The sequence below is a fragment of the Embleya sp. NPDC056575 genome (genome assembly GCF_042793325.1).
In the GTDB taxonomy this organism is placed as follows: Bacteria; Actinomycetota; Actinomycetes; order Streptomycetales; family Streptomycetaceae; genus Embleya.
The window spans coordinates 2,125-57,524 of record NZ_JBHTVA010000013.1; the positions used below are offsets into that span (position 1 = coordinate 2,125).

The following is a 55,400-nucleotide window of genomic DNA, read 5'->3' on the forward strand; positions in this document are numbered from 1 at the left end:
GTCTGTCGTCGGCTCAAACCAACCACACCACCTTCGATCCACCCGGGGCGGCGCCACCACTAGGGCTGTAAACCACCCCCCGGGGGGGGCCGCCCCCCCCACCCCCCCGCCCCGCCACTACCCGCACCAACACCCCACCCACAACAGCCGACACACCTGGTGCACTATCAGTGGTGTTGCGCGTGGCGGGGCGGTCGAGGGCCGGAGAATGGTGGCCGTTCGGTCGTGTACGTCGGCGGGGGCAGACCGTTGGGTCGGTTCGGTCGGTATGGCACGGCCTTGTGACAGGCGTCGGTTCTCGACGGGATCCATCCTCGGGGCGTCGTTGATTCGTTGCTGCTGCAGGACCACCTGAATCGGCGGGGCCCGGCAGGACAAGCACCAAGTCCGCGCCGGTGCCGACCCGACCGTGACCGGTCCGGAGGGTGGCTGGCCTCCGTGTCGGGACGGTCCGAGCCACCCGGGTCGCCCACTGAGGACCGGGCTGGGCAACGTCCGTCCCGCTGACCGGGCACCGACCCTGCCTCTCGGCCGACACCCGGTGGGATTACGGCGGCTCGCCGTCACTGAGGCTGTCCGCGGCTCCTTCGACCGGGCCCACGAAGCGGTGACACGCCGCTGCGGGAACGTGCTCGGCACACGCAGGCTCGAAGAGTTCGTGGTCGCCGCCGGCGGTCGACATCGACGGCTTCCATCGGACCATGATCCTGGTTCCGTGCAGCCGTGAGATGCCGCTGGTGGTTCAAGTGCACGGCATAGGTGGGCGCCCGCCGGTGCCTGCCCGCGGCCGAAGCCATCCTGCGACTGCGTGCGGTCGTCTCCCACGGCGACCTTGCCCTGTTCGATCACCAGGCGAGTTCCGGTCGTGTTCGGTCAACGGACCGAGGCCGTCATCCGTCCGTCGTGCGCTTCGTCAGCCGACTCCGGACCTCCTGGGCCATGACCTCCACCGCGACGGCGGGATCATCGGTCTCCACAACGACGCGGCCCTCGGCCGGCGGGTGGGCGATTACCGAGTACACGCCGGGACCGGCCGCGATTCCCGGGAACCCCTCCGTGCCGAAGTCACGCCATGAATCGGAAGTGCACACGCTCAGGGTGTTCATGCCCTTCCACGGATAGAGCGAGGACAACAGCGGATCGGCGACCGCGGCTTGGAGCAGCAACCACATCGATGGTGATGCCCAGTCATCCTCCGAATGGGGTGGCCGATGGCTGTCCAGCAGCTCGACCCACACCTCGTCATGACTGCGACCGGCAGCTGAGTTCATTGCCCGACGATGGTGCTCACCGCTGGGCAGGGTCAAGGTCATCTGCAATCGTGGTCGTCACTCGAAACGAGCCGCGCCTCCCTGAAGGCCGAGGCAGTCGCGACGCGTTGGCTTCGGGGAGGGTGTGGCCGCGTTCGTCCGCCGCCCCTCGCCCGCGACACCGTCTGCGGGTCGGCTTCCTTGCCCGATGGGCCCCGGCTCCTTGCCCGGACGCCGCTGCTCGTGCGGGCGTTGGTGGGCGGGCCGTGGTGGTTTCTAGCCTCGCCCCATGGTGGCTCGGGGGATGGATCAGGTGCGGCGGGGCGGCGGGGCGGGGGTGGTCGCGCCGTGATGACGCTGCACAAGCTCGGGCCGAACGGGTGGGAGTATCTGGTCGATTCGGTGAGCGTTGCCGACGAAGGGCGTGGGCTCGGGCAGGATCTCGGGGCCTACTACGCCGCCACCGACAATCCGCCCGGGGTGTGGACCGGGGCGCTGGCCGAGGTGTTGGGGGTCGCCGGGACGGAGGCCGATCGCGAGCAGATACGGAATCTGTTCGGGCGGGGGCGGCATCCGATGTTCGTTCGGGAGTACGCGCGTGCGCTCGTTGTGCTGCTCGACGATGGTGGGTCCGCCGCCGGTACCCTGCCCGGCCTCGGCTCCGGCGGCTCCGCCGCCGTCGACCCCGACGTCCTCGCTCGGGCCCTCGCCCGCCATCCCTCCGCCGTCGACCACCTCCTGCCCGGCGCCGACGTCGCCCATCGGGTCAACGAGCGCATGGCCGCCGAAGGTGACGGCGTCACCGGCGCGGCGCGCGCCACGCTGCGCGAGCGCGTCCGCGCGGAGGAACGGGCCGCCGACGCCCGGCGCGTCGCGGGCCTCGCCCGCCGCCTGGCGAAGAGCGGCGACGCCGACGAGCGGGTCCTGGCCGACGTCCTCGTCCGCGCCACCCCCGCCCAACTCGCCGCCGCCGCGGACGGGCTGCAACTGGGTCGCGCCTTCCCCGTCCACCGCACCGTCGCCGAGCGCGCCGAGACCCGCTTCGTCGCGCACGCCGCCGCCCACCCCCACGCCACCGAGGCCGATCTCGCGCACGCCAAGACCGAGATCCTGCGCGAGGAGGACACCCGCGGCGAGCGCCAGGCCGTCACCGGATTCGACCTCGTGTTCTCGCCGCCCAAGAGCATCTCCACCGCCTGGGCCCTGGCCGTGGTCACCGGCGACGACGCCACCCGCCTCGCCCTCGAGGAGGCGCACGACGAGGCGGTACGCGCCGTCATCGAACGCCTGGAGAACGACGTGGCGTTCACCCGCCTGGGCGCCGGCGGCGCGGCGCAGGTCAAGGCGCAGGGCGTCGCCGCGGTGGCGTTCGTGCACCGCACCTCCCGCGCCGGCGATCCGGACCTGCACACCCACGTCATCGTCTCCACCAAGACCCTCGGCCCCGACGGGCGATGGCGCTCCCTCGACGCCCGCGCGCTGTACGCCGCCAAGGTCACCCTCAGCGAGCAGTACAACTCGACCGTCCTCGACGGTGCCACCCACCGCCTCGGCTGGGCGACCGCGGTACGCGCCGACCAGGTCGACCACGGCAGCCGCGCGATCCGCGAACTCGTCGACATACCCGCCGAACTCAACGAGGCGTTCTCCTCGCGCCGGGCCCAGGTCAAGGCCGAATTCACCGCGCTGTACCGGCGGTTCCGCGAGCAGCACGGACGCGAACCGCACCGCGGCGAGGAGTACGACCTGCTGCAACAGGCCACCTTGAACAACCGCCCCCGCAAGGACAAGGGCGGCACCGCCGCCGACGAGGCCGAGCGGTGGCGGGAGATCGCCGAGCGTGTCCTGGGCCCGGGATACGCGACCTTCCTCGCCGACCTGACGCGCGACGCGAAAACCCTGCGCGCCGACCACATCGACGCCGAACAGATCGCCGCCTGGGCCGTGGCCACCGTCGACGGCGTCCAACACCACCGCTCCACCTGGACCGTGCGCAACCTCGAGGCGGAGGCCCAACGGGTCACCCGCGACACGGCGTTCGCCTCGCCCCGGGACCGCGCGGCGACCGTGTCCCGGATCCTGCGCCTGGCCACCGCCGAGGACCACCTCCTCGACCCGGACACCGGCACCCGCGTCGTCCGCATCACCCCCGACTCGCTGATCGCCGAACCGGCCTCCCTGCGCCGCCCGGACGGCACCGGCGTCTTCCAACCGCACGCCGCCGTCCGCTACACCAGCACCGCGATCCTGGACGCCGAACGCCGTCTCCTGGCCCACGCCCGCGCCGGCGGGGCGCCGGTCCTGTCCCGCGCCGCCGTCGACGCGGCGCTGGCCGAGTCCGCGCGCGAAAGCGGCCACGCCCTCGCCCCCGACCAGCAGGCCGCCGTACGCCATCTCGCGCACAGCGGCACCTGGTTGACGTCCCTGATCGGCCCGGCCGGCACCGGCAAGACCACCACCCTGCGCGTCCTGGTCCGCGCCGCCGAACTCGACGGCTGGAACGTGATCGGCCTCGCCCCCTCCGCCCGCGCCGCCCGCGTACTCGCCGACACCGCCGGTATCGCCACCACCGAGAACACCCACCAGTGGGCCGCACAACTGCGCGCCGGCGCCGTGGTCCCCCACCCGCGCACCCTCGTTCTCATCGACGAGGCGGGCATGGCCGGCACCCTCACCCTCGACGCCATCACCCGCGCCCACGTCGCCGCGGGCGGCGTCGTCCGCCTGATCGGCGACCCGCACCAACTCGCGGCCGTCGAATCCGGCGGCGTCCTGCGCCACCTCCAACGCCACGCCGACACCGCCGAACTCACCAGCGTCTGGCGCTTCCGCGAACCCGACGGCACCCCACGCACCTGGGAGATCGACGCCTCGCTGCGGCTGCGCGACGGCGACACCACCGTCGTCGAGGAATACCTGCGTCACGATCGTGTCCACGACGGCTCGCTCCAGACGATGACCGACCGCGTGTACCAGGACTGGCGTGCCGACACCGCCGCCGGCCGCGTCTCCTTGATGATCGCCTCCACCAACGCGCTCGCCGGGGAACTGTCCGCCCGCGCCCGCGCCGACCGCGTCGCCGCCGGCGAGGTCGAGCGCGGCGGCGTCCTGCTCGCCAACGGCAGCCGCGCCGGCGTCGGCGACCGCGTCGTCACCCGACGCAACGAACGCACCATGTCCCTGTTCGCCGGCCGCGACTGGGTCAAGAACGGCGACGTGTGGGAAGTGACCGCCCGCGCCCGCGACGGAGCGCTGACCGTACGCCACACCGAACACGGCGGCACCATCACCCTGCCGCCCGCTTACGTCGGCGCCAACGTCGAACTCGCGTACGCCTCCACCACTCACCGCGCCCAGGGCATGACCGTCGACGTCGCCCGCGCCCTGGTCAGCGCCGACCTCGGCCGCGAGAACCTGTACGTGATGGCCACCCGCGGCGCCGCCGCCAACCACCTGTACGTCGTCGTCGACGAGGGCCTCGACCTCGACGGACACGTCCCGGCCGGCCAACGCCGCACCGCCCGCCAGGCGTTGGCCGCGGTGATCGCCCGCGGCACCGCCGAGAACGCCGCCCACGACGACATCGCCGCCGCCCTCACCGCCCGCACCTCGCTCGCCACCCTGACGCCGCGCTACCGCTACGCGCACGGCCTCGTCTCGTACCGCCTCGACGACGAGGAACAGGCACGCGCCGTCGAGGTCGTCCGCGAGACGCTGCCCGAGGCGCTGGCCGAGCAGGTCCTCGACGACGAGGCCTGGCCCGCGCTCGCCTACTACGTGGCGCTCGCGGGTAGCGGCGAACGCGAACGCGATGCCCACGACATCCTGACCCGCGCCTTCACCCACGACGCCGCGGTGACGACGACCGAGGCGGTCGAGGAGTTCGCCGCGGTCAACAGCCCGGCGCAGCTCCTCGCGTGGCGTATGGAACAACGACTGTTCGACGAGGACAAGCCCCCGCGCTCGGGGACGTTGCCGTGGCTGCCGGTGCCGCCGAGGCCGGAATCGGCGCGGGAGCAGGACACGGCGGAGGCCATCGCGTACGCCAGGGCGACATACGACCGCATCGAGGCCCGCGCGGCGCACCTGGCGGTCGCGGCCGTTCCGGGCATCGCCGCGCCGGGCCTGGACGATCGGTCCTGGGCCCTGGCGCTCGGGGCGCTTCCCGGCGGTGGGGCGGGGCGCGAGAGTTGGTTGCGTACGGCGGCCGCGGTCGCCGCGTATCGGGAGACGTTCGACGTACGCGGGCCGCTGCCACTGGACGAGGCGGTCGAGGGCGAATCCGTGCTCAAGACGGTCGCGCGCGACCGGGTGGCCGCGATGCTGGCGGAGCACCGGGGTGGTGAACCCGTCGTGGGGACGTCCGGGACCGACGACCCCTCTCCTGCTCCGCGGCGCGAACTCGCCGCCGGTGACGCCGCCGTCGACTCCGTCGACACCGGGGGGCTCGACGCCGCCGCTCTCGCCCACGCCATCGAGCGGGCCAGGAAGCTGTACCTCGCGCGCCACAACCGCGCCCGCAAACTCCACGATCGGGCCGCCACCATCCTTGCCCGAGCCGAGTCGGGCCAGGGCCCCGCAACCCGCGGCCTGTACGCCAACGCCGTCGAACTGACCCGCCGCGTCGACGCCATCGACCGCGTGGCCCGCCTGGAGAAGACGCTGCGCACGGCTCACGACCGCCTCGGCGCGGCGGTGGTCGCCCTGGGCATGTCCCGCACGGACCACACCCTCGACGACCGACGGGTCCGGGCGGAACGCGTCCGTATCGAACGCGTGGGCGGCTTGCTCGCCCGAGCCCGCCACGCGGCGGGATCCGAATACGAATGGGACGCGGTACGCGCCGAGCAGGCCCACCTGACGCAAAACCGCGAACTCCACCGCGAAGCCGCCGTGGCCGTCGACCGCGCCACGGGCCTGGCCATACGCACGGAGGCCGAGCACCTGGCCGCCCAAGCCGCCGAGACCCGCGCCGAACTGGCGGGCCTACAGGCGGAGTTGCGCACGCGCGTCGGCGCGGCCGGCCACGGCGGGCGCCTCGCCGCGGTCGCCCGGACGCTCGATGCGGCGGGGAGCGGCATGGCCGGAAGGCCCACGCGCTCCGCCAGGGCCGGCGGCGCGTCGGCGCAGCCGGCGCCGTCGCCCGAGGCTGGGCCCGACCTCGCCCGCTGAGCCCGTCCAGGGTTGCCGGATCTCCGCGAGGTGGCAACGCAAGGCGTAGAACGGCGCGGTGGCGGACCTCCCTCAAGTCCGCGAGCCGTCCCGAGCGGGTCACGTTCGAAAGCCTCCGGGCACTTTCCCCGCCGAAGGCATCACCCGACCACCGGGCAAGGGGGCAACACCATCGGCACGCTCCACCGGCCGGTCGGCGACGCCGGAACGCCGCACACCGGCGCCCCTCCCCCAGGACCCACCCCCGGCCCTTCCTCGGGGCACGAACGGGTCGACCTGGCCTGGGAGGCATGGACCAACCACCCACACACTCAACCCCACGACGCCGAAGACGCCGCAGACGCACTCAACAGAAGCTGGCACGCCCTACGCCGAACACTGCGCCAACCTCCCAACCTCGAACACCTGGCCCAGCGCTACAGCGACCTCGAAACGGCCGCCGGCGCACTGCTGCCCCACACCCACCCGGACGCCCGCCGAACCCTCACCGCCGTGCGCGAACGCGCCGGCGAACGGGCGGCGGAACTGAGAGACGCAGCCGCACGCAAAACACCCACACCCACGACAACGAAGCCCACGGCACACGAACAAACACCGGCCCAAGCCCACACAGCGGTACACACAAGCCGAATCGCACTCAACGCGGCCTACACAGCTTGGATGGCCGCCGGCACACATCCCGGCACAAGCCACAACGAGCCCACCCGCACCGCCCTCGACCAAACCTGGACAGCGACTCAGGCGAAATCCCCGGACGAAAGCACCCCGAAAGCTGACAACGTCCCACCTACGCACGAAATCACCCGACAGATCGAGGCTTGCCTAACCCTTGCCCTTCAGGCGAGAACCCTCGCCGCCCGCCCCCAAACCTCAACCACACGCGTCCACCTACACGCCCTACGCGTCCAGGCCGAACACACCGCCCGAGTCCTACGCACCCTCGCCCACACAACGCATCCGCGACCTCTGCCCCTGTCCCCGGAACCCCCGAAAACATCGACCCGTCCCACCCGCTCACACCTCAGCGCACACGATCTGGGCCCCCTGCTCACCGGAACCAGCCCCACCCGCCGCCCCGTTCAGGACCCCACGTCCGCCCCGAACACCGAAGCCCTCCACACCACCTACAACACCTACGTCGCCGACCGCACCATCATGCGAGCGCTATGGCACCGCGCATGGTGGACCGAAGCCACTCCCGAGGAGGTGGCCCGCATCTGGGAGGCGACATCCCACTGGGCGGCCGTAGGCAGCACTTACGCCACAACGACCCTGCGCCACCTCCGCGGCCGCATCCGCCAGTACACCGGCCTCGAACCGGACCTCCCCGCCCCGAACCCCCACCCCGACCGGGTGCCCATCACCGCCCTCGTGCCCAACCCGACACACCCACCGCACGGCACCACGGCTTGGTGGCGCTGCACAGCCCACGACCCGACCACCGACACCCGACTCGCCCCCGAATCCCGCGAACCCGCCACCGCCTGGGAGCACCCCGAGGACATAACCGCCCGAGTACACGGCGACCTCGAACACATACACCGACTCCGTCCCGAGGTCCTACGCCGAGCAATCATCACCGCAGCCCTCGAAGCCGGCAGCACCACGCACCACCCGACCCACCAACTCCGCACGCAAGGGACCGACATCAACCACATCCGCAGAAGAGCAGCTCTGCGACGCGCCCAAGAACAACACGCCACCAGACGCGCCACCCTCCTACGCCACGACCTCGACCCCACCTGGCACTCCAGAGCCACCCCCACCGAGATCACCGCCCTGAAACGTGAGATCCACACCTGGCCCCCAGGCCCACCCCGCAACGACATCCTGGCGTTCCTACAACACCACCTCTGAATCCCGCCCTACGCTGACCACCGCACCCCGCAACCACCAGCCCGAAGAAGGCACCCCAAGGGATGGCAATCTCAACCGATCAAAAACTCGTCATAACCAACCGTCATCGGCCCCAACTGTGAATTCAGGCAGGAACCTTGCCGCAATAACCCTGTTTAGATCACGAATTGGCAAAGCCTCCAAGAACCCGCAGGTCAGCAAGAGAAGTCCCCACGCAGGTGGGGGTGAGCCGGGTGAGGTCACTCTCTTCATCACGCACTCGTTGAAGTCCCCACGCAGGTGGGGGTGAGCCGCCGTCGAGTACTTGGTCCAGGAGCGGAACGACGAAGTCCCCACGCAGGTGGGGGTGAGCCGTCGCAGGTGCGCGTGACGTACTTGCGGTCCCCGAAGTCCCCACGCAGGTGGGGGTGAGCCGGATCGTCCGCGCTTCGACGTACGTGTATTCGCGAAGTCCCCACGCAGGTGGGGGTGAGCCGCAGCTCGGCGAGCAGTGCGTCGGGGATCCATCGAAGTCCCCACGCAGGTGGGGGTGAGCCGTTGGCCCACGGCCATACGCGCCGTACTCATGTGAAGTCCCCACGCAGGTGGGGGTGAGCCTCTGCAAACCTTGCAGATTCGGCCCCTTGCAGCGAAGTCCCCACGCAGGTGGGGGTGAGCCGTGGCGAGCATCGGGGTGACTCGGGGCAACTGGGAAGTCCCCACGCAGGTGGGGGTGAGCCGCCAGGTCAGGGTGGTCAGGGTGGTCGGAGTACGAAGTCCCCACGCAGGTGGGGGTGAGCCGTCCAGCTCGTCAGGCACCGGTCACCCGCCGCGGAAGTCCCCACGCAGGTGGGGGTGAGCCGTCCAGGCGCGCCGCGTCGTCGACGGTGGCGTTGAAGTCCCCACGCAGGTGGGGGTGAGCCGATCGCGACGATCGTGGTCCCGATCTTCCTCACGAAGTCCCCACGCAGGTGGGGGTGAGCCGCCGCACGCCTGCAGGTGCTCGACGAGGTGGTCGAAGTCCCCACGCAGGTGGGGGTGAGCCGCGGCAGAGACAAACGCGCGTAATGGAGGATCCGAAGTCCCCACGCAGGTGGGGGTGAGCCGCCCAGGAGCAACGACGCTCCGGCCCGGGAAGGGAAGTCCCCACGCAGGTGGGGGTGAGCAGGCCCGCCCCCACCTGCGTGGGGCGGACCTGCTTCGTCGTGTCCGCTACAGGTCTCGCTCGGGGCCGTTGCCGCGGATCAGGCGCCGATAGGCCATGCGCTCGGCGACTGCGGTGGCGACTGGTCCGGCGGTGGTCGTGGTGATCAGCGCGTTGCGCATCTCGGCCACGTCGGGTCGCTGCGGGGCGGCTGTGGCAGCCGGTCGGTCGAGCGCGGTTCGCTGGGCGCGGGCAGGGTCGACGTCTGCTGCCTCGATCACTGGTCGGCCGCCCGGGTTGCGACGTGCCGCGCAATCTCACGGTCGGCGAGCGCGGCCCGGATGCCCTCGCTGTCGACCCGGCGTTCGCACCGGTCGCGCAGCGCGGCGACCTGGTCGATGCTGTAGCCGGTAACGGGCACCGGGTCGAGGAACAGTTGCGGCTCGGGCACGGTACTGGTGGGGATGAGATCCAGGCGGTGCCGGGCGATGTCGTCGAGGAGCACCTTGCGGTGGTGGTCCTGGATGTGGATGATCCCGCGCGGCTCGGGCTGGTCGCCGTCGACGGCGGAGATGTACAGCCGCAGCCGGAGGGCGGTGCCTTCCCGGAGGAGGCGGGCACGGCCGGGCGGGCGGTCCTCCGGGCGCGGCGGCCGGAGGAACGTGCCCGCGAGGATGGCGACATCGGCGTCGGTGAGGTGGAACTCAGCGCGTTCGTAGCAGCGCGCGACGTGTTATGGCCGGCTGGGTCTGTACGCGGATGCCGATCGGCTGTGGCAGCAGATCATTCCGTCGCCCGTCGGTCCGGCACGGCGGGACGCCGGAGTGTGGAGCGCACGCCAGGCCCGCGCGAAAGCGGCGCTCGGCCAACCCGAAGCAGCACTCGCCCTGTCCCACGTGGCAGTCGAGGTGGCTCTCGGCACCGGCAGCGCACGGGCCGCACGAGAGCTGTCATCCCTGGAGGCAGAGATGCGGGCGTGGCACGATCACTCGATCGGCCGCGAACCGGCCGAGCTGCTCGCACCGCTGACCTGGAGGCATGACCGTGGCCGAAGCGTTGACTCGCCCTCAGATCGAGAAGATCCTGTCCGTCGACCTGCCCGGCTGGACCACGGACGGTCGCCGTATCGAGCGGACGTATTCGATTTCGCACGTCGCCGGCGCCGCGTTCGTTGTGCACATCGCGGCCATCCAGGACGACTGGGGCCACCACTCCGACGCGACCCTCGGGTACAAGACCGTCCACATCAGCATCAGTTCGAGCGATCTCGGTGGCCATGTCGCCGAGCACGACATCGAGCTGGCCCGCCGCATCGAGGCTGCTGCGCCAAGCCACGGAGCGGTCCCGCTCGACTGACCATCTCGAAGTCCACACACAGGTGGGGGTGAGCCGGACCCCGGACAAGGTTCTGACCAGCCTGTTCGAAGTGCCCACGCAGCTTGATTGATAGGAACCACATGATCGAGGCAGAGCTGAAGGCCCACGTGCGCGACCCGGAGCATGTCCTCGACGCCCTGGAGAAGTTGGCAGTGGGACGTGCCGAGGTCTACCAGGACATTTACTACGACGACGCCCAGCGCACCCTCACGACCGAGGGTCGCGAGCTGCGTATCCGGACCGTGCATGGAGTCGAAACCGTCTCGATGATGACGTACAAGGGTGCGCGGGTCGACGAGGAATCCGGGTCCAAGCCGGAGCACGAGACCCGCATCGACGACGCGCGCGCAGCGCACGCGCTGCTGCGCGGACTCGGGTACACGCCGATGATCCAGTTCGAGAAACGTTGCCGAAACTACGACTTCCACCATGCCGGTCGCCGGCTGCTTGCCACACTCGTGCGGGTCCCCGAGCTGGACGAGACCTTCATCGAAGTCGAATCCCTCGTCGAATCCGACGATCAGGTGGCCGAGGCGTTGGCCGTAGTGCGGGAGGTGCTGAAGGGGTTGGGTATCAGTCACGATGCGTTGACCACGGAGCTGTATACGGAAACGGTAGCCGCCCGACGCAGCGACGCGCGATAGGAAGTCCTCACGCAGGTGGGGGTCGTTTCGTCGCGTTGGGGTCAGCCAACGGCGGACTTCAGGGCGGCTTCGTATGCCTTGCCTTGCTCGGGTGTGAGTGTCTGCGTGATTCGCAGGAGGTAGCCGCCTCTGACGTAGTCGTACTCGCGCATGATCGGCATGTTGAGTGCGGCGGTGATTTTCTGGATGTAGTCGGCGCGCTTCCGGGCCGCCGCTTCGTTCGGCCAGACCTCGATGCCACCACCCCGTGAAATGTCGCCCGGTTCGTCGAGGGCGTCGGCGAGGTCGACGCGGGTGTCGACGAATCCGACCTTGCCCGTGTACTGGCCGGGCCTGCCGAGTTGATGATTCGGGTCGGTGGTCTCGTCGAACGCGGTGATGTCACCCAGCGGTTGGCCGCCGGCCTTGAGCTTGTCCGCGAGTTGTTGTGCGGTCATCGCGTTCGCGGCGGGCGCGGTCTTCGTGTCGCGGCTGCATCCGGCGGCCAGCGCGATTGCGGCGAGCACGATCGCGGCCGATGTGGCTGTACGCATTCGGGGTCCCCTCCCTGTGGTGGGTGGGACCGTAGCGGCGATCGTGCGGCGCCGGCGGCCGAGTTCACAAAGAAGCCGGTGGGATTGAGCCGCCGCACGGTTGATGGGGTACTCGACAGCTCCAGATCATCTACGCAAACGGGGATGAGCTGGTGTAGGCCGTGCATGCCGTCGAAAACAAAGCGAAGTCCCTGCGGCGATGGGGGTGAGCCGCCGTGCGCGTAGCCCCATGCAGCCGGGGGTGAGTCGGTCGTACGCGTCCGGCGCCGGCCCGGAGTCGATGTCGGGCCCGTCGTCCGGCCCGCCGTACGGATCGACCCGCCGCGCTTGCGGCGGAATCGCACATGGCTCGGTGAAGTCGTTCGGCGGCCGGCAACCGCACCACCCGTCGGGTGCACCGGGGCGCGAGCGGATCTACGCTGCCTCGATGGAGATCACCAAGTTGTCCGCCGAGGCGCGGGCCCGGCGGAGCGCCGAGATACGGGAGTTCCTGCGGTCGCGACGGGCTCGGACGACTCCGACCGAGGCCGGTATGGCGGTCGGCGATCCGCGCGGGCGGCGTACGCCGGGGCTGCGCCGTGAGGAGGTCGTGATCCTCGCCGGGGTGGGCGTGTCCTGGTACACGTGGCTCGAGCAGGGGCGGGAGATCAACGTGTCGGCGGAGGTGCTGGACGCGATCGCGCGGGTGCTGCGGATGGACGCCGTGGAACGCGAACACCTGTACCTGCCGGCCGGGTCGAATCCGCCCCGGGTTCCCGCATCGCCCCGCCTACCTGATGGACCGGCATTGGAACCTGGTGGCCGTGAACGATGCGGCGGCGCTGGTGTTCGGTTACGGCGAGCACGACCACAACTGCCTGGTGACGTTCTTCACCAGCGCCCGCTACCGGTCGTCACTGATCCACTGGCGAGATGCCGCGCAGGTGATCGTCGGCCAGTTCAGGGCGGACGCCGCGCGTTACCCGGACGATGCGGAGTTCGGCCGGCTCGCGCAGGACATGTGCTCCGTATCTGCGAGGCCGCCTCCGGCAGAAAGGCCGTTGCCCACCCCGAGGTCGGCCTGCTCCTCTTCGACTACACCACCTTGACTCTCCCGGACCTGCCCGGTCACCGCCTCGTGCTGCACACCCCGGCGGAGGAGCCGACGCAAGAGCGCCTGGGCACCTTGTTGCGGACGACGGTTCCGCATCGCCTCTGAGACCGGGCGCCACCGGCGGGGCCGCTCGGTCCGTGCACCAAGGTGATGGTGCCGGACCCATGTTCGTCCCGCACTGCCGGCACGCCGTCCGGCGCCGCATGATCGTCCGCATGAAGCGATTCACCAACCGAACCGTCCTGATCACCGGTGGCACCTCGGGTATGGGGCTGGCCACCGCCCGGCGCCTGTTGGACGAAGGCGCGTATGTGGCGATCACGGGGCGCACGCAGTCGAGACTGGCCGACGCGGAAGCGGACCTCGATGCCGGCGAGCGCCTGCTGACCGTGCGCGCGGACGTTGCGAACCTGACCGACCTGGACGTACTGATGCGCCGTATCGAGACCTGGCGCGGAACTCTGGACGCGGTCTTCGCCAACGCCGGCACCGGCGTCTTCAAACGCGGCGCCGAACTCACCGAAGCCGACTTCGACCACTCCACCGACGTCAACTTCAAGGGGGTGTTCTTCACCGTCCAAAAGGCGCTGCCACTGCTGAAGGACGGCAGTGCCATCGTGCTCAACGCCTCCTGGACGCTGCATCGGGGCCTTGCGGTCGCGTCCGTCTATTCGGCCACCAAGGCCGCCGTCCACAACCTGGCCCGCACCCTCGGTGCGGACCTTGCCCCCCGCGGCATCCGCGTCAACTCGGTCAGCCCCGGCTTCATCGACACCGAGATGTACCGGGGAGCCGACGACGACCCGAACGCCGACGAACGCAACGCGGCGCAGGTACCGCTCGGGACCATCGGCCACGCCGACGAGGTCGCCGCGGCGGTGGCCTTCCTCGCTTCCGACGACGCCTCCTACATCACCGGTCAGGACCTGGTGATCGACGGCGGCATGGTCGGCTCGGTGCCCCACCTCTGACCCGCGGGGCGATCAGCGCGGCCGGCCGGTCGGCGATGGCCGAGGCCGCCGACGCCGGCGAAGAACCCCCTCACGCTGCGCCGCCAAGGCGCGGCCGAAGGGCGTCCAAGGCCCGGTCCGGCACGGTGCGTTGAACGTTCAGGGTGCGCCCTTCGTATCCCCTTCCCGACAACGTCGGTGACATGTGGAGGGCAGACCATGAACGCGCTCGGGGACGACGAGACAGCAGGGGTGCGCGCCGGCGACGTCGGGGCAAAAGCACCGAAATCCCACATGGTGGGGCGGCGCCGGCTGATCGGTCTCGGCGCCGGTGCCGCCGTCGCCGTCGCGTTCGGTGCCGCCGGGCCGGCGCGGGCGCAGGGCCGGGCCGATCGGGCCGGCACGCCGGCCGGCACCGAGACGCTCGACGGCACGTCCCGCCCCGACGTGATCATCGAGTGGTACGACACCACCGCGGCCGTCATCGCCTCCTGGGGCGCCCCAACGCAGATCACCAACAGCCGCGCGTGGGGCATCGGTTGGCTCGCTGCGGCGCGGGCGCTGGAGTACGGCCGGGACCGGGACTTCGAAGACGCCGCCGTGGCCTCCGCGGTGCACGCCGCGTTGCGCACGCTGTTCCCCGGCCCCGATCAGGCCGCGTTCCTGGACGGTGCCTTCGCCCGCACGCTCGCGCGGCTGCCGGCGGGGCGTCGGACGTCCGCCGGGATCGCGGAAGGCGAGCGGCAGGCGGCGCGTGCGGTGGCCGAACGCGAGGGCGACGGTCTGCGGCCGGAGCAGGTCAACGCCCCATACACGCCGCCGCCGGTGGCCCCGGGCATCTGGCGCCCGACCCCGCCCGATCCGACCAGGCCCGCCGTGCAATTCGGGCAGCGTCTCGGCCGGACATTCCTCCTCGGCCGCGCCGACCGCTTCCGGCCGGGCCCGGCGCCCGACCTCGGCTCGGACACCTACCTGACCGACCTCGCGGAGATCCGCGCCTACGGCCGCAAGACCGGCGGCCCGCGCACGCCGAAGCAGACCGACACGGCACTGTTCTGGCAGCAGTCCTCGCTCGCCGGCTTCACCGGCGCCCTGCGCGCCGCGGTCGCCCACCCCCGCCCGCGTTCGGTACGCGACCGTGCCCGGCTCGTCGCCGCCTTCCACACGATCAGCGTCGACGCGCAGATCGCCGTCTTCGAAGCCAAGTACGTCCACACCCGCTGGCGCCCGGTCACCGCGATCCGCGAGGGCTCCGTGGACCCGGACCCGACGTGGGAACCGCTGGTGGCGACCCCGCGGCACCCCGACTACCCGGGCGGCCACTGCACGTTCGCGGGCGCCGCCGAGGCCGTGTTGACCGCGTTGGCCGGACCCGGTCCGGCAACCCCCGTCACTCTGGGCAGTCCCGACGGCGTGACCCGGACCTACGCGTACTGGCACGAAATGACGCGTGACAACATCAACGCGCGCGTCTGGGAAGGCGTGCACTTCCGCTACTCGGACGTTGCCGGTGCCACGCTGGGCCGCCGGGTTGCCGAGTGGGGGCTGGCGGGCCTGCCCACGCTGTTCGGTGAGCACCACATTCGGCGGTAGCGGTCTCCGGACGGACCCGGCGCGCGGCACTGCCCGGCGCCGGGTCCGTCGCGCGGTGAACGCGAGCGCCGTGCCGTCCGTAACCCCGGGCGGCGAGTACTCGGGCTCGTCACGGCCCATTCGGATGGAGGCGGCATGCGGTGGAGGCTCCGGAGCGCCGGGGCGCGCGCGGAGCGGGCACGGCCGGACACCGATGGGGAGGTACGCGCGCTGTACGAGCGGTACGGCGGCGAACTCTTCGCGTTCTCGTGCCGCTCGCTGGGCGATCCCGGATTGGCGGAGGAAGCCGTCCAGGAGACGTTCGTCCGCGCGTGGCGCGCCGCCGATCGCTACGATGCCGGCGTGGCATCCGCCCGGACCTGGCTGTTCGCGATCTGCCGGAACGTGGTGATCGACCTGGCCCGGGCCCGCAGCGTCCGACCCAAACCGGTCGCGGTCGACGCGGGCCACACCGGCCCGGGTGCCGTGCCGGAACCGGGTGACGAGCCGTGGGACCGGCTGCTGGACGCCATGCAGGTCGAGGAGGCGCTGCGCCGCCTCAGCCCCGAGCACCGCACGGTGCTCGTGGAAGTGCATCTGCGGGACCGCGCGGCCGCGGAAGTGGCCGCCGACCTGGGCATCCCGGTCGGGACGGTGCGCAGCAGGGTCTTCTACGCACTCAAGGCCCTGCGCCTGATCCTGGAGGAAATGGGGTGGGACGATGACCTCGGGTGAGCAGTCACGGCAGTGCGCGCATTTCCGGCCGCTGCTCGGCATGGCGGCACTCGGACGTGTGTCGGACGCCGAGGCCATGGCCGCCCGGGCGCACCTGGACGGCTGCCCGTCCTGCACGGCCGAGCTGCGCATGCTGCGCGCCACCGCAGAGCGCCTCGGCCGCGCCGATCCCGACCGGGTGGCCCAGGATCCGCCGGTGCCGCCCGCGCGGCTCGGCGAGGCGGTGTTGGCCGGTGTCGCCGCGGCCCGGCGTCGGGCGCGCCGCCGCGCGGCGGCGGTCGGCACGGGGGTGCTCACCGGGGTCGCCGCCACCGTCGCGGGAGTGCTGCTGCTGACGTCGGCACTCGACTCGCCGGACCGACCGCGACCGCAGGTCGCCTACTCGTCGGGCGGCACCCACGCGACCGCGTACCTCACCGACCACTCGTGGGGGGTCAGCCTCCGGCTCGACGTCGGCGGCCTGCCCGCGGGCGAGCACTACCTGGTGTGGCTGGAACGGGCGGACGGCTCGCGCGTGCCGGCCGGCAGCTTCACCGCGCTCGGCGAGCGCTCCGTCTCCGTCGAACTGACCGCGGGGATGCGTCGCCAGGGGGCTGTCGCGCTCGGGCTCAGCACGGTGCCTGGCGGGCCGCCGGCGTTGCGTGTGCCGGTTACGACGTGACGAGTCGTCAGGCGCGGCACGGCGCGATGCGAAGATCCCATGATTCTTCGGCACATGCTGAACGCACGTGGAGGTTCCGTCCGTATCCCCCGGCGACCGTCTCGCACCCCGGCGAGGCCCGCCCACCAAGGGAACGCATCCGATGAACCACACCAAAGCGCTGCGCTGGTCCGCCCTCGGCCTTGCCGTCGCCGCCGTCGCGGTACTCGCGCCGACCGCGCTGGCCGACAGCTCGGACAAGAGCCGCGCCGCCCACGTCGACGTGCTCACCCCGCGCGCCGGGGCGAGCACCGGGATCGAGGGCAAGGCGTGGATGTTCGACCTGAACGTCCGCTACCGCGACGGGCTGCGGGCGGCCGGCTGGACCGGGCCGCAACTGACCGGGCCGGACAAGCACAACAACGTGCCTCCGGCGGCGGGTACCTTCTCGCCCGGGAAGGACGACAAGCTGCCGGGTGTCGTCGTCCTGCTGTCCACGACCGTCGCCGACAAGCCCGGGTTCTCGGGCCCCGGCACCAACCTGGCGAACCTGTTCAACGTCACCGCGATCGCCGAACAGGGCCGTCGCGGCAGCACGATCGCCGACAGCTGGCTGGTGGGTGGCGCGTTCTTCGGTACGAACACCGACACGGTGCTCACCGTCGCGGTGGTCGACGACCTGAACCACAACGGCGTGCTCGACGACGCGCCGGCCACCGTGCCGGACGCCGACGGGAACGGCACCGTGGACGCCCGCGACCTGAAGGCGCTCGGGGTCGCGTCGAACATCGAAACGGTGAAGTTCCGGATCGCCTGAGCGGATGCTCACGCCCCGGCGGGCCGCAGCGGGGGCGGGCGTTGCCGACACACGGCGCGCCCGCCGGTCCGGAGTCGGGGACACCCGCAATCGTCGGCCACGCCGTCGCGTCGGCCACCGCCCGCGGCTTCGCGCTGTCCAACGAACCCACGGCACCGTGACCCCCACTCCCTACTGGCGGGGTGGGGGTCGGGCGTCGCCGTTGAGCATGGCGGCGGTCAGGACGGGGTCCGCGGCTTTGCGGGGATTTTCCGGCGCTACGTGGTCATGGACCCGTAGTTCGGAGGGCGATCAAGCGGTAGTTCGGTGACGCCCAGATCTCGTCGCATCGCCTGACGCACCTCGTACAACGCCTCACTGGCCCTGTCCAAATGCTTTTTCAGGGCGTCGAGATCCTCCTCCGGTGTCTCGCCCGTGTCGTGTTGCCGCAGGACGCGATGTACGAGATACAGCCGCGCGACAAGTGGACCCACCCGCTCGAGGACATCGTCGGCGGCGACCATCTGCGCCTTCGCGTAGGTGGCCCTCAGTTCGCGTTCGCTCTCGTCCTCGACCTGGACGTGCGACGCCTCGACCGCGCGGTTTCCCCGCAGGACCCGCAAGTGGTGAAGCAGGTGCGTGTACTTGTCGCGAAGGGCTTGGTTGAGATCCCCGTACGCCTGCCGGCGAGCCTCCAGATAGGCCCGGCGGGCGTTCGCCGCCTCGGTGTCGACATGGATCCGCTCCGCGTGCCGGAGCTCGACGACCTTGGTCTTCATCGCGCTGCGCTGCGCGAAGATCCCGGCGGCGAGTGTGCCGACCACCCCGACGACCGCCACGACGAGCGAGTCGTTCACGAAGGGCCCGTACCCGTGGTCCGTGCTCGTACAGCCGACAGGAACCCGTGCCAGGCCGGTCCGCCGAACACCATGGTTCCGGGCCGACGCGGATCCGAGTCACGCACACCGACGCGAGGCGAGATCGGTGCCACCTCGACGCAACATCCCTGGCAGTTGCTGTACGTGCTCTTGCGCCAGCCCGGTCGGAGCGGGCCGGTGAGGGCCGGATCGGCCTCGACGCTACCCGTCGACTTTTGGAACTCTTCCACAAGCGCCCCCTGGTTGTGGTCCTCTGATCTCTCCGACCTCTCCATGTTGTCGAACCGGCGCGTCTCGCAAGGCATTTCGCGCGTTTTGCCGAGTGGTCGGCCACCGCCGTCGAGCTTGTCCGCGAGTTGTCGCGCGGGCGCGAGGCGGGTGTCTTTCAGAGCGTTCGCACCGGGTAGACCAAGACGACTCGTTCCGTGGTCACCAGTGCCCAGTGGTCGCTGATCGCGGTGATCGTCACGTCGGGCGGCATCGGGGACAGCACCCGCTTCGAGCGCGCGTCCAGCGCCAGCGGCGTGGTCGGACCCATCGCACCGCCGTCCTTCCGCACCCCGTACACGACGCCGCCGACCACCGTGCGCGGAGCGAAGGAGAGTTCGTCCCGGCCCTGCTGCCACAACGTCAGGCCGGTCGCCGGCTCCCACGCGGCGCACCGATCACCACAGACGACGGCCAAGGTGCCCCCGGCGTCCGTGCGGAACTCGGAGACGCCGTCGGGAACGCGCGGCCCGGTCGCGATCAACGCCCCCGTGAGGCGGTCGTGCAGGCCCAGGACCACCTCCGTGCCACGTGGACTCGTCCGCCACGCCACCACGACCTGCTCGCCGACCCGGCCCACGACGGCGGGACGCATCCCGTGCGGGTACGCGTTCGGATCGCTGCCCGCCGGCCCGGTGACGCCGTCGGTCGACCACCGTCGCGCGCCGGTCGCGATGTCGTAGGCCGTCACGCGTCCCGGTGCGTCGATCTCGGGCCCGCTCTGGTCGGGGAGGAACGCTGTGTCGCCCATTACGAAGGGCGACTCCGAGTAGGCCACGGTCGGATCGCAGTTGCCGAGTGCACACGGCAACGTGACCCCGGTAGCGTCGCCGCCCGCCGCCGAGATGCGCACCGCGCGACGCCCCCGGTCGTGGACGCCGGTGACGACCCAGCCGTCCACGACCGCGACGCCGCCCGCGCTGTCCTCGTTCGGCGGCAGTTCCACCCCGCCGATCCGCGCGCCCTGTTCGTCGTAGGCGTCGACCCGCCAATCGCGCTTCTCCCGCGTCAACCCCTCGGCAGGGGTGACGCGACGGCCGCGCACCACGACCGCCGGACGTCCCCGCCACGTCTCCGCCGACACCGCCCCGAAGACCGCGAAGCTCGCCCGCACCGCGCCGGTCGCGGCCTCCCGCAACTCGACCCGCTGCGGCCGAGTGGCCCGTCGCGGGACGCCGTACTCGTATCCCCCGGACGCCGGACCGGTCGGCGTCACCACCACGACCGTCGCGCCCACGACGACGACCTCCGGCGCGTCGTCCTCGTACCCCTTCGGCGGCATCGCGACCGACCAGACCGCCTCCCCACCCAACCCCGGCAGGGACAGCGCGGCCACACCGGATCCCGGCCCCGAATCCCGAACCGCCGCGCCGCGCGGCGCAGATGCCGCGGACACACCAGTACCGGAGCGCGCCGGCACGGGAGGCCCACCGGAGTCGCATCCCCCGACCAACCCAGACCCCAGGACGACGAACGCCGACGCCACCGCGGCCCGGCTCCGCCACCCGCGAGCAGCACGTGGCGGACGCCGACGAACGCCGAACCCCGCACCGCCACACCCCCGGCGATCCGACACACCCCCACGGGCAACGACCGAAACGACACCCGCGCCGAAACGGGGCTCGGGACCGTATCCTGCCCCCGAGCGAAACGGCTTATCCACGCGCCCCCATCGCTGCACATCCATACAGGGGAAGGTTCGGCCGAACGCGCCGATGTGACCGGCGAAAGCCACACACCCCGAACACGCCTGCGAACCTGGGCCACATGTCCCACAGCCGAAACACTTCTCGTGCCCGCCGCCCGGTCGCGGACACGACCGGACACCCCTGCTGACAACAGACGAAACGTCGAAGTGCCGACCCCGCCAGGTGGTCAGTCGAGCGGAACCGCTCCATGGCCCGATACGGCAGCCCCGCATCGAGCCCGCTCTCACCAACCGCCTGTGCACACCTGTTGGAACCCGCAAGACCGATGTAGAGGTGGTGGCACCCTGGACCAACTCCCCCACACCTGTCGGCGACGAGCCGTGGCGGCTGGACATGTTCGCGACCCTTGGCCCCGGACGGCCGGACTCGGGGCGGCGGTCCACATCTGCGAGCGCACCGAGTTCCACCTCATCGACGCCGACGCGCTGCCGCGTCGCCGTGCCCGGAGGACCGCCTGCCGGGCCGGCCGGGCAGGTTGCTTCGAGAGGGCACCAGCCCACCGCTGCGGCCGGTCGTCGACTCCATCGCCGGTGACGGGCCCGAACCACGTGGAGCGATCCATCTCCAAGAGCACCTCCGCGAAGGGCGTGTCGGCGACATCACCCAGCACCGTCCGACCTCATCCCCACCCCCACGGTGCCCGGAGCCGCAGCTGTGCCTCGACCCGACGCACGTCACCGGGCTCGGCAGCGGCCAGGTCGCCGCGTTGCGCGACCGTCGCGACCGGTTGCTCGACAGCGAGGGCATCCGCGCCGCGCCCGGCGACGGCAGGGTCGCGCGACACATCGAAGTCCGAACGGCCAACCGGTGACCGAAGCGGCGGCCGTCGACCAGGCCCGCGCCGGCGACGAGCTGGCAACGACCGGGCGACGGCCTGGCGATCGGCGCCCCCTGTCGGCGGCATCGAAGGTCCACCTCGCGCGCCTGGTCGTCGAACACCGCACGCAGGGCCTGACCACGGACAGCTGGGTGCTCGATGAACTGAACCGCCGTTACCCGTAGTTGCGTGGTTACGCCGAGGCGGGACGTACCCTCCTCGACGCGGCGCACAGGGAGCCGTCGGATCCATTCGACTGGCCCGAGATCCCTACGGACCCCCTCACGGGTGGGCACGTCGGCACCTCGCGGACGCATGGTTCGCCGAGGTGCGCAGGATCGCCAGCCTCGGAGACTGACCTGCCGGCACGCGACGCTACCCGCCGGGTCCGACACCGCGGCGGTGGGCGCGGCCAGTGTCCGGGTGGTCGGTCTACCAGGGGACGGCGCGCAGCACGGTAATGGTCAGCACGGACGCGGAGACCTCGTACTCGAAGACCGCCGAGGACAGGGACGCGGATCGCCGTTCCTTGTTGCCGTGGATCGGCGAGGATCCGTGGCCGTAGGGGTCGCGGCCGATCGTGTTCTCGATCTGGCGTTTGATGGTTGCGCGATCGGCGGTGGACAGGCCCGAGAGTCCGCGTTCGGCGAGGTCGGTGTATTGCACGTAGTAGCTCACTCGGACGCCTCCGGTGGCCGGTAGGGGTTGCCGTCGGCATCGGTGACGCCCGTGTAGTCGCCGGCGTGGATGCGGGCCATCTGTTCTTCGGACTCGGCGTGTGCGTCGTCGGGCATGGCGAAGTCGAAAAGGGCGACCTGGGCGATCTGCCGGAGGGGCGTGCTCCCGATGACGCGGTCGAACTCGGCGCGCCGCTCCTCGGGGAGGCCGGCGCGGATCTCGTCGAGCGTGTCGGGAAGGACGACGGCCTTGCCGCGGATGTGCGTGATGGGCATGCGCCCAGGGTGGCACCGCGGCGGCCGTGATCGGTAGCCGGCGCACTCGGGTGGAGCACGCGCCGGGCGGTGCGCCCTGCGGCTCCGAGCCATGCTGGTGCGGTTGCAGCGGTCGTCGACGGAAACGCTGCTCGGCTATGCGGAGTGGGCGCACGCGATCTGAGTGCCACACGGTGACACTTCCTGTGTCACTTACGGAGGTTTCCGCAGGTCAGCATTGCCGCCGGGCTATTCGGCTCGACGGGTGTCGTCATCCATTGCTGATTATGCGCTGGGGGCGCCGTGAAGCCCCGGGTTGGTAGCCCGGGGCGGCGCACCCCCACCTGCGTGGGGACTCCAGTCGGACCCGCCCGACGAGCGACCATCGCGCTGCCGACGCCGTACACGCGGACATCCGCCCCGGCGCGGGCCAACGCGTCCTGGTCCTCGACCAAGACGACACCCCGGTCGAACGACGGCACTCGCGGCCGATCGTTGATCCGCGCATCGTCTCGAACAGGGGCTCGCCGAACCCACGCGGGGCCGGCAACCGAAGCCGGGTGGCGTTCGCAGCCAAATTTCCCGCCGACAGTCGCAAGGAACGATCTCGAACGCAAGCTCTGTAGTAGGTCTATAGTGATGCTATGACGTCGACGACGATTCAGGTCCCGCGGGAGACTCGCGATCATCTCGCGGAGTTGGCCAAGGAGCGCGGGCTGAGCATCGGACAACTGGTCGAGGTGCTCGCGGCCGAGCAGCCCACCGCCGCGCAACGCGCCGAGCGTCTGGCCGCCGACCGGGAAACGGTGCGCTCGGTCATCGGTGTCCCGATTACCGACGAGGAATTCGACCAGGCCCCCGACATCCTGGCCAACATCCACCGGATCGCCGCAGAGAAGGCCCGGAAACCCCTCACGTGATCATCCTGGACACCGGCGCGGTCAAAGCCCTCGCCGCCGGCCACAAGACGCTCAACCTCCTCGCCGGCAACATGGCCCGCACTCCCGGGGACCACCTCGTGATCCCCGCCCTGTGCCTGACCCAGGCCGAAGCCGAGGAACCAGACGTCTCCCGCAGGGTCCTGGCCCTCACCAGCGTGAACGTCGACCCCCTCGACACGGTCGCGGCGATCGGCGTCGGCACCATGATCCGTGACGGCCTCGGCGGCCCGGACACCTGCCACGCCCTCTACTGCGCCCTCCCCCGCGCCGAATTCACCGGCATGTCCATCCTGCTCACCCCGCACGAGGACGCCTATCCCCCCGGCATCATCACCGTCGACATCGACTCACCCGGCATGCTCGGACACTGGTAGAACAGGTCGCGGGCAGGGCACGACCGGCAGCACCGGACACACGCGACGCACACGACGCCCCGACGCTCGCGAGATGCGGGAGTACCACCCCGACGCACGAGGGAACACGTCCCGGAAGCGACCGCCGCACCACGCCCTTCGGGTACGCGGGTCACAGCACGCCATCGAGTACGTTCTCGTGGAACTGCCTTGCGCGGCGCACGTATTCGTGGACGACCGGCGAGTTCGGACTCCAGCGCCCGTGGACCGCGATGTCGTGGACCGAGGCGCCGCCGTCGGCCGCGGCGGTGGCGCCTCCGGAGCGCAGCGAGTGGGTGGTGACCAGGTGTGCGGAGGGCACGGCGGCCAGGACGGCGCGTTTGCGGACGATCCTGTTGGCGTGGTGATCACTGAGCGACGCGCCGATGCTCGGGCTCGCGCCCTTCCCGATCGATCGCACCAGCCGCCCGGTGGTGACGCCGCGTTCGGCGAGCGCCGTGCACCAGGCGGACACCGCGCGTACCGGGTCGACGTCGAGATGGCGTCCGCGGGGGATGGCGACCACGACGCCCTCGGCCTTGCGGTCCGTCTTGGAGCTGAGAATGCGTACCAGCAGGCCGCGTTCCTCCACGCTCACGTCGTCCAAGTCGAGGGCGACGATCTCGCTGCGGCGACCCATCAGGGCGAAACCCAGGACCAGGATCACCCGATCGCGCAGGCCCGCCAGAGTGTCGGTGTCGCAGGTGGCGACCGCAGCCCGCAACGCCTCGACGCGCAGGGGCGGGGCCTTGCGCTTGGCCAACCCCCGGTCGGCGCGCTCGCGTTGGTGGTCGTCGATCACCTTGCGCGCGGTCGTGGTGTCCGGGATCGGCACCCCGTCCGCCCGATGCCGCGCACACACCGCGTACATCGCCCGCCGAATCGTGGAGGGCGCGTAGTCGGCGATGACCAGGTGCGTGACGTACGCGGCCAGGGTCGCCCACGTGGTGGGCAACGCGACCCGCGGCGCGGGCCGCCCGGAACGATCCCGGGCCGTCGCGCACCAAAGTTCGAACGCCTCCCAATCCCGCGTGTAGGCACGGACCGTCTCCCCGGACCGCCCACGCAGTACCCGCCGAACCGTCTCCTCGGGCAACTCGAAGTCGGCCGCACCGTAGGCGGGAACGACCTCCGCCTCTACCAACCCCGTACCACGAGGGGCAAGTTCGGCCCTGGTCACCGACCCACCCCCGGCCTGCGGCACGTATCCACCGGGAGATCGCGACCAATCCCGAAGAACGCGACGGCCCGTCGACACGGGATCTGCCCGGCGGCGCGCGCGACCGGGGATCTCCAGGACGCGACTCGGGCGCCACCCGAGCTGGGACGACCGCGTGGCTCCCCGGGCCATCTCCCAGGATCGACCTCCACGCGCATGTTGCGTCCTCCGATCGACCGCCCTGACGATTCAGGTCCGGTAATGCATGTTACCGGACCTGAAAGTATCCGCATGAGCCGGAGAGGCGGATTGATTCGAACTCGAATGACTTCTCCCAGAAGGCACGAGAGCTCCGGGGGTGATCGACGGCGGGCGCGCGCCCGCCGCGTGCGATCGACCCGCTCGCTCGGTCAGAGACCCGTCTTGTATATGTACGACACGACGGTCAGGTCTTCTTCCGCTATTTCCCACGGGGAGACGCAGACGAGGTCCCCGCCCCGGGTGACCGGCCGATCGGCGCTGCGGACCAATTCGATCGAGTGCACGATCACCAGTGCGTTCGCGGGGGCGAATTCGCGTTGTTTCTCGACTTCGCGTCGCGTCAGGACAACCTGGCCCGGGTGCGACGTCGTTCCCTTGACCTCCGCCCGCAGTATTTCCTCGCCGCGGGTCATCAGGAGATCGAAGGGTTTCTTCAATCCGACGTCCTCGACATCCCATCCGAGATTCTCGAAGTACCGCGTGGCCATGGCTACGGCGTGCCCCTCGAGCGCTTTCCTTTCCTCGGAGGTCAGCGTGGTGCCGAATCCCTGCCCGGCCGCCTTCCCGGTTTTTCTTTCGGTCGTCTTCGCCGCCTCCGTCTCGGCTTCCAGGATTTCCGGGCCGACGTCGCCGGGAATGAACGGAACCGTTTTCTCGGCCCTATAGACGAGGCCCAACAAGCCGACCATGAAGAAGAGGTCGCGAGCCAGGACGTCGGGCGACGGGACGTGGTCGCGCTCGTACGACACGGCCAGGACGTTCCCCCGTTCGTAGCCGCTGGCCAGCTTGCCGTGACCGGCCTGGAGATCGATGGCGTCGACGAGGTCCGGCCGGGCCGTTGCGGCGGCCGCGACCAGGGGACGGGCCCAGGCGACCCGCGCCCTCAGCTCCGCGTGGCTTCGTCGCCGTAGGGAGGGACCGTCCCAGCTGGTCGTTCCCTGATTGAGCGAGAGATGTACACGGTGCCCCAAGGCGTCGAACAGGTACACCACGTACCATCCCTTCGTGGCACTCGGCGACGCCTTCTCCGAGAAGACCCGGAGCCAGGGTATTCGCGCGTTCTTGGTGATGCCATTGCTCGCCTTCACTCCGAGGTCGTCGAGGGGAATCCCGATCGTCTTCGCGAGTTCGTCGCCCCATTCCCTGACGCGCGGCTCGAATTTCCCGGACAGCAAGGCGCCGCGCCGTTGCATCTCGTCGGTCGTCCCGGAATCCCAGAACGGCTGGAGATCACTTATCTGCCTCAATAATTCGTCCACGCGACCAACTCACAGGAAAAGGGGCGGTTTCGTTCGCCCGCGAAGTAATGGTGATTCCGCCGTCGGCCGGGACCGGACGGACGATCGGTCCCGGACACCGTGCGGCCGGGAACAAGGGCGTCGTTGACGGTGGGGGCGTACTCACTTCCGCCGCCGACGCGAAGGCGTCCGCCGCCGAAGGGGCGCCCCGGGAGGCATCCCGGCTCCGCCGGTGCCTCCCGGGGCTCGAAGCGGAGACGGCCGCAGGTCACCGGCGCCTCGGCGGACCACGCCGCCCGCCCTCCGGCGCGGTGGTCACAACGCGGCCGGGGGCCTGGCGTACCAGCCGCTCATGACGCCCACCAGGTGGATGATGTTCTGTGTCCTCATGATCGGCGCGGACGCGTTCGGCTCGAAGTCGACGCCGGTGGCACTGGTGCGCCAGATGCCGCCGTCGGCGATCGGCGCGTCCATGTGCGGGTCCAGACGCTTGAAGAACGCGGTGATGTCGTCGAGCGACGCCGGGTTCTCCCCCGAACGCAGGTCCCGGAAGACGCCGCCCAGGACGCGGAGCATGCCCACCGAACCCAGCAGCGAGGTACGCCGCAACTGTTGGGACATGGTCAGCTCGCCGACCCTGGACTCGGTGTCGGGGTCGTCCTCGGTAAGGGTCGCGAGATCCTCGAACGCGGTGGAGATGACGTCGAGGAAGTCCTTCACCTTTTCGATGACTTCGCCATCGGTGAGGGTCTTCTCGGCCTTCTTGCTGATCTGGCCGCTGGGTCCGGCGATGATCGCGCGGGTGATGTCCGCGACGTGCTTGGCGCCCATGAGGTTGGGATTCTTGAGCGTCATGCGATCCTGCTCGGGGTCCACACGTCCCTTGAGCAGCGGGTGGTCGATGACGTCGGACAGCGTGCGGTTGGCGACCTTGTACCTGTCGAACCGGGCACGGACGGCGCTGCTGATGCCCTTGGCGTTGTCGGCGACGTCCACGAACATCTGTTGGGCCTTGATCGGGTCGGGCTCGACGTAGATGTCGAGACCGACGTACTCGGCCTTGAGACGCTCCATCCGACCGACGAGCCTCGTCCGGTCCGCCTCGATCTTGAGCGCCTTCTCGGGACTGACCCGACGCGAGAGCTCCCGATCGAGCCCGGCGATGGCATCCGTGATGCGCAACTTCTCGATCGAGACGCCGAGCACTCGGTGTTGACCGTCGATGGTACGCAGCGGGGAGATCCCGCCCAGTGCCCACGGGACGGTGAGATACCCGACGGCGCCCTGCTCGTCGACCTTCTCGAACAGACATCCGCCACTGTCGCGGGCCAGCAGGGCCGGGGCGATCCAGTCCTGCTTGCTGTCGAGGTACTCGCCGAAGTGCTTCGCGTGCAGGCGGTCGACCTTGCGGTTGTCGGGGTCCACGTTGGCCGGGTCGGGCACGGGCAGGATCGTCGGCAGGTCGAGCAGTGGCACCCGGGTGCTGTACACGACGCGACCGCCCTGGACGGTCCGGATCGCCAGGTAGGTGCTGGAGTCCTGGGGCTTGGACAGACGCAGCGGGTCGACGGTGATGCTGATGACGAACTCCCGGTGATAGTACGACAGTTGACCCGGACCGGGTCCTCGTCCCGCCGAAGCTAGCACTTGGGTGTTTGGGATCCGCGAGAAATTCGTGCCCTCGGGTCGATTTCTCACCGGCGGACTTCGGGGGATGGCGCGTCGAACCACGATCACCTCTCACCCGTGCTCGCACGTGGCGAACCCACGGGCGATCCGGGCGAACGACGGATCGGGGTCATGGCGCGCTCCGGAGTCGTCGCGCTGCGGCGGGCCCCGGCGTCGTCCGACATGAGAACGTCCCCACTCGCATGGGGACTTCGCTGCCCGACTGCCCTGCCTGACCGCGATCACCGGTTCACCCCCACTCGCGTGGGGACTTCAGGACCGGGCGTACGTGCGTCCGAGGGGGCCACGGCTCACCCCCACTCGCGTGGGGACTTCCGCTTCTACTGCTACACCAAGTCCGTCGACCGCGGCTCACCCCCACTCGCGTGGGGACTTCGGAACGCTTGCCGTGGCCCAGTGCGGCGGCGACGGCTCACCCCCACTCGCGTGGGGACTTCGGTCCCGACCTGCTCACGCACGAACTGGTCTGCGGCTCACCCCCACTCGCGTGGGGACTTCGCCGGCACCCGCATGTTGAACTGAACCGAACTCGGCTCACCCCCACTCGCGTGGGGACTTCTTCGAGATGCCCTACGGCGAAGGGGATCTGGCCGGCTCACCCCCACTCGCGTGGGGACTTCCACCAGCGCGGTGGTCACGTCCACGGGTGCACCGGCTCACCCCCACTCGCGTGGGGACTTCGAACCCGAGCACGATGCGCGTGCCGTCGACGACGGCTCACCCCCACTCGCGTGGGGACTTCACGCGCGGCGATACCAAGAACCCCGCCATCTGCGGCTCACCCCCACTCGCGTGGGGACTTCGCGAGTTCGTCGCACCACAGGAACAGCAACGGCGGCTCACCCCCACGCGCGTGGGGACTTCGGCAGGGGCCTCGACCCCAACCGGCGTGGCTGTCGGCTCACCCCCACTCGCGTGGGGACTTCCCCCTGATCGATCCCGAGTTTGAGCACCCGGACGGCTCACCCCCACTCGCGTGGGGACTTCACGGCCGAGCAAGTTATGCCGGTAGCAATGCTCGGCTCACCCCCACTCGCGTGGGGACTTCGTCTGCCAGTGGCGGACGTCGGTGGGCGTGAGCGGCTCACCCCCACTTGCGTGGGGACTTCTGACCTCCGCTGGTCCGGCCGTCGAACGCGCCTGGCTCACCCCCACTCGCGTGGGGACTTCCGCGATCATCTGCCCGATCCCGAGGCAGATGCCGGCTCACCCCCACTCGCGTGGGGACTTCCCTTGCTGGCCTGCGGGTTCTTGGAGGCTTTGCCGATCCGTGATGTAAACCAGGCCATTGCGGCAAGATCTTTGCCTGATTCGCTGCTGGCAGAGCCGCCGTGCCTGTGCCGACGCTGATGCGTGCCTACGTCCAGTCACGTAAGTGCCTGCGCTACACGGGCAGCTAAAGCTCGTATTGACCCAAGGCCGTCTCCGAGAAGCGTGACAACGAGGTGCCAGCTCATCGTCAAGGCTCGCAACGTGACTCTCCCTCCTGGGTTCAGTGGGCATGCTCCGAGTCCTGGCGGAGGCCCACCGAACCTACGCGAGGACGGAGGCACGGGCGATATCCAACGCACCATCAGTACAAACGAGAACCTCACACCGAACGTCTCCGCTGCGATCACGCGGCAGCAGAACATCCTGAATCCGACCAAAGTGATCACCGACCGGCACCGGAAGTCCCCGGCCGCAGGGTGAGGGCGGATGGCCCTCCTCCCGCGTACTGGAGAGATACCCACGCCCCGTGCTGGCGCAGACGATCACAGGAGGTCGACCTGGTCGATTGCAGCAGTGCGGTCCCCGCATCGAAATTCGTCGATGTGGACGCGTCTTCCCAGGACCGGAGAACAGGGTTGAGACGACGCGCGAGGGCTCGAACGCTCCCATCGATTTTGCAGTCCCCGCCATCGGGCGGCAATCTCGCAGAGGCGGGCCATCGTATCCGTGGGTCCGGGTTGTCGCCGCCTCGAGTTCCGGGACCCTCACGCCTGTTCGAGCCGCGGTTACATCGACCCGGAGATTCATTCGCCGATCGCACCCGCTCCGCATCGCCCCCGGACGCGCGGCGGACGGTGCCGCTGCCTATCGGGAAAACGGCGTTCTCGGTCACAGCGCCGCCGCCGTCGGTACCTCCCGTGATGTGGGCGGGCGGCGACGGGATCCGACGTCTCCCGGTGTGCCGACGCGCGTGTCGTCGTGGGCGCGGGGACGAAGCCCGCTACACGTTCGTCGGCCGGGATCGAACACAGGGATCCCGAAGGCCGTCGACACGGACACGGGGAGGATCGCGTGCGGCCGATGTGGGCGGTGACGGTCTCGGCGGTCGTGCTCCTGGGCGATGGGTCGGTCGCGGGATGCGATTCCGGCGGCGGCCCTCCCGGAGCTGGGCGCGGCGCGGGCGTGCCCAGCGACCCGGCTCCACGCGGCGCGATCTCCCGTGGCCCGGCCGCGCACGCCCCACGTAGGGAGCCGCCGCGTTAGCCTCCTGGAGCAAACTAGGTAGCATGTATCTACGTAGCTTCAATCTACGTAGCAATCCTCTACATAAATCCCTCATGGGTTAACCAGGAGCCACATGTCATTCGTCGGTCGACGCCTCGAGCTGGCCCTGCTGACCAAACGCCTCGAGCGGGTCACCGCCACCGGCACCGGGAGCGCCCTCGCGCTGCGCGGTCGACGACAGGTCGGAAAATCCCGCCTGGTGCAGGAGTTCTGCGACACGGCCGGCGTGCCGTACGTGTTCTTCACCGCGACCAAGGGCGCCTCGCCGGTCGAGGCGGTGGCGGACTTCCTGACCGAACTCGCGGAGTCGTCCCTGCCCGGCGCCGGGGAGTTGGTCCCCACCGGCGGAGCCGGCAACTGGCCCGACGCCTTCCGGGCCCTGGCCGCCGTCCTGCCGGACCGACCCACCGTCGTGGTCATCGACGAACTGCCCTGGCTCGCGGAGCAGGACACCCTGTTCGACGGAGCCCTGCAGACCGCGTGGGACCGGCTGTTGTCCAAGCGCCCGGTCCTGCTGTTGCTCCTGGGCAGCGACCTGCACATGATGGAGCGACTGACCGCGTACGACCGGCCGTTCTACGGCCGCGCGGACAACCTCGTCCTCGGCCCGCTCAACCCGGCCGAGACCGCGGACGCGCTCGGGCTCGACGCGGCCGACGCCGTCGACGCGCACTTGGTCTCCGGCGGGCTGCCCGGCATCCTGCGCGCCTGGCCCCACGGCACCCCGACGCTCCCCTTCCTGGAGGCCGAGTGCGCGGATCCCGCCTCGCCCGTCTTCGGCATCCCGGAATCGTCGCTGCTTGCCGAGTTCCCCGCCCCTGACCAGACACGACGCGTACTCGAGGCCATCGGCGGCGGCGACCGTACGCACGCGAACATCGCCGCGACCGCCGGCGGCAGGAGCGGCGCCATTCCCTCCGGCTCGCTGTCCCCAGTGCTTCGCCGACTGGTCGAGGAGAAGCGCGTCCTCGCGATGGACGAGCCGGTCTCCACCCAGCCGGGCAAACCCGCGCTGTACCGGGTCCAGGACAGCAACCTGCGCCTGTACCTGGCCGTCCTGCGCACGGCACAGGAACAGGTACGACGAGGCCGCCCCGAGGCCGCGTACCGTCTCGTCGAGCGCCGCTGGGCCACGTGGCGCGGTCGCGCCGTCGAGCCGCTCGTGCGCGAGGCGATCGAACTCGCCGCCGGCGACGGCCGGTTGCCGTGGGACGACATCGAGGCGGTCGGCGGCTGGTGGAACCGCCGCTTCGACCCCGAGGTCGACCTCGTGGGCGCGGACCGCGTGCCCGTGGCCCGCCACGTGCGCCTGATCGGCTCCATCAAATGGCTGTCGAGCCCGTTCGACCGCCACGACATGACCAACCTCGCCACCGCCGCACCCCAGGTCCCCGGCTTCACCCTCGGCTCCACCACCCTCGCCGTGGTCTCCCTGTCCGGAATCGCCCCCGACGTCTCGACCGAACCGATTGGCCTCCACTGGACAGCCGCCGACCTCGTCGCGGCATGGCGTCGATGAATGAGCGACTTCCAAGTCCGGAAGCCATTTATTGACTGTGACCGGGGAATGCTGATTCGAACCGCATCGAACGTGGGGAGGAGCAGACTCCGAGACTCACCGTCCCATGTGTCGGTCGAGTACGCAGGACGCGTCCCTGTAGTGGGGGCGGGCCGTCGTCGCGCGCGATAAGTGCCAAGGCGTCGACGCCGATTACCGCAGCAGGCTCGTCGGCGGCCAGCTCGACTGCCCCAAGGCCGCGATTCGGGCCTTGCGCACGTACGGCCAGCGGCTCACCCCCACCCGCGTGGGGACTTCGCGACCATGGCCGCCGCCCGCAAGCTCAAGGACGGCTCACCCCCACCCGCGTGGGGACTTCCCTGCCACAGCTGCGCGGCCACCAGTGCCGGGCGGCTCACCCCCACCCGCGTGGGGACTTCACCAACGCTGTGGAGCACAGCGGAAGTCCGGACGGCTCACCCCCACCCGCGTGGGGACTTCCGACGCCGGAAATTCGCCCGCCCGGAAAATGAAGGCTCACCCCCACCCGCGTGGGGACTTCGGTGACCCTCGTTTCGCGCGCGATCGAGGGGCCGGCTCACCCCCACCCGCGTGGGGACTTCGAGCAGGCCGAACCCGAGGTACCCGGCCGCCGCGGCTCACCCCCACCCGCGTGGGGACTTCCACTCGACCGAACTGAAGTACCAGCGCCTGCACGGCTCACCCCCACCCGCGTGGGGACTTCTCTCCCGGCGGCATGGTCAGGATCCCCGTGACGGGCTCACCCCCACCCGCGTGGGGACTTCCGCCGAGGTTGGCCGCAGTCGGCGCGTGGGCGCGGCTCACCCCCACCCGCGTGGGGACTTCCCCGAGGACCTGTTCGCCGACCTCGCCCTCGACGGCTCACCCCCACCCGCGTGGGGACTTCGGGTGACCTTGAATGCCTCGGTACCCGTGTGGCGGCTCACCCCCACCCGCGTGGGGACTTCTCGGTTTTGAGCCCGCACGCGTCGATGATCTCCGGCTCACCCCCACCCGCGTGGGGACTTCGTCGACGTGGACCCCGGCAGCGACTCGGCCGGCGGCTCACCCCCACCCGCGTGGGGACTTCGTGGAAGCCGTACACGCCCATCGACGCGGACCGCGGCTCACCCCCACCCGCGTGGGGACTTCCGCTGTTGTACATGCTCAACCTGAACGAGCACCGGCTCACCCCCACCCGCGTGGGGACTTCCGATTAGGTGTGGATTCGCGTGCTCGTTGGCCCGGCTCACCCCCACCCGCGTGGGGACTTCGCGACGGCCGCCGGCGGGTGCTTGCGGTCACCCGGCTCACCCCCACCCGCGTGGGGACTTCCCTCGCTGACCTGCAGGTTCTTGAGGGCTTTGCCGATTCGTGATCTAAATGGGGACATTGCGGCAAGGTTCTTGCCTGAATGTATTTCGTAGATCAATGGTCGTTCGCGAAAGTGCTTTATCGCATGATTCATCCTGCTCTCAGTCTCTGCCGATGGATGCGCTTGACCTGGGAACCGTGTCGCCGACGACGTTACCGAACCAGGATCGCCCGGCTGTGCCGTAGGCGGGCCCTCAGCGTCGCCGTGCTTCGCTGAGTTGGCGGATCGCCAGGATCGAGCCATCCGGGTGGATGGAGATCGGGCCGTCCCACTCGGAAGCTTCGGGATCCTTGGGGAGCTTCGTGTTCCATATGGGGAGAGCTTCGCGGTATTCCCGGATTCTTCGGGCGGCCAGATGTTCGAACAGGTCTTCCGCGAATCCGGAGAAGGCCTCCACTCGGCACCCGTTCAGGCGGAAGACGTGGTCCGTTCCGAGGAACTTGATGCCGTGGATGGTGTGGTCGATGTCTCGGATCACGCCCGTTCCCGCGTGGGTGAAGCGCTCGAACCGGGCCTTTCCCTGGCGCTCGGTGAGGTACTGCGCGGTCGATGCACCGACGCCGGCGAACGCCATCAGCGCCGCGGCGTCGGTGCGGGCCAGGACGTCGCGGAACCAGTCGTACTCGTCGGGCTTCACCTGGTAGCCGGACAGGGACGCGGGCGGGTCGCCCGGCCCTCTGGACACTCGTGTCCCGGTTGGAAGGTTCTGCTGCTCGGGGCCCGACCGCAGGTTCGTGATCGGGCGTGTTCCGTACAGCGTGCCGTCCCCGGGGGCTTCGAGGATGTGGAGGACCAGGCCCGCCTTGCTCAGTAGTTCGACGCTGGTCACCAAACCCGAGACGGCGTTCCAAGGGCCTATCTGCACCGATTCCAGGTGAGAGGAGGCAGTCGACAACTGATTGGACACCGTGCTGCGGCGACTGTGATTGCCCTTGCAGGCAATCAGGACCACCCTGGACGGCTCCCCGGCCTTCCAGAGTTCAACGAAGAAGTGCGGACGGTGCCGCGTCCAGATTCCTTGTACATCCTTCGCCTTCTGCCGGGCCTGGGCGGCGGTCAAGGCCCAACCTGCCTGGAGCGCCACGTCGGCGTCGACGACGGATATCGCGTGACCCGGATAGCGTTCGGCGAGCACCCGCTTGACGACCGCGAGCGTGAACCCCACGCTCAGTTCGCCCGATTGCACCGCCCGGTAATGGCGTTTGGGGTCCTGTCCCTCTTCGGACAGGGTCAAGAAGCCGCCGTCATTCCCCAGCGCCTGACAGTACTTGAGGCAGCCCCAGTGCTCGCCGACACCCCTGCCCGCTCCCTGACGTGCCAGGACTGTGCCCCGGGCCAGGTTGTGCAGAACGTCCCAAGGCGTCACCGTGACCAGAGTCGCGACCTCACGCACGGGCAGAAGCTCCCGCTTGCGTTGGAGTTGTTCGAGATCCTTCTTGGCACGCGCCCGGTCGATCCTCGCCGAAGCCTTCTCGACCCTTGCCACCAGAGGCGACGATGACTGGATCTGCAGATGCCACGGCTGCGCCAGATCCTTCAGGACGTCTGCGGTTTCCTTCAACGCATTCCCCCAATGGGTCGCCCCAACGTGCACAGACCAGGCGGACGCTACGTTGTGGACGGAACCGCAACAAGAGGGCAAATACCTATCAGCCACAGCCTTATACGAGGTCACATCCCCGCAGCGGGACCGTCGACCTCCGGAACATCCAGTGAGTGCCGGAGGTACGCGATCCCCTGACCAGGGGCAAGACCGGACCACGCGTCCGGAGACAACCGGTCCGGTCGTGCCCATGAACGCGATCCGACGCACGTGCGCGGGCAATGACGCAGTGCGAGATCGGCCGAACCTCGTGTGGTGTCGGGTGGGTCAGCGGCTGTGCACGGGCCAAGATCCTCCGGCGGTCTCTCCCGGCTCGACCTCACCTCGGTTCTCCATCGGGTTGAACGCCATCAGGGTCAGGCCGTCGAAGTCGACCGGGACGCGGCGGCGTTCGCCCGCCGTGGCGATGGCGAAGCCCTGTTCGGTCTGGGCCAGGTGGATGAGCACGGCCGCGCCCTGGCCCACCGACTTGCTGACCAGGTCCCAGACCTCGTCGCGGGCACGGGCGCTGAGCATGCCGACGTACGTGCCCGGGACGGTCTCGATCATCCAGCGGCTGATCCCGCCTCGGACGTGGTCCGGGACTGCGGTGGTGGTGAGGACGACCAGGGAGGTCATGACGCCTCCGTCCCGCCGTAGTTGACGCCGCCCGCGACCCATCCGCGCTCGGGGTCCCACAGGTTGGCCATCTCGGCGACCGAGTCCTCCGCGTCCTCCAGGCGTTCGCGGGTGTCCGCGTCGGGGTCCAGGAGGTTCTGTACGTCCGCGACGATCCGCGGCAGCAGCTTGACCAGGCGCAGCTTCTCGCGGAAGGAGCGGCGCGCCTCGCCCTCGGGGTCGTCCGAGGTGTGCAGGGAGAACGCGAGCGGCAGGGTGTGTTCGGCCTTGTACAGGTCCGCGATGTCGCGGACGAAGGACATCGTGGTGCCGGTGTGCACGAAGCCGAGGCCGGGTGAGCAGCCGAGGGCGTTGATCGCCGCGTGGGCGATGCCGTACAGGCACGAGTTGCCGGCGGACAGGGCCCGGTTGACCGGGGTTTGGGTGTCCCAGTCGTTCGGGTCGTACGAGCGGCGGAACGCCGGGACGTGGTGGGCCTGGGCGAGCGTCTTGTACAGCGCCTTCATGCGGTCGCCCTCGTGGCCGCGCAGTGCGTCGATCGTGGTGGCGTCGGCGGGCGGGGTGCCGAAGCGCAGTGCGTACATGCGCTTCGCGACCGCCAGACGCGTGGCGTCGTCGGCCCAGCCACGGGCCTGGAGTTCGAGCCAGCGGCTGGTGGTGTCGGTGGGCGCGATCGCGGCGTAGCAGCGCACGCCGCCGACGCCCACGCACAGCACGGTGGTGCCGTGTCGGGCGAGGGTGCCCAGGGCGCGGGCGGTGATGGACGTGCCGGGGCCGAGCAGCAGGCAGCTGAGGGCGGCGGTGGGGATGGCGACGCGTTGTTCGCCGCCGCCGGGGGCTTCGACGACGGCGTCGACGCCGGTGTCGTCCTGGACCACGCGCATGATGTCGAGGTAGAGGAAGGACAGCGAGTCGCCGAACCTGGGGAGCATGATCGCCGTCGGCTTGTTCCAGCGTTGGCGGGCGGTGGCCTTGGCCCGCGGGCCGGTCGCGCTCATGCGGCGGGCGCCAGGGTGAGCAGGCCGCAGCCGTAGGACTTGCCGCGGCCGAAGCCGGTGGCCATGCGTTCGGTGAGCAGGGCGGGGTCGGTGACGGTGGCGATGCCGTCGAAGCGGGTGCGGGCGTGGCGGATCAGGGTCTTGGTGGGGCGGCGTCGTCCCGCGGCGTCGTCGAGTTCGAAGCCGTGGACGGTGTGCAGGGTCAGGCCCGCCGAGGCGGCCCGCTCGTGCCACCAGGCGACGGCTTCCTCGCCGTGCAGCGGCAGGATCTGGCGGGGGCGGCCCGCGGTGGTGTGGGTGCCGAGTTTGCGGGTGGCGTTGGCGGTGATCCGGTAGTGCACGCTGTTGCCCGCGCGGAGCTTTTCCAGGAGCGGGGTCAGGTGGCGGCGGGCCGTCGAGCCGTAGCCGTCGGGGAGGCGGGAGAGGTCCGGTTCGAGGACGCTCTGGACCAGGACGACGCTGCCGCGCGGAGTGTCGTCGACCCGGAACAGGACTCCGGCCTCGTGGCGGGCGTTGGTGTCCAGGTCGTCCGGGAAGAGTTGCATGACCCGGTGGTGCAGCGCGACGGCGTCGCCCGTGTCGCGGCGGGCGTCGCGGTTGCGGGGGTCGGGGATGATGCGGGTCAGCCACAGGGATGTCATCGCGGTCCTCAAGAGGCGGTCGGCGCGGTGGAGTCGGTGACGGCGTCGGCGGGTTCGAGGTTCAGGTGCGCGATCACCGCCGACAGGTGGGCGAGGCCCACCCCCGCGCAGAGGGCGGCGGGCAGTCGCAGCGTCGTGCGGTGCAGGGCGCGTACGCCGTAGCGGCGGGCGAGCGGGTCGAACGAGCGTGGCTCGTCCTGGATTTCGGACGCGACCGTCGTGGTGCCGCCCAATTCCGGCAGGGCGTGGTCGGAGACCACGTCGACCGCGACGGTGGCGCCCGGGTCGTCGGCGCGTCCGGGACGACGGCGGGCGAGGGGCAGCTCCAGAAGGCGGGCGATCGGGTCCGGGCCGACATCGCCCAGGACCATCGCGGCGTTGGGCGGGCACGAGCGGCGGCCCAGGTACGGCGGCCAGTGCGGTGTGCGCAGCGCCTGGGCGCACGTGCGTACGAGGTCCTCGTCCGGGGCGGTGACCGCGACGGTGAAGGCGGCGTCCTGGAGGTAGAAGCGGTGTCCGAGCACCGTCGTGGTCTCGCCGGAGCGGCGTTTGCCCTCGGCGGTGGCCACGGTGAGTCGGCGGGGCATGCCGCCGCCCACGGTGTGCAGGTCGCGCAGTCGGCTGCCGGCGCGGTCGACACGGATGACGAATCGCAGCCGGGCGAGGTCGTCGAACGGCTTGTCGCGGGTCAGGCCCTGTGCGCCGGCGATCATGCCGATCAAGCCCGAACGGGTGGGCTCGGAGGAAGTGTCGCGCTGGTGTGGGAACTGCGAGCGCTCGCCCCAGGATTGCAGCGGCGCGGCCAGGTGCAGCAGGAAACCGACGCTCACGCGCCCGCCTCCGTGGTGCCCGCAGGCGCGAGCGCGGCGTCGACGGCGGCCCGGACGAGGTCCTCGTAGGAGTCGGCGCGTGCGCCCAGGTGGGTCGGGTCCTTGGTCATCGACGAGGCGTACGCGCTGTGCCGCGCGGTCGCGCTGCCCAGGAGGCGGGTGACCGCCCCGGCGTACTCGTCCAGCGCGGCGATGGACGGCTTGGCGTAGCCGCCGCCGCGCGGGCGGACCACGGGCTCCTCGAACGCGCCCGCGTAGGAGACGGGGCGGTCGGCGCGCACGGTCAGGTGCACGAGTTCGGGGATGCTGTGCGCCGCGGTGGAGTTCTTCTTGGCGGCGGGCAGTGACATCACGGCCGCCTCCAGGAAGGCGGTGCCGATGCGGCGGGCGTCCTCGACGGAGCCTTCACCGCCGAGGTTGCGCAGCAGGTCGGCCAGGTCCAGGACGTGGTAGCGGTACAGGGTGCCGGCGGTGTGCTCGGCGTGGCCCATGTGTGCGCTGCCGGTCTCGTCGCCCCAGCCGGCGGTGACGTCGTCGACGGCGGAGAAGTAGTCGATCTCGGTGTCGGTGGCGTGGGTGGTGAACGCGTGCGCGACCTGGGCGGCGCCGTCGACCTTGGCGTCGTCGATCTCGGCGAGCATGCGCCCGAAGAGGTTGATCACGCCGTTGCGCGAGCGCAGCACGGCGTCGATCCGGTCGGCGGGCAGGACACCCTTGTCCTTGGACTTGATGCTCTTGCCGTCCTTGGCGCCTTCGAGCTCGGCACGGAACTCGGCGGCGATGGCGGCGAGTTCGCTCACGGCGGTGCCGGGGATGTACACCATGGCGTTGGTGTCCCACGGCTCGTTCGGGTCCTTGGGCTCTTTGGGCTTCTCCGCGCCGACGCCGCACGCCAGCACGGTGTGCAGGCCGGCGCGGTCGGCGAGCGGGGCGGGCCACTCGTGCTCCTCCCGGAGCACCTTGGCGACGCGCTCGGCCAGGCGGCGGGTGCGCAGGGCCTCCTCGCCGAGGGTTTGCTGCAGGCGCAGGCGCATGGCGCGCTTCCAGGACTGGCTGGAGATGCGGGTGCGGTTGACGCCGCCGAACTGGACGGTCTTGACCGAGTTGGTGTCGTCGCGGTTGAGGTTGGAGTACGGGATGGTCTGGATGACGTGCGCTTCGATGAAACGTCCGCGGATGGGGGTCATCGCTTGCTCCGTGAGGTGATGTGGCGGGCATACGGGGAACGGGGCCGAGACCGGACCCCGGGGGTGTCGGTGGGTGAGGCGGGTGGTGCGGGCGGTCAGGCGGGGTCTCGATCGTCGGCCGCGCCGGGGCCGGGCTTCGGCTCGCTTCTGGTGGCGTCCTGGTTCTCCTGGTCGTCGTCCTTGCGGGCCTTTTCGCGTTCGGCCGTGAAGCGCACGCGGTAGTACGACTGGAGCCAGCGGCGCGCGATCTCCTCGCGGTGGTCCTCCCAGGCGCGCAGGTCGCGGAGCAGGGTCACCCAGTCGATCGCGTCGGGGTTGACGGCCAACTGGCGTACGGTGGCGGGCAGATGCCGGTGCAGGCCGTCCACGCTCTGGCGACACAGGAGGCCCAGGCGTGTCTCGGCGGTGGTGGACCGGATCGTCCCTCGGCCGACCGCCTCGGCCAGGCAGACGCCGAGGTCGCGGCGGCGCCGGCGAGGCGGCGGCGCGGTGTCGCCGACCTCCGGGGTCCGCGTGCCGCCGTCGTCCTCCGTGGTCTCCGCGTCGTCCGACTCCTCGGCGCGGGCGCGGCGGGCGGCTCGGGGCAGTGAGGCGATCATGGCGGCGACGGCGTACCAGGCGCGTTCGCGGGATTCGTTGCCGCGGTCGACCTGCGGCACCAGCGTGGCGACGATCGCGTGCATGCGGGGACTGTCGTCCACCTCGCGCCGCAGTCCGCTGCGCAGTGCGGCGCGTTGCCCGGGGAACTCGCAGGAGCGGTGGATGCGGTCGACGAATTTCTGGGCCCACGGCACACCTTCGGCCTCGCGGGCGGTCGTCGGGGCGGTGGGAGTGGCAGGGCTGCTCATGGCGCACCGTGGTTCACGGTTGAGGTCCTTTCGGACATGCGAGTGGCGTTCGAAGGCCGGTATGCGCGGCCTGCGGGAAATGGCGCGGGTGGTGGTCGCCGCGCGGCCCTACGCGGCGCGTTTGCCGCCGTACAGGGTGCTGCGGGCCCGTTCGATCGCTGCGGCGGCCGCGGCGGTGCGCGGCGCGCGGGCGGTGACCCGGTCGTACACGGCTTCGGCCTGGACCCGGAAGGACCGCCAGGCGCCCTCATATTTGCGTTCGTGCATCCGGGACCAGAACTCGCGTTCGGCCTCGGGCCAGTACAGGGCCGCGGCCTCCTCGGCCCACGCGCAGGGTCCCATCTTCTCGTTGAGGATGGTGGCCCAGGCCCGTTTGACCGCGAGAGTGACACGGAAGCCGTACATCTCGCCGGCTACGCGGAGCGTGCCGATCTCGCGGGCGCGGTGGCTCTCGCCCGGTTTGAGCAGGTCGAGGATCGCCGGGGTGGTTCCGGACACGTACTGCACGTCCTTGGTCTTGCCGTCCTGCTCGAACCCGAGCGCGCGTACGCGCAGAGCCTCGGTGCCGTCGGTCTCGTACACGGTGTCGAACACCGCCGGTCGGCGAGCCTGGTTCGACCCGAGCGGATCCTTCAGCAGGAGCGCGTCGACGTCGCGCCATAGGGCACGAGCGGAGTCGGCGGGGCGCGCGTACGGGTTGCCCGCCTGGCTGATCTGCCAGATCAGGTAGGGGTCGGTGCGGGGGCGCTTCTCGCGGAAGGCCCAGGTGGCGTAGGCATCGACGACCTGGGTACCGGTGGCGTCAGGCACGAGGAGGAGGGCGTGTTGGCCGACGTCGGTCCAGCTCGAACACGGGCCCGGTGTACGCGGTGGGGCTTCCTCGGGGTTGTCGAGGTCCTTCTCCCAGGGGCACTTGTCCTCGTCGACGTCCAGGAAGCGGGCCGGGGGGATGAGGCCCGCCATGAGGGTGTGGAAGAGCGTCGCGCCCTCGGGGTGGTAGGACAACGCTCCGCGCAGCGGGCCTGCGGAGACGTCCGCGGCCGTGGTGGCGCCCGCGGTGCGGCTGGAGCAGCGGCCGGAGGGCCCGTAGTAGATCCACATCAGCAGGTGCGCGACGGCCTCCTCGGCGTCCAGCGGACGCGGATCGGCGTCGCGGTGATGACCAAACCACACGTGGTTGTTGCCGGCAGGCCTGCCGAACACGAGTTTGTTCAGGCCGGAGGGCTTGGGGCACTGCGCGCTCAGCCGGGGGTCCTGGAGGAAGGGACGTTCGCCGAACAGGTCGAACCGGCCTGGGTGTTCGGCGAAGTATCGGTCCACGTCGTCCTTGTCCAGGTGGCCCTTGTCCAGCCGCTCGTCGCGCAGTCCGTCCCAGTCGTCCTCGCTGCCGTCCAGGCCGGTGACGCGGGCGGCGAGCGCGTACAGGACGCGGTAGAGGGCGGAGAGCGCGGGCGGCGGGCCGAACTCGAGTGCCTCGATCTCGTGGGCGTGGCACAGGACGTCGCGCAGACCCACAACGGTGCCCTCGTGGGTGGCCCCCGCCGCCCATCGCACCGGAATCCAGTTCCGCGTGACGAGATCGAAACTCGCCTCGCTGGCCATCGACAACGGTGGTCCTCTCTCCGAGTCCCTCGGATGTGTGAGCGTCATGGATCGCGACGAAGCCGGCGAGCGGTGGCACGTCGTCGACGACGTTTCCTGGGCATGCCGCAGCTCGGCCATAAACACGGCCGCGACACCCAAGGGCGACGTCAGGTCACGCTACAGAAGGGCACCGACAACGCGGACCCGATTTGCGATTCCCCGGCAACCATGGGCTGTTGCCCCGCGAGGACCGGCTCGTCTCCGCGGTCCCGCCCCGCGCCTACTCCTCCACCTCGCGCAGCCCGCGCTCGTCGTCGTAGGCGACGCGCCCGCGCGCCAACACTCCCCGCCAGGTTCCGTGGGCGGTGCGGCGCATCGGAAGCACCAGCCAGTACCGGGCGATGGCGCTGCGCTGCCACGACCGCGGCAGTTCAGCCAGATCCGCGCCGTCGGCCAGCCACGACCCCGGCGTGGGGATCATGAACGCGGCGATCTTCTCCTGCTGCGCGCGGGTCAACGGACGGGCCGAACCCCAGCCGGGGACCGGGACCTCACCGGCCTCGTCCAGGCTCCAGAGGTCATCACCCTGCTCGTACACGCAGACCAACTGCCCTGAGTCGGCGCCCAGGCGGGTGGTGATCAGGGCCTCGTCGACGAGTCCGGTGCCCGGGCTGAAGCGCTGCTGCAGGTCGTGGCGGGGCTCGTACGGACGTTTGACCGCGACCATGTTCGCCAGTTCGCGCTCGGCGGCCTCACGGGTGGCACGGCGGCGCTCCGCGGCCTTGCGCGTTGCCGCGTCGGACGCCGGCGAGGTGCCGGGCGGCGTCGCCGGATCCAGGAGGAACGCGTCCGTGTAGACGTTGTCGATCACCCGTTGCACGTCCTCGGGAACGGCGATGGCCGGACGTGCGCTCAGTTCGTCCCGAGTGCCCTGCAGCAGCGACGCGTCGTAGATCTTCTCGCCCCACGCCTTGGGCAACGCGAACGTGCCATCCTCGCCCACCGGATCCAGCACCACCATGGTCGGATCCTCGTGCAACCAGGGCGGCCGGAACTTCGCGTGCAAGTCCTTGCCCTTGCTCGAGCCGTGTTCGTGCCGACGGCATCGGCCGCTGCGCTGGAGCAACTGCGCGGCGGGGGCCAGGTTGCTGATGATGAGGTCGAAGTCCAGGTCGAGGGACTGCTCGACGATCTGAGTCGCGACGACGATGGCGGACGTGGGGCGCGGGCCCGCCTTGCCGAAGGCGGTCTCGACGCGCTCGGTGATCCGTGCCCGATCCTTCATCCGAAAGCGAGAGTGCAGCAACCGCAGTTCGGGCCGCTCGCGATCGGCGGGCAGGGTCGACAACCAGGTCCGCAGGTCCTCATGTGTGGCCTGGGCCTCCGCCACCGTCGTGCAACAGACGAGGACGTTCCCGCCCTGGTCGACGACGGGCGCGAGTAGGCGACGGATCACGAAGGAGAGCCGGTGCTTCGGATCGCCCTCGCTCTTCTTGTCCGGCCGCTGCACCGGAACTACCTCGAAGCGGAGGGTGCGTGTCCGTTCGCTGCGCACCGAGCGGGGTTCGGAGACGCTGCCCGTCCCGGCGTCCACATACGTCCACCCGGGATAAACGGGCGACCACTCCTCCGTCTTGGACGGCTTGTGTCCGCAACCGCGGCGATAAGCCTCGACCATCGCCCGCGCGGCGGGCCCGGCAAGCGTGGCGGACAAAAGGATCACCGGTGTCCGGAACGCGCCCAGCCACTCGACCAGGCGCAGGAGGAGCTCGTTCATCCACGCCCCGTAGGCGTGCGCCTCGTCGATCACGACGACCTTGTCCGAGGCGCCGAACAGCCGCATCACGTTGTACCTCACCGGCAATACCCCGGTGAGGAGTTGGTCGATGGTGACCACGGACAGCGGCGCGAGCAGTCCCCGTCGCGCGCCGAGCAACCACTGGGTGGGCTCGTGCGCGGACCCACTCGTCAACGCCACGTCCGCCCCGGCGTCCGGATCGCCGTCGGCGGCGGTCTCGCCCGGGTCGGGGGTGCTCAGCCACGCGGTGCTGTGCACCTTGGTCAGCGGGGTCGGGCCGAGCAGTGTTCGGCCAGCGTACTTGGCCACGCGCGCGTGCATCGCATCGGTGGTCGCCATGGTCGGCAGCGCGAACACCATGCCGCGCGCCCCCGAGGCGCGCGCCAGGATCCGCGACGCGTACAGCGCCGCCTCGGTCTTGCCCTCCCCCGGCGGCGCCGTCACCAACAGCAGCCCCGGCCCGGTCACCAGGTCCGGCAAGTCGTCGATCAGCGAGCGCTGCAAGGGATTCGGTGTCACGGGACGTCCCGGCTCGAACTCGAACTGCTCCTCGAACGCCATCTCGTGGAACTCGGCCCGCCCCAACCCCGCGCGGACCACCAGGGCCGGGGCGTCGGCGACGGCGCGCTCCCAGTGCGCGCTCACCTCGTCGTCGGAGGCGGTCCAGCCGAGGTAGGGAATACGCTCGCGGATGAAGTCGTCCTGACTGGCCAGCCAGTCCGCGACCATCACCAGAGCGGCCAGGACGACGGTCGGCGCCACGGGCAGCGGTCCCGGCGGCACCGCATGGGCACCGGTCAGCGTCCGCAGGACCCGGGCGTGCGCGTGGCTCTGGCTCGCCCACGCCCCGTCGCCGAGCCCGGCTCGTTCGGCGCGCGGCGCCCGCCGTTCGGCCGCGTTCAGCGCATCCCAGAACCTGCCGTGATGCCCACCGAGGAGTTGCGCAATCTGGTGCCCGACGTCCGTACGCGCCTGGGCGGTCTGCGGATAGCCGAGCGCGGCCAGCACCTCGACGAGGATCCAGTGACTCGCCTGGCTGTGGTGGAGGTCGTCCCGCCGCGCGTTGGCCCCGACCCGGTACGCGGGATCCCGGTCGAGGACGTCCGCCAGTCGACCCACCTTGCCCTGGAACGGCGGGCTGATCTTCCCGATGTCGTGAAGCCCGGCCCAGAAGCCCACCAGGCACCGCAGTTCTGCCACCGAAACCCCGGCCTCCGCCGCCAGGCGCAGCCGCGTCTTGTCCGTGAACAACGCGTCGAACAACGCCTGCGCGATGGCCGCGGTGTCGACGAGGTGACAGACGAGCGGGTAGTACGCGTGTGGGTTCCCGGGAGACGCGAGCCCCTTCTCCTTGCCCCAGATGCGGTGATCGAGGGCACAATTCTCCACGAGCACAAGCCCCACGCTTCCGTATTCAAGAATCCGATGCCCCCACCGCCCCCGCCAACGCCCGAACCGGTCGCGCCGCAGGGTCAACGGTGTCCAGCCCTCCAACCGAGAGCGGCCACCCGGGAACGTCGGCGGCGTCGGGAAGCCACCGATTCGGCATGTGGATGATATGCGGCGCAATCACCTCGGAGGTCACGATCGGCTCAGAAGATCGTGGGGAACGGCACTTGGCCTTCACGGCCCAACGCCCTTACGTCGTAACTTCGTTCGAAGACACAGACGATCGGTACCATCGGAGGACCGAGCCACGTCGCCAGCGAGCCACGTTCGACATTCGAAGCTGTCAAGGTTCAATATCCACTGAACGAGATCCTGCCGGTGCTCGCTGACGCGGGTATCCCGGACGAGGTCGTACGCGAGGCCGCGTGGGAAAATCCCGTGAGCCGACTGCGGGCCGCGCACGCCGAGGCCACCGTGCGGTTGCTGGATGCTTTGACCCGCCGCTGATCAACCGTCGTTCTCCTCGGCTCCCGCCAGACGGACCGCGACATCGTGCGCCCGGCTGGCGGGCGAACTCGTCAACTGCTCCTTGAGTTTCCGGTAGCGCCCGGCCTGGGCGGCATCGGCGTGACCGGTTACGACCGCGACCTCGAGGGTGACGAGTTGGCCACGGAGACGTCGCGCGCACACGGAGTAGGGCGTATCGAGTCCGAAGAGGCCGGACAGGACGGCGTCGTCGCCGCTCCCGAACACGACGCGTTCATACAGGTCGTCGGACACCGTGTGAGGTGGCGCGGTCCGGTCCGGTCCGGGGAGTTGGACCAGACCGTTCTCGTCTGCGGCCTGGCAGGTGTACGGGCTGTGCGTGGTGACGATGAACTGGATGTTTGGGAAGTGCGTCTTGAGCCACGTCCCGATGCGTTGTTGCCATGACACGTGCAGATGCGCGTCGACGTCGTCGATGAGCACGACGCCGGGTGCGGTGACGACGACGTTCGCACCCTGGATCTCGACGGTGAGCACGCCGTATGCCTGGTGGACCTGTCGGAGAACGTCGACAACGAGAGCGGCGACCGCTCGATACCCGTCACTCATTTCCCGCAGAGGCCAGGTATTGTCTCCGTTTTCGCGCTCGACCCACAGACCTTCCGAGTCCACGCTTCTCATGCGGTAACCCTCCGGCAGGAGTCCGTCGTCGAGTACGGCCATGACGGCGGCCTTGAGGTCGGCGGCGCCCGGTCGATTCTCCAACACACGCAAGTGCTGGTTGATCAACCATCCGACGCCCTCGGCGAGGGATGCGTCCTGGTGAAAGAGGCCGGCCATTCGGGCCACCGGCCCGGGGGTCGACATCGGACGGTGGGCCTCCCCGACTCCGGCAACCAAGCGTCGGACTGGGCCGTATGCGGCGCAGAACCATCCCGACGGATTGTTGCGCCAAGGTCCCCATCGTGGAAGAGGCGCCCCTCGCTCCTCCGGTGTCACCGTCATGGAGGGTTGTCGCCCTCGGGCATCGGCCTCGGGAGCCGTCCATTTCAGGCCGGCCCAGAACTCCCGGACGCTCGGCGTTTCTTGCGCGGGGGCGAAGCGGTCGAACGCGCCGTCGTGAGCCAGCAGAACTCTGGCCGTCGCGAACCGACGACCGGACGAGATCCAGTTCGCGAAGTCCGACACCAGATTCCGCGCGACATCCGGACCGCTGATCGCCAGCGCAATCGCCTGCAGCAGCGTGGTCTTGCCGGAGCCGTTGCGTCCCACCAGGACGGTCCAGCCGGCGTGGCCACCGTCCTTGCGTGTCAGGTCCAGGCCGACCGGCGGGCCGCTGAACCCATGGATGTTCGTGAGCTCGATACGAGAGATATACATGTGCCGCCTTGCCGCGCCGACGGGCCGGGACTGTGACGACGGTAGTCGAGAGCGGCTGGCCGCCGTGAATGGGCGCCACACTCGTCTTCGGCCTCGATCGTCCGTGCGACACCTTCCGTGGTGGCATCGTCTGCTTGGCCAGGTCTCAGGAAGGTTCAGGCTCCTGGCCGCCTCGGAGTTCGCTGCCACAGTCCGCTCTGCGGTATCCCGGGACGGCTCACGTACCGCTGACCACGCGACCGACGCATTCTGTAATAACTACAGTTATAATAAACGTGTTCATCATTGCCGACGCCCGGGTGGGATCGTGCACAAACCGTCCGACATGTTCGATCGTGACTTCGAGTGGTCAGAGCTGGTGCGTTTCGCCGCCTACCGCGGGCGTGAGGCGACGCTCGGGGTGGTCTCCGGGCGGCGGCGTCAGGGCAAGACGTTCCTGCTGGACGCGCTGTGTCGGGAGACGGGCGGGTTCTACTTCTCGGCGACCGAGGCCACCGAGGCCGAGTCGCTGCGCCAGTTCGGGGCCGCCCTCGCGCGCCACACCGGCCAACCGATCCCCTACCGGTTCGCGCACTGGGAGGAGGCCGTCGAGACACTGATGACCATCCCCACACCCGACGGCCGACCCATGCCCGTGGTGATCGACGAGTTCCCGTTCCTGGCCAAGGCCTCGCCCGAACTACCCTCGCTCCTGCAACGCGCGCTCGGGCCGAACGCGCGCCGTGACGGCGCCCCGATCCGGCTGCTGCTGTGCGGCTCGGCGCTGTCGTTCATGGGCAACCTGCTCACCGGGACGGCGCCGTTGCGCGGGCGTGCGAGCCTGGAACTGGTGGTGCCCACCCTCGACTACCGTCTCGCCGCGCGATTCTGGGACATCGACGACCCCACCCTCGCCGTCCTCGTCAACGCCGTCGTCGGCGGAACCCCCGCCTACGCCCGCGAGTTCACCCTCGGCGACACCCCCGCCGACCTCGACGACTTCGGCCCCTGGGTGCAACGCAACGTCCTCAACCCCGGACGCCCCCTCTTCCGCGAGGCCCGCTTCCTCCTCGCCGAGGAACCCGACCTGCGCGACACCGCCCTCTACCACGGCGTCCTGTCCGCGATCGCCGACGGCAACCACACCCGAGGCGGCATCGCAAGCTACCTCGCCCGCAAATCCACCGACCTCGGCCACGCCCTCGCCGTCCTCGAGGACACCGGGATGATCATCCGCGACCCGGACGCCTTCCACGGCAAACGCTCCGCCTACCGCATCGCCGAGCCCATCGTGTCCTTCTACCACGCGGTCATGCGCCCGGAATGGAGCGATCTGGAACGCCCCGGCCACGCCGCGGAGGTCTGGGAACGCTCGCAGGCCACCTTCCTGAGCAAGGTCGTCGGCCCGCACTTCGAACAACTCTGCCGCGCCTGGACCCGCTGGTACGCCTCCCCCGAAACCCTCGGCGGCCGGCGCGTGCGTGTGCAATCCGGCACCATCCCCGACCCCGCCGCCAAGACCGGCCTCGAAGTCGACGTCGCCGTCTTCGGCCGCGACGACCACGGCCGCGAAACCCTCCTCGCCATCGGCGAGGCCAAGTGGAAGGCCCGCATGGGCCGAGCCCACCTGGCCCGCCTCGAACGCATCCGCGAACTCCTCGCCCACCGCGACGGCATCGACGCCGGCCACACCCGACTGCTCTGCTTCAGCGGCGACGGCTTCACCGACGACCTCCACACCGCCGCCACCGACAACCCCGACCTCCAACTCGTCGACCTGGAACGCCTCTACAACGGATCCTGACGGTCGGGCCGAACCGTGCTCGCACCGTTTTGGTCCTGCTCCGGCACACGCCTTCACGGAGAGCGCGGCGGTGTCCCGGGTATGGAGCACCACGGTTCGGGAGACCCGGCCCAGCGGAGGCGTCGGGCTCCGGCGCGCTCGCCTGATTGGCGGCGATCAGTCCCGCCCGCCGCCACTGTTGGTGACTCGAGGGGGCGCGTGGCCCTGCTTAGACCCCTGCCGATGTATCGGGTCTCTGATCCTGCCGAATTTCCCGAACGCCTGACCGAGACGTGTGGTCGGCGCTACGTTCGGCGTGCTGCCGGAGTCGGGGGGATGCGGTGGGTGACGAAATGGCGCGGGAGCGCGACGGATTGCCCGAGAACGCGCGGAAAGAGCACTTCAGTCTGGGCTTCGTGCAGGTCATAGCCGCCGCGGCGGGGTGTGGCGTGAAGTTTCACGCAGCGGACTACGACGGCGTGGATATGACCATTGCGTCGTCGTGCGACTACGGTAAGTACGTGGGGCCCGAGTTCGAGTTGCAGGTGAAGTGCACCGATCGCGCCGATCTGTTGCGGGATGAGGCGCTGGCCTGGGACATGGACGCGGGGCCGTATCGGCATCTGGCGAACCCGAGGCGGTTCAACCGGGCGTATCTGGCGGTGTTGCTCGTGCCGAAGGACGCGGAGACGTGGCTCGATCAGAGCGAGGAGCGGATCCTGTCCGCGAGTTGCATGTATTGGGCGGATCCGGCCGAGTGGCCGCCGCTCGCCGAGGGGCAGTCGACGAAGCGCGTCAAATTACCGAGAAGTAATATCTTCAGGCCGGCGACGGTGCTTGAGATGATGAAGGACATCGGCGAGGGAGGCTGGCGATGAGCGCCTCGACCATCGGCCGCTACGGCGAACTCGACCGGGTGCTCTCCCCCGCCGTCGTCTCCGGCCACCTCGCCGCCCACGGATGGACCCTCGAGGCCCGCCAGGCCCACGTCAAGGAACTCTGGCGACTTGAGGACGACACCGGCGGCCTCACCGCCCGGATCCTCCTCCCCCTCGCCACCGACTACGAGGACTTCCGCCGCCGCTTCGACGAGGCCCTGTACGGCATCGGACGCGTCTACGGCTGGGACCCGGAAACACTCCTCGAACACGTATCCGCGACCCACGCCGACCTGTTCTACATCCGCCTGGACCAGAGCCTCCGCGACGGAACGATCTCATTCGAACAGGCCGACGAAACCCTCAGGGGCATCCACAAGATGCTCGGCGCGGCCGCGATGACCGCCGCCGACCCCGAACACACCCGCTCCGGTGGCCGCCGACCCGCCGTCGTACGCGAGTTCCTCACCGACGACGTCCGCCTCGGCCACACCAAACGCGGCAGCTTCATCTTCACCATCGTCACCCGACTCGGGGAACCGGCCCCCGCGGGCCCCCCGGCGGACGAGCGCCCGTTCCCCCGACGCGTCATGGAAACACTCGCCCGCGGACTCGAAACCACCCGCGACGCGGCCCTGTCGACCACTCGCGGCGACGCCCCCGGCATGAGCCTGGGCCTCGTCGAATCCCTGGAGGACCTGACAAAGGCCCCCGGGCTGCGCGCCCTCGACCTGTCCTTCGAGTGGTCCCCGGTCCTCCCCTCGCCGCCCGCGATCCGCCACGTCCTCATGGGCCGCGACGTCATCGGCGAACTGCCCCGCGTCCGCGAGGGCTTGGCCCGCCGCGAGGAACCACCTACCCGACAGACCGTCGTGGGCCCGGTCAAATCCCTCACCCGTGAGAACGCTGGCACGGACACCCAGGAACGCGGAACCGTCGTACTCCTCGCGGACATCCCGGACAAGGGCATCCGCAACATCCACGTAACGCTCACCGGCGAGAACTACGACTGGGCCATCCGCGCACACCGCGCCAAGCTCCCCCTCACCGTCACCGGAGACCTCACCCGCGAACGCCGCACCTGGCGACTCCTGGGCGAGGTCACCCTCGACACGACGTTCCTCGCACACGTCCTCGACCGCCCGACCCACGAAGGCTGACGCCCGAAGCGGTGAACAAGCAGGCGGGATTCGGTGCCCGGGTCACCGGACGCCATATTCCGGCAGAGCGACGGGCGTTCCGCAGATCGATCCGCATGGTCTTCGCGCACCGTGCGGTGACGGTCCCCGGCAGTCGCTGGACCACGCCTACGGGGACGGCACCGACGACCCGGACCGGATGCGGGCGCTGTACTCGGACGGCCCAGGTCACGTGGGTGAGGCCTAGAGTCGGTTGTTCAACAGCGCGCTGCACCAGGGGTCGGTGTACCCGGCGACTGTGGCCGCCGGGCGTTCCTCGCCCACGCCGCCGTGCACACCGCCCCCGGGCGGGCGTCTGCGCTCGCGTTCATCACGGGCGCGGACGACTCGGGGCCCGCGCCCGGCCGCGGCGATCAGCCCAACCGGCCTTTGGGCGCCTCGGCGACGAATGCCTCGACCCGCCCGTCTACCGCGCCGGCGCCCGCGCCGCCACTCGGGAACAGGCACTGATCGACCTCGCCGACCACCTCGTACGCGTGGGACCGACCCGCGATCGAGGATCGTTCATGTAGGGGCGAGGCGGTTCAATGCCTGTGCGGGGCCGCTCCGGCGTCGATGCCGTCGCCCGACACGTCGCCGAACGCGACCCAGCCGTACGACGCACCATCCGGCGTTGATGCCGCTGCTCGTCTGCGGCTCATGCCATTTCGTCAGCGTTGCCCGTGATCGAGCGTGAGGGCAACGTCGCGGAGCATCGCACTGATGGAGGCCCACAGCGGCTCACCGAGGCCCCACTGTTCGTGGTCCCACACGAACACCGCACCGTACGAGGCTCCCGGCCTCAGGTCGACGATGAGCCCGTCGCCGCCCGGACTGTGCGCGAACGGCAGGTACCGGGGGTGGAACCGGGGTTCGGCCTCGCCGTTCTCGTCGACTGTCGGCGGACCCTCGTCGTCGGAGACCCGCAGCCAGATCTCCCGTGTCTCCACGGCCTCGTCCAGATCGATCGGGGCGAACACGTCGTCGCCGCCCGGAATCCAGAAGTCGGCGCTCACATCGGCCAGAGACCACCACTCGTGCACGTCCTCGGGCATCGCCGCTTCCAAGCGGGCCTCGACCGCCCCACGCCGACCCTCGTCCGCGGCGGCCCGCCGGACGCGAGACCCGTCCACATTCAGGCGGACGTTGACGTGGTCCCACAGCCCCCGCACACCAAGATCGTCTTCAGTCATGCCCGGCAGCCTCCCAGATCCTGGGGACAGGATGGGGACCATCCCGCACCGGTCGACCACCGGGAAGCGCTGCGGCGGGCATTCTGTCGGTCTCCGGCCGTCTCAGGTCACGTCCCGGGAAACCCCGCCCCGGCATCGATGCCGTCGCCGGATGCAACCCCGGCGCGATGGACCGTCCGGTCGCCGACCGCGGGGGGAAGTCGACGCGCCCACACCAGGATCCGTCGCGTATTCGGTGACGCACCCGCACCTACATCGGGCGTCGCCAGGCTGTGAACGGGCGAAGGTGCGGTCCGCGCGCCGCCAGGACTCGACGGCCGACCAACCCGATCAGGCGGAGATCCCGGGCACCGCCCGGCATCCCGGGGTCTGAGGAACATCGATGTCAGATCGTGCGCTAAGGCTTCTCCGGGCTGATTGGCGCGTTGACCTGGGGTGATTGCGGGGCGGAGCCTTCGCAGGTCGTTGTTGTTGACCTTCGGAGGTCTGTGGTGGCGGTCGAGTTCCTGTGGGATGAGCAGGCGGCCAGGTACGGGGCGATTGTCGGGGCTCCGTCGCGGGCGGAGTTGGAGCGGTACTTCTTCCTGGACGACGCGGACCGGGAGTTGATCGAGGGGAAGCGGCGGGCGCACAACCGTCTCGGGTTCGCGGTGCAGTTGACGAGTGTGCGGTTTTGGGGCCGGTTCATGCCGGACCCGCGGCGGGTGCCGGCGGAGGTCGCCGGGTACCTGGCGGAGCAGCTCGGGATCGCGGATCCGTCGTGCTTGAATGAGTACGGGGAGCGGGACGGGACGGCGCGGACGCATGCCGGGGAGATCCAGGAGGCGGGCGGCTGGCGGGACTTCGCCGAGGTTCGCGAGGCGCTGGTCGTGTGGTTGGACGCGCGGGCGTGGACGACCGGGGACGGGCCGAAGGCGTTGTTCGATGCGGCGGCCGGGTGGCTGCGCGAGCGCCGGGTCCTGTTGCCCGGAGCGAGCCGCCTTGCCCGGCTGGTGGGACGGTGCGGGAGGCGGCGAACCAGCGGCTGTGGGACACGCTGTGCGGGCTGCTGACGACGGGGCAGCGCGGGGTGCTGGACGCGCTGTTGACCGTGCCGCCGGGTGCGCGGGTCTCCGAGCTGGACCGGCTGCGGCGCGGCCCGGTGCAGATCTCCGGCCCGCAGATGAAGAAGGCACTGGAGCGCATCGCGGAGATCGCCGCGTTGGGCGTGGGCGAGCTGGACGTGTCGGCGATACCTCCGCGCCGTCTGGCGGAGCTGTCGCGGTACGGGGTGGACGGCAAGGCGTCGCTGCTCAAGCGGCACACTGACGAGCGGCGTCTGGCGACGCTGCCGGCGACCGCGGTGCACCTGGCGGAGCGGGCGGTGGACGACGTGCTGGACCTGTTGGACGTGCTGGTCGCCACGAAGCTGCTGGCGCGGGTCGAGCGGGAGAGCGCGAAGGCGAAGCTGAAGACGCTGCCGCGCGTGGAGCGGGCGTCGGCGAAGCTGGCGACCGCGTTCCAGGTCGTCTTCGACACGACCGCCGAGCAGGTCGACACCGAGACCGGGGAGGTCACCCCGCCTGAGGTCGATTCGCTGGCGGGGATGTGGGAGCGGATCGAGGCGGTGGTCCCGCGCGACGAGCTGGCCGCGGCGATCGCCGCGCTGTTCGAGCTGACGCCGCCGCTGGACTCAGACGCCGATGCGGCGTGGCGGGCGCTGCTGGTGTCCCGGTTCGGCACCGTGCGGCCGTTCCTGAAACTGCTCGTCCAGGTCGTGGACTTCGGCGCCACCCCGGAAGGCAAGCCGGTCCTGGCCGCGTTGAAGACGCTGCCGGAGCCGGCCAACCGCAAGAAGGTCGCGCCCGCGGAGATCGACACCGATCTGCTTGCCGGCTCCTGGCGGCGCTTGGTGCTGGCAGCGCCGGGGCTGGAGCCGGGCACGGTGGACTGGAAGGCGTACGTGTTCTGCGTGCTGGAGCAGTTCCACCGGATGCTGCGCCGCCGTGAGGTGTTCGCGAAGAACTCCTCCAAGTGGGGCGACCCGCGGGCCAAGCTGCTCGCCGGTGACGCCTGGGAGCTTACCCAGCCCACCGTGCTGGCGTCGCTGAACCTGCCCGCCGCCCCCGGCGCGCACTTGGAGGCGCGCGCCGCACTGCTGGACGGCACCTACCGTGAAGTCGCGGTCCGGGCGCCGGCCATCACCTTCGACGACGCGGGCCGTCTGCACTTCGCCGCGCTGGAGCCGGAGCCTGAACCCGCCTCGCTGCTGGACCTGCGGGCAGCGGTGAACGGCATGCTGCCGCGCGTCGACCTGCCCGAGGTCCTGCTGGAGGTGTTCGCCTGGACCGGCGCAGACACCGCGTTCACCTCGGTCACCGGCGGCGAGGCCCGGCTGAAGGACCTGCACATCACGATCGCCGCGCTGCTGGTCGCGCACGGCTGCAACGTCGGCTACACCCCCGTGATCGGCGGGGCGGACGCGCTGAAGTACGGGCGGCTCTCCCACGTCGACCAGACGTACCTGCGGCTGGCGACCTACCGGGCGGCGAACGCCACCCTGATCGAGCACCAGGCGTCGATCGCGCTCGCTCAGGCGTGGGGCGGCGGGCTGGTCGCCTCGGTCGACGGCGTGCGGTTCGTGGTGCCCGTGCCGTCGGTGTACGCGCGGCCGAACCCGCACTACTTCGGGCGCCGCGGCGGCGCAACATGGCTGAACCTGCTCAACGACCAAGCCGCCGGCCTGGGCGGGAAGGTCGTGGCCGGCACCCCGCGCGACTCGCTGTACGTGCTGGACGTGCTCTACGACCGCGACGGGGGGAAGCGCCCGGAGATGATCGTCACCGATACCGCGTCGTACAGCGACATTGTCTTTGGCCTGCTGACCTTGGCCGGGTTCGCGTACGCGCCGCAATTGGCCGACCTGCCCGACCAGAAGATGTGGCGCATCGACCGCACCGCCGACTACGGAGCCTTCCAGGACGCGGCCCGCGGCCGGATCGACCCGGACCGGATCGAGCGGCACTGGCACGACATCCTGCGGATCATCGGCTCGATCCACACCGGCGCTGTGCGCGCCTACGACGTCATCCGCATGCTGTCGCGCGACGGCCGCCCGACGCCGCTGGGCAACGCGATCGCGCACTACGGACGGATCTCCAAGACCCTGCACATCCTGCGGCTGGCCGACGAACCCGGCTACCGGCGGCAGATCAAGGTTCAGGCCAACCTGCAGGAGGGACGCCACGCGCTCGCCCGGAAGATCTTCCACGGCAAGCAGGGCCAGCTCTACCAGCGCTACCAGGACGGCATGGAGGACCAACTCGGTGCGCTCGGCCTCGTCCTGAACGCCCTGGTCCTGTTCAACACCCGCTACATGGACGCCGCGGTCACCCAGCTCAGGGCGGACGGGTTCGACGTCCGCGACGAGGACGTCGCCCGTCTCTCGCCGTTCGTCCGCCATTACATCAACATGCTCAGGCGGTACTCCTTCCGCCTTCCCGAACTGCCGGGCGGGATGCGGCCCCTACGCGCCCCAGACGCACCTGCCGAGGAGTAGCTGCCGGTCCGGGCCGCCCCGCAGGCGGCCCGGAACGGTGTGGGCGCCGAGCCGGGGGGTAGGCAGCCCCCCAC

At 70.3% G+C, this 55,400-nt stretch carries 40 protein-coding genes, 3 pseudogenes and 3 CRISPR repeat arrays; of the genes and pseudogenes, 20 read left to right on the plus strand and 23 right to left on the minus strand.

Annotated elements, in window-relative coordinates; translation table 11 throughout:
• Positions 1–890 precede the first annotated feature (890 nt).
• Entirely contained in the window at positions 891–1,313 is a 423-nt protein-coding gene (locus ACFRCG_RS12445; RefSeq protein WP_380030785.1) for a DUF6193 family natural product biosynthesis protein, read from the minus strand.
• A gap of 288 nt (positions 1,314–1,601) precedes the next feature.
• On the opposite strand from ACFRCG_RS12445, the gene mobF reads away from it, so the two are divergent.
• Together mobF and ACFRCG_RS12455 are read left to right on the plus strand one after the other, a co-directional pair.
• Complete coding sequence (gene mobF, locus ACFRCG_RS12450) at positions 1,602–6,422, plus strand: MobF family relaxase (protein ID WP_380030787.1); 4,821 nt, start codon at positions 1,602–1,604, stop codon at positions 6,420–6,422.
• A 1,155-nt stretch (positions 6,423–7,577) separates the two neighbouring features.
• Positions 7,578–8,279, plus strand: coding sequence for a hypothetical protein (locus ACFRCG_RS12455; RefSeq protein WP_380030788.1), 702 nt, complete (start codon positions 7,578–7,580; stop codon positions 8,277–8,279).
• 203 nt (positions 8,280–8,482) lie between these two features.
• Positions 8,483–9,426: a CRISPR direct-repeat array (repeat unit 29 nt; unit sequence GAAGTCCCCACGCAGGTGGGGGTGAGCCG).
• A gap of 44 nt (positions 9,427–9,470) precedes the next feature.
• Here the strand turns inward: ACFRCG_RS12455 and ACFRCG_RS12460 are convergent.
• A complete protein-coding gene (locus ACFRCG_RS12460) occupies positions 9,471–9,683 on the minus strand; it encodes a hypothetical protein (protein ID WP_380030789.1) in 213 nt (70 codons plus the stop codon).
• Positions 9,680–9,907, minus strand: coding sequence for a hypothetical protein (locus ACFRCG_RS12465; protein WP_380030791.1), 228 nt, complete (start codon positions 9,905–9,907; stop codon positions 9,680–9,682). The genes ACFRCG_RS12460 and ACFRCG_RS12465 overlap by 4 nt, the downstream gene beginning before the upstream one ends.
• Before the next feature lie 533 nt (positions 9,908–10,440).
• On the opposite strand from ACFRCG_RS12465, the gene ACFRCG_RS12470 reads away from it, so the two are divergent.
• Together ACFRCG_RS12470 and cyaB are read left to right on the plus strand one after the other, a co-directional pair.
• Positions 10,441–10,758, plus strand: coding sequence for a 4a-hydroxytetrahydrobiopterin dehydratase (locus ACFRCG_RS12470; RefSeq protein WP_380030792.1), 318 nt, complete (start codon positions 10,441–10,443; stop codon positions 10,756–10,758).
• A 101-nt stretch (positions 10,759–10,859) separates the two neighbouring features.
• Positions 10,860–11,423, plus strand: coding sequence for a class IV adenylate cyclase (cyaB, locus tag ACFRCG_RS12475; RefSeq protein ID WP_380030794.1), 564 nt, complete (start codon positions 10,860–10,862; stop codon positions 11,421–11,423).
• A gap of 41 nt (positions 11,424–11,464) precedes the next feature.
• Here the strand turns inward: cyaB and ACFRCG_RS12480 are convergent, their stop codons facing one another.
• A complete protein-coding gene (locus ACFRCG_RS12480; protein ID WP_380030795.1) occupies positions 11,465–11,956 on the minus strand; it encodes a hypothetical protein in 492 nt (163 codons plus the stop codon).
• A gap of 427 nt (positions 11,957–12,383) precedes the next feature.
• Here ACFRCG_RS12480 and ACFRCG_RS12485 point away from each other — a divergent pair.
• The 7 genes and pseudogenes from ACFRCG_RS12485 to ACFRCG_RS12515 all read left to right on the plus strand — a co-directional run.
• Positions 12,384–12,665, plus strand: a pseudogene (locus ACFRCG_RS12485) (helix-turn-helix domain-containing protein); the annotation flags it as partial.
• A 67-nt stretch (positions 12,666–12,732) separates the two neighbouring features.
• A pseudogene (locus ACFRCG_RS12490) lies at positions 12,733–13,154 on the plus strand (hypothetical protein).
• Positions 13,155–13,264: 110 nt separating this feature from the next.
• Positions 13,265–14,020 carry an SDR family oxidoreductase gene (locus ACFRCG_RS12495; protein WP_380030937.1) on the plus strand — a complete coding sequence of 252 codons (756 nt, stop codon included), beginning with the start codon at positions 13,265–13,267 and terminating at the stop codon, positions 14,018–14,020.
• A gap of 198 nt (positions 14,021–14,218) precedes the next feature.
• Positions 14,219–15,592: a vanadium-dependent haloperoxidase gene (locus tag ACFRCG_RS12500; RefSeq protein ID WP_380030797.1), complete on the plus strand. Its 1,374-nt coding sequence runs from the start codon at positions 14,219–14,221 to the stop codon at positions 15,590–15,592.
• Positions 15,593–15,727: 135 nt separating this feature from the next.
• A complete protein-coding gene (locus ACFRCG_RS12505; RefSeq protein WP_380030798.1) occupies positions 15,728–16,306 on the plus strand; it encodes a sigma-70 family RNA polymerase sigma factor in 579 nt (192 codons plus the stop codon).
• Positions 16,293–16,967 (plus strand): zf-HC2 domain-containing protein, encoded by a 675-nt coding sequence (locus ACFRCG_RS12510; protein ID WP_380030799.1) that lies wholly within the window; start codon positions 16,293–16,295, stop codon positions 16,965–16,967. Before ACFRCG_RS12505 ends, ACFRCG_RS12510 begins: the two co-directional genes overlap by 14 nt.
• Before the next feature lie 142 nt (positions 16,968–17,109).
• On the plus strand, positions 17,110–17,763 hold the full coding sequence (locus ACFRCG_RS12515; protein WP_380030800.1) for a hypothetical protein: 654 nt from the start codon (positions 17,110–17,112) through the stop codon (positions 17,761–17,763).
• A gap of 257 nt (positions 17,764–18,020) precedes the next feature.
• On the opposite strand, the gene ACFRCG_RS12520 is transcribed toward ACFRCG_RS12515, so the two are convergent.
• From ACFRCG_RS12520 to ACFRCG_RS12530, 3 genes are all read right to left on the minus strand, one after another.
• Complete coding sequence (locus ACFRCG_RS12520; protein WP_380030801.1) at positions 18,021–18,599, minus strand: hypothetical protein; 579 nt, start codon at positions 18,597–18,599, stop codon at positions 18,021–18,023.
• Complete coding sequence (locus ACFRCG_RS12525; protein WP_380030802.1) at positions 18,596–18,925, minus strand: DUF397 domain-containing protein; 330 nt, start codon at positions 18,923–18,925, stop codon at positions 18,596–18,598. The genes ACFRCG_RS12520 and ACFRCG_RS12525 overlap by 4 nt, the downstream gene beginning before the upstream one ends.
• An 80-nt stretch (positions 18,926–19,005) precedes the next feature.
• Positions 19,006–20,283, minus strand: a complete 1,278-nt coding sequence (locus ACFRCG_RS12530) for a hypothetical protein (protein ID WP_380030803.1) — start codon at positions 20,281–20,283, stop codon at positions 19,006–19,008.
• A 1,120-nt stretch (positions 20,284–21,403) separates the two neighbouring features.
• On the opposite strand from ACFRCG_RS12530, the gene ACFRCG_RS12535 reads away from it, so the two are divergent.
• Positions 21,404–21,598 carry a hypothetical protein gene (locus tag ACFRCG_RS12535; RefSeq protein WP_380030804.1) on the plus strand — a complete coding sequence of 65 codons (195 nt, stop codon included), beginning with the start codon at positions 21,404–21,406 and terminating at the stop codon, positions 21,596–21,598.
• 247 nt (positions 21,599–21,845) lie between these two features.
• Here the strand turns inward: ACFRCG_RS12535 and ACFRCG_RS12540 are convergent, their stop codons facing one another.
• Together ACFRCG_RS12540 and ACFRCG_RS12545 are read right to left on the minus strand one after the other, a co-directional pair.
• Complete coding sequence (locus tag ACFRCG_RS12540) at positions 21,846–22,091, minus strand: hypothetical protein (protein WP_380030805.1); 246 nt, start codon at positions 22,089–22,091, stop codon at positions 21,846–21,848.
• On the minus strand, positions 22,088–22,366 hold the full coding sequence (locus ACFRCG_RS12545; protein ID WP_380030806.1) for a hypothetical protein: 279 nt from the start codon (positions 22,364–22,366) through the stop codon (positions 22,088–22,090). Before ACFRCG_RS12545 ends, ACFRCG_RS12540 begins: the two co-directional genes overlap by 4 nt.
• A gap of 623 nt (positions 22,367–22,989) precedes the next feature.
• Here ACFRCG_RS12545 and ACFRCG_RS12550 point away from each other — a divergent pair.
• Positions 22,990–23,265, plus strand: coding sequence for a hypothetical protein (locus ACFRCG_RS12550; protein ID WP_380030808.1), 276 nt, complete (start codon positions 22,990–22,992; stop codon positions 23,263–23,265).
• Positions 23,262–23,660, plus strand: a complete 399-nt coding sequence (locus ACFRCG_RS12555; RefSeq protein ID WP_380030809.1) for a hypothetical protein — start codon at positions 23,262–23,264, stop codon at positions 23,658–23,660. The genes ACFRCG_RS12550 and ACFRCG_RS12555 overlap by 4 nt, the downstream gene beginning before the upstream one ends.
• 151 nt (positions 23,661–23,811) lie before the next feature.
• Here the strand turns inward: ACFRCG_RS12555 and ACFRCG_RS12560 are convergent, their stop codons facing one another.
• The 3 genes from ACFRCG_RS12560 to ACFRCG_RS12570 form a co-directional block, all read right to left on the minus strand.
• The gene (locus ACFRCG_RS12560) at positions 23,812–24,858 is read right to left on the minus strand and encodes a hypothetical protein (RefSeq protein WP_380030810.1); all 1,047 of its coding nucleotides are present in this window, start codon (positions 24,856–24,858) and stop codon (positions 23,812–23,814) included.
• 389 nt (positions 24,859–25,247) lie between these two features.
• Positions 25,248–26,357, minus strand: a complete 1,110-nt coding sequence (locus tag ACFRCG_RS12565) for an MrcB family domain-containing protein (RefSeq protein WP_380030811.1) — start codon at positions 26,355–26,357, stop codon at positions 25,248–25,250.
• A gap of 294 nt (positions 26,358–26,651) precedes the next feature.
• Positions 26,652–27,983 (minus strand): DNA sulfur modification protein DndB, encoded by a 1,332-nt coding sequence (locus ACFRCG_RS12570; RefSeq protein WP_380030812.1) that lies wholly within the window; start codon positions 27,981–27,983, stop codon positions 26,652–26,654.
• Between the two features lie 206 nt (positions 27,984–28,189).
• Positions 28,190–29,256: direct repeats of the CRISPR family, unit length 29 nt; unit sequence CGGCTCACCCCCACTCGCGTGGGGACTTC.
• A gap of 1,338 nt (positions 29,257–30,594) precedes the next feature.
• Between ACFRCG_RS12570 and ACFRCG_RS12575 the strand changes: the two genes are divergently transcribed.
• Positions 30,595–32,040: an ATP-binding protein gene (locus ACFRCG_RS12575; RefSeq protein WP_380030814.1), complete on the plus strand. Its 1,446-nt coding sequence runs from the start codon at positions 30,595–30,597 to the stop codon at positions 32,038–32,040.
• Positions 32,041–32,308: 268 nt separating this feature from the next.
• Positions 32,309–33,375: a CRISPR direct-repeat array (repeat unit 29 nt; unit sequence CGGCTCACCCCCACCCGCGTGGGGACTTC).
• Positions 33,376–33,608: 233 nt separating this feature from the next.
• Here ACFRCG_RS12575 and ACFRCG_RS12580 read toward each other — a convergent pair.
• The 9 genes from ACFRCG_RS12580 to cas3 all read right to left on the minus strand — a co-directional run bounded on the left by ACFRCG_RS12580 (position 33,609) and on the right by cas3 (position 44,926).
• Positions 33,609–34,976, minus strand: coding sequence for a hypothetical protein (locus ACFRCG_RS12580; protein WP_380030815.1), 1,368 nt, complete (start codon positions 34,974–34,976; stop codon positions 33,609–33,611).
• Between the two features lie 309 nt (positions 34,977–35,285).
• Positions 35,286–35,636 carry a type I-E CRISPR-associated endoribonuclease Cas2e gene (gene cas2e / locus ACFRCG_RS12585; RefSeq protein WP_380030817.1) on the minus strand — a complete coding sequence of 117 codons (351 nt, stop codon included), beginning with the start codon at positions 35,634–35,636 and terminating at the stop codon, positions 35,286–35,288.
• Positions 35,633–36,634: a type I-E CRISPR-associated endonuclease Cas1e gene (gene cas1e, locus ACFRCG_RS12590; RefSeq protein WP_380030818.1), complete on the minus strand. Its 1,002-nt coding sequence runs from the start codon at positions 36,632–36,634 to the stop codon at positions 35,633–35,635. The genes cas2e and cas1e overlap by 4 nt, the downstream gene beginning before the upstream one ends.
• Positions 36,631–37,275 carry a type I-E CRISPR-associated protein Cas6/Cse3/CasE gene (gene cas6e, locus ACFRCG_RS12595; protein ID WP_380030819.1) on the minus strand — a complete coding sequence of 215 codons (645 nt, stop codon included), beginning with the start codon at positions 37,273–37,275 and terminating at the stop codon, positions 36,631–36,633. The genes cas1e and cas6e overlap by 4 nt, the downstream gene beginning before the upstream one ends.
• An 8-nt stretch (positions 37,276–37,283) precedes the next feature.
• Entirely contained in the window at positions 37,284–38,105 is an 822-nt protein-coding gene (gene cas5e / locus ACFRCG_RS12600) for a type I-E CRISPR-associated protein Cas5/CasD (protein ID WP_380030820.1), read from the minus strand.
• Complete coding sequence (cas7e, locus tag ACFRCG_RS12605) at positions 38,102–39,292, minus strand: type I-E CRISPR-associated protein Cas7/Cse4/CasC (RefSeq protein WP_380030822.1); 1,191 nt, start codon at positions 39,290–39,292, stop codon at positions 38,102–38,104. Before cas7e ends, cas5e begins: the two co-directional genes overlap by 4 nt.
• A gap of 95 nt (positions 39,293–39,387) precedes the next feature.
• The gene (gene casB / locus ACFRCG_RS12610) at positions 39,388–40,140 is read right to left on the minus strand and encodes a type I-E CRISPR-associated protein Cse2/CasB (protein ID WP_380030823.1); all 753 of its coding nucleotides are present in this window, start codon (positions 40,138–40,140) and stop codon (positions 39,388–39,390) included.
• A gap of 108 nt (positions 40,141–40,248) precedes the next feature.
• Complete coding sequence (gene casA / locus ACFRCG_RS12615) at positions 40,249–41,742, minus strand: type I-E CRISPR-associated protein Cse1/CasA (RefSeq protein ID WP_380030938.1); 1,494 nt, start codon at positions 41,740–41,742, stop codon at positions 40,249–40,251.
• 262 nt (positions 41,743–42,004) lie between these two features.
• Positions 42,005–44,926 (minus strand): CRISPR-associated helicase Cas3', encoded by a 2,922-nt coding sequence (cas3, locus tag ACFRCG_RS12620; protein ID WP_380030824.1) that lies wholly within the window; start codon positions 44,924–44,926, stop codon positions 42,005–42,007.
• A 363-nt stretch (positions 44,927–45,289) separates the two neighbouring features.
• Here cas3 and ACFRCG_RS12625 point away from each other — a divergent pair, with 363 nt between their 5' ends.
• Positions 45,290–45,418: a hypothetical protein gene (locus tag ACFRCG_RS12625; protein ID WP_380030825.1), complete on the plus strand. Its 129-nt coding sequence runs from the start codon at positions 45,290–45,292 to the stop codon at positions 45,416–45,418.
• Here ACFRCG_RS12625 and ACFRCG_RS12630 read toward each other — a convergent pair whose 3' ends face one another.
• Positions 45,419–46,777 (minus strand): AAA family ATPase, encoded by a 1,359-nt coding sequence (locus ACFRCG_RS12630; protein WP_380030826.1) that lies wholly within the window; start codon positions 46,775–46,777, stop codon positions 45,419–45,421. It abuts the gene before it with no gap.
• A gap of 325 nt (positions 46,778–47,102) precedes the next feature.
• Here ACFRCG_RS12630 and ACFRCG_RS12635 point away from each other — a divergent pair, with 325 nt between their 5' ends.
• From ACFRCG_RS12635 to ACFRCG_RS12645, 3 genes are all read left to right on the plus strand, one after another.
• Positions 47,103–48,560 carry an ATP-binding protein gene (locus ACFRCG_RS12635; RefSeq protein ID WP_380030827.1) on the plus strand — a complete coding sequence of 486 codons (1,458 nt, stop codon included), beginning with the start codon at positions 47,103–47,105 and terminating at the stop codon, positions 48,558–48,560.
• A gap of 320 nt (positions 48,561–48,880) precedes the next feature.
• Positions 48,881–49,417, plus strand: coding sequence for a DUF4365 domain-containing protein (locus tag ACFRCG_RS12640; protein ID WP_380030828.1), 537 nt, complete (start codon positions 48,881–48,883; stop codon positions 49,415–49,417).
• Complete coding sequence (locus ACFRCG_RS12645; protein ID WP_380030829.1) at positions 49,414–50,577, plus strand: hypothetical protein; 1,164 nt, start codon at positions 49,414–49,416, stop codon at positions 50,575–50,577. The genes ACFRCG_RS12640 and ACFRCG_RS12645 overlap by 4 nt, the downstream gene beginning before the upstream one ends.
• 689 nt (positions 50,578–51,266) lie before the next feature.
• On the opposite strand, the gene ACFRCG_RS12650 is transcribed toward ACFRCG_RS12645, so the two are convergent.
• On the minus strand, positions 51,267–51,788 hold the full coding sequence (locus tag ACFRCG_RS12650) for an SMI1/KNR4 family protein (RefSeq protein WP_380030831.1): 522 nt from the start codon (positions 51,786–51,788) through the stop codon (positions 51,267–51,269).
• A 491-nt stretch (positions 51,789–52,279) separates the two neighbouring features.
• On the opposite strand from ACFRCG_RS12650, the pseudogene ACFRCG_RS12655 reads away from it, so the two are divergent.
• Positions 52,280–55,326, plus strand: a pseudogene (locus ACFRCG_RS12655) (Tn3 family transposase).
• Positions 55,327–55,400: the final 74 nt, after the last annotated feature.

Bases quoted from the DNA above. Each gene is read 5' to 3' on its own strand.
- ACFRCG_RS12550 (WP_380030808.1), top strand. From the start codon at position 22,990: ATGACGTCGACGACGATTCAGGTCCCGCGGGAGACTCGCGATCATCTC.
- ACFRCG_RS12650 (WP_380030831.1), bottom strand. From the start codon at position 51,788: ATGACTGAAGACGATCTTGGTGTGCGGGGGCTGTGGGACCACGTCAAC.
- ACFRCG_RS12545 (WP_380030806.1), bottom strand. From the start codon at position 22,366: ATGCCCATCACGCACATCCGCGGCAAGGCCGTCGTCCTTCCCGACACG.
- ACFRCG_RS12525 (WP_380030802.1), bottom strand. From the start codon at position 18,925: ATGCCTTGCGAGACGCGCCGGTTCGACAACATGGAGAGGTCGGAGAGA.
- ACFRCG_RS12630 (WP_380030826.1), bottom strand. From the start codon at position 46,777: ATGTATATCTCTCGTATCGAGCTCACGAACATCCATGGGTTCAGCGGC.
- ACFRCG_RS12500 (WP_380030797.1), top strand. From the start codon at position 14,219: ATGAACGCGCTCGGGGACGACGAGACAGCAGGGGTGCGCGCCGGCGAC.
- cas1e (WP_380030818.1), bottom strand. From the start codon at position 36,634: ATGAGCGCGACCGGCCCGCGGGCCAAGGCCACCGCCCGCCAACGCTGG.
- ACFRCG_RS12575 (WP_380030814.1), top strand. From the start codon at position 30,595: ATGTCATTCGTCGGTCGACGCCTCGAGCTGGCCCTGCTGACCAAACGC.
- ACFRCG_RS12455 (WP_380030788.1), top strand. From the start codon at position 7,578: ATGCGAGCGCTATGGCACCGCGCATGGTGGACCGAAGCCACTCCCGAG.
- ACFRCG_RS12515 (WP_380030800.1), top strand. From the start codon at position 17,110: ATGAACCACACCAAAGCGCTGCGCTGGTCCGCCCTCGGCCTTGCCGTC.
- ACFRCG_RS12510 (WP_380030799.1), top strand. From the start codon at position 16,293: ATGACCTCGGGTGAGCAGTCACGGCAGTGCGCGCATTTCCGGCCGCTG.
- ACFRCG_RS12470 (WP_380030792.1), top strand. From the start codon at position 10,441: ATGACCGTGGCCGAAGCGTTGACTCGCCCTCAGATCGAGAAGATCCTG.
- cas7e (WP_380030822.1), bottom strand. From the start codon at position 39,292: ATGACCCCCATCCGCGGACGTTTCATCGAAGCGCACGTCATCCAGACC.
- cyaB (WP_380030794.1), top strand. From the start codon at position 10,860: ATGATCGAGGCAGAGCTGAAGGCCCACGTGCGCGACCCGGAGCATGTC.
- ACFRCG_RS12480 (WP_380030795.1), bottom strand. From the start codon at position 11,956: ATGCGTACAGCCACATCGGCCGCGATCGTGCTCGCCGCAATCGCGCTG.
- mobF (WP_380030787.1), top strand. From the start codon at position 1,602: ATGACGCTGCACAAGCTCGGGCCGAACGGGTGGGAGTATCTGGTCGAT.
- ACFRCG_RS12505 (WP_380030798.1), top strand. From the start codon at position 15,728: ATGCGGTGGAGGCTCCGGAGCGCCGGGGCGCGCGCGGAGCGGGCACGG.
- casA (WP_380030938.1), bottom strand. From the start codon at position 41,742: ATGGCCAGCGAGGCGAGTTTCGATCTCGTCACGCGGAACTGGATTCCG.
- cas2e (WP_380030817.1), bottom strand. From the start codon at position 35,636: ATGACCTCCCTGGTCGTCCTCACCACCACCGCAGTCCCGGACCACGTC.
- ACFRCG_RS12635 (WP_380030827.1), top strand. From the start codon at position 47,103: ATGTTCGATCGTGACTTCGAGTGGTCAGAGCTGGTGCGTTTCGCCGCC.
- ACFRCG_RS12495 (WP_380030937.1), top strand. From the start codon at position 13,265: ATGAAGCGATTCACCAACCGAACCGTCCTGATCACCGGTGGCACCTCG.
- ACFRCG_RS12445 (WP_380030785.1), bottom strand. From the start codon at position 1,313: ATGACCTTGACCCTGCCCAGCGGTGAGCACCATCGTCGGGCAATGAAC.
- casB (WP_380030823.1), bottom strand. From the start codon at position 40,140: ATGAGCAGCCCTGCCACTCCCACCGCCCCGACGACCGCCCGCGAGGCC.
- ACFRCG_RS12645 (WP_380030829.1), top strand. From the start codon at position 49,414: ATGAGCGCCTCGACCATCGGCCGCTACGGCGAACTCGACCGGGTGCTC.
- cas6e (WP_380030819.1), bottom strand. From the start codon at position 37,275: ATGACATCCCTGTGGCTGACCCGCATCATCCCCGACCCCCGCAACCGC.